We start from the raw sequence: 48,163 nt of genomic DNA, 5'->3' as shown, positions 1-48,163 counted from the left end.
ATAGTCTTTTTCAGATTCAATCAATAATTGAACCGCTCTTTCTCTGATTTCAGGGGTATATTTTAATTTGGTCATCGGAACATTCTCTCAGAATACTGAGTCTCCGACAAACCCGGTACGGTTCATTACGTGAAGCAGGATTGGACATTGATGCATTTAAAGATGTAATTCAAAAAAGATATATAAAACATCTTCCAAAGGAAATAGTTCCTATTCTAATAAAAGAATTATGGAAATTTTGCTTTATTAAAAGCGATCCTAAAATTGATGAAAATCGACATTTTAATGCAGAATTTTTATTCCAAATAATCACACATTATCCTGAACAGTGTAAGGAGATCTTTCAAAAGGAAGATTACATAAATAAGGTAACTACAGATGATAATATTTTATATGTTTATATAGCCTTACTCTCAAGATTTGAGTTTATTTATGATCTACTTGATTCGAGTGGTAGAGCAATACTTTCTAGCTATTTAACTAAACATGAAAAAATGAAAATTTATTGTCCATTTTTATCTAAAAATATTTCTGAACATTTAAAAGAGTTTTTACCGAAAGCAAATCATGAAACATTTAAATATCTATTAAAACTTTCAGAGAAATTTTCAATTAAAAATGAAGTTATGATGCTAGGGCTAGAGGAATACGGTAATTCTACAAGTTATGATGAGGCTGATGCTAATTTCAATATTTACATTGAGGATTATTTAATTGATTATAATTTTGCAATGTTCCAAAAGTATTTAGAAGTAAGTGAGAATAACTCACAAATTTATGATAGACGAAAATTCTATGGAAGTAATAATTTAGTTTACAAAATTTTATTTAAAAAATTTGCAATACTAATGGGATATCACGAAATAGATTCTAAGAAATTTCCTAAATTTTTTAGTAATGTTGATAAAATTAATATTGAAAAACAAGTCAAAGAAGAGGAAAAGCCTGAAAAAGATTTTTTAAGTGCATTATTATCAACTGATGATGATTTACCATTTTAATTATGTCTTGTATCATCAACTAATTGTTGTTGATGTAGTACAGCAATAGCTTCCCACTCATCATAAGTCAAAATAGGTGCAAAAGTGGTTACTAATTTAATAGTAGTCGCTTTGTTCTTTCTGAGAGTCTCGACTTTAGCTAAACGCCTTTGAAAGTCTTTTAATACCTTAGCCATACAATAGCTTTTTTTATTTAAAGAATATGTCAGAATATTTTTAATCTAAAAAACAGATTGTAAATATTAAAATAAACAGTTTTAACGATTTAAATTCATTCTTTATAGTGTGCGCATTAAACAAGCAAATCCAATACAAGCATTTACCAGTGGGCTTGGGTGGATCTTTTGTAGAATGCTGGCAATGAGGATGTACGAAATGTTAAAACTAATGACGGCTGTAATCGTAGCGACTGTACTGAGCGCTTGTGCTTTCGATCCTGTGGCTTATGAGCAATTGCGCCAAACAGAAAATTTGCAACACAACCGTACAATGGGCTAAGCACAGTTATCATCGGTTGTTTGTGTAAAGTAAAAGCAATTAAAAAAAGCCCTGAAGAATCAGGGCTTTTTAAGTGTTTATTTTTTAAAGTGAAGCCTAAATATAGTTAAGCCACTTTTTCTGGTAAATCAAACCAAATCACTTGTGTGTCTTCTAAGGCTTCAATTTCACTATGCTCTAGAAAGGCAATTGCACCGCCAGTTTCAATGGTATGTTCTGCAATTTTGATTTTGCCTTCTACCACATGCACATAGTTTAAATGCTGGGTTTGCTCAACAGGTAGTTTTTGACCTTTGCTGAGTACCGCAGTTTTAACTTCCGCATTTTGACGGATATGCATCGGTGCATTTTCATTTGGTCCACAGATCAAATGCCATTGATTTGGCGCTTCATGTGGGTCAAGGCGAATCTGTTGATAATTCGGTTTTGCATCACGCTCATTTGGAATAATCCAAATTTGCAGTAAATGTACCTGTTCATCGCCTTGATTCATTTCGCTATGACGGATACCTGTACCAGCACTCATCAATTGCCATTCACCAGTAGCAATACCGCCGTGGTTGCCCATACTGTCTTTATGTGTAATGGTGCCTTTTAACACACAGGTTAAAATTTCCATATTGTCATGTGGATGTTGCCCAAAGCCTTGATGACCATCAATGAGGTCATCATTGATTACACGAAGTGCACTCACGCCCATATAGTCGGGGTTATACCAATTACCAAAAGAGAAGCTGTGTTTAGATTCAAGCCAGCCCATTTTCACATGGCCACGGTTTTCACTTGGATGTAAGAACGCATTCATGATGGTCTTCCTGTATTATTTTTAACTTGAAGTTATTTTAGTGTTTTATATCTGTTTTAAATACAGCGAAAAAGCAATATTATGTTGCAAAAATGAGATGATAAAATTAGCTTTAATCAGCATAGTTTGACTAAAAGGTGCTGAGTTACAACATTGGCAATGGATATTCTGTGCATATTATTTGGGTTATAGTGGTCAAATATTAGTAATCTAAAATAGAAAAAGGCGTTTCTCTTTGTAAAAAAACGCCTTGTTTAAGCATAAGCAGGCCTTCGATTATTCTAAGAATTTAACCGTTACGCCTGATTTTACTTTCTTACCAAGATCGTTAGCATCCCAGTTGGTTAAACGGATACAGCCGTGTGAAGCAGTTTTAGAAATTGCAGACGGATTAGGTGTACCGTGAATACCGAATGATTTTTTGCTTAAACCAATCCAGATATTGCCGACAGGACCATTTGGACCAGGTGGTAATGACAGTGGCTTTTTGTTGTTGCCCTGAACAAAGTTAGATGGCGAGTAGCTGTACCAAGGGTTTGGTGCAACGCCTGTCACTTTGTATGTACCTGTTGGTGATGGTGTGTCTGAGCTACCAATGGTTGCAGGGAATGAACCGATCATTTGGTTACGACTGTTAAATAAATACAGTTGTTTTGCACCTTTATGGGCAACAATCAAATGAATGTCTTCTGGTACTTCGTTACGAATGTTCGCAACAATGATCTTTTCACCAGCTTTTGCAAAAGTTGCTTTAGGATTTAATTTCTTTAAGAAATCTTCGTCCATGTGGAACTTTTCACCTAACATTTCAGTCACACGTGTGTAGTACAAGCCTGGCATTTTGGCTTGAAGTGCGTAGTCATGTGGAATTGACTTTGCATACGGGCCTTTAATATCTGCATCGGTAATGGTGTATTCAATAAATGCAGCTTTGCCAGCTTGGTTAGCAACAAGCTTATCCCAAGTTTCTTTGGTCAGTGTACCTGTAGGTTTAATGCCATTCATCTGTTGGAAAGAGGCAATCGCTTTTAAGGTGTTTTTACCGCTAGAGCCATCAATTGCACCAGGTGACGCATGCGCATTGTTTAGCATCACGTGTGCACGTGCATAAACAGGGAATTGGCCTTTACCAATATTTTCAAACCACTGCGCATTATTCATGCCATCTAAAGTCCAAGAGGCTTTAGCCGCAGGTGAGGTTGTCGCTGGCGTTGTTGTGGTTGTAGCATTACCAATATCAGCTGTCTGATCTTCAGTATTTTGTAATGTATTGAGCGTATCAGAAGCGCTATTTAAATCTTTTTGTTCTTGAGCAGTAATTTTTGCAGAAGTATTCGCGACAGGCGAAGAAGCAGCGTCAGAAGCTAGAGGATCAATTGGGTCTTGAACAGCAACATCTGTGAGAACTTTTGGATTTAATGGTTGTTCAGCAGTAGATGCGGCTAAAGCTGTACCAGCAAATATGCAACTTAAACTCAAAGTGAGTATTGTGCGAACGAACATATAATTCAACCTTAAGAATTATTCATTTACTATGTGAAAAACGGCTACAAGTATTGCAGAAAAAAATGGGCGGTGCAGTAATTGTTTTGTGTAATTATCATTTTTAGCATTGAACTTGATCGGTTTTTAAAACGCTGAGAAGTTATTAAATTATGAGCCTTTTTGTTATTATGGGCGAAATGTCGAGAAATGATAGGAAAGTACATGACGACCTTAAAAAATGATCGTTTTTTGCGTGCTTTATTGCGTGAACCAGTTGATACAACACCTGTTTGGATGATGCGTCAAGCTGGACGTTATTTACCAGAATACCGTGCCACGCGTGCGACAGCGGGTGACTTCCTATCGCTATGTAAAAACCAAGATTTTGCTTGTGAAGTCACTTTACAGCCTTTACGTCGCTATGAGCTTGATGCTGCGATTTTATTTTCAGATATTTTGACCGTGCCTGATGCCTTAGGCTTAGGTCTGTACTTTGAAACAGGTGAAGGTCCAAAATTTCATAAAACAGTACGTACCGAGCAAGATGTTGCGAATTTACCTAAGTTAAATGTCAAATCTGACTTAGATTATGTCATGAATGCAGTGTCAACCATTCGTTCAGCTTTGGGTGGTCAAGTTCCACTGATTGGTTTTTCGGGTAGCCCTTGGACGCTAGCAACTTATATGGTTGAAGGTGGTTCAAGTAAGGATTTTCGTTTTACCAAGCAAATGATGTATGCACAACCTGAAGTTTTGCATGCGTTGTTGTCGCACTTAGCCGATGCTGTAACCGATTATTTAAATGCACAAATTGATGCAGGCGCACAAGCGGTGCAGATTTTTGATAGCTGGGGTGGTGCTTTGGCACATCGCGAATACATTGAATTTTCGTTGAATTATATGCAACGCATTGTGAATGGTTTACAGCGTGAAAAAGATGGTCGTAAAGTCCCAGTCATTTTATTTACCAAAGGTGGTGGTCAGTGGTTAGAGCCAATGATCGCAACGGGTGCAGATGCTTTTGGCCTAGATTGGACAACCAACTTGCACACTGCACGTCAAACAGTAGCAGGCCGTGCAGCATTGCAAGGTAATCTAGACCCAGCAACTTTATATGGCACGCCAGCTTCAATTGCCAAAGCCACCAAAGCGATGTTGGATGATGCTTATGCCAATGGTGAAAAAACGGGCTATGTTGCAAACTTAGGTCATGGAATTACACAATGGGTCGATCCTGAAAACCCACGTGCATTCATTGATACTGTGCATGAATACAGCGCTAAGTATTTGTAAAACATACTTGGAAATACTTAGGATTCAACAGTGATTGCCATTTTAAAATCATGTTTTGAGTTCTCATATAAGGCAGCTTCGGCTGCCTTATTTGGGATACTGCTGTTAATTGCCTTTGTGGTGACGGCTTCGATGGGAAGCACAGAACATTGGGGCTTTTTCCGTTACGACTATTTATTATTTTATGCCCTAATTATTCAGATCTGTTTGCTGTATTTAAAATTAGAATCTTGGGCTGAAGCTAAAGTCATTGCGCTATTTCATGTGGTTGCAATGGTCATGGAAATATTTTTAACTCATCCGCAAATTGCATCGTGGCAATACCCACAGCCTGCGGTATTTAAAATACTCACTGTACCTTTATTTGCTGGGTTTATGTATTCGGCAGTGGGAAGCTTTTTTGCGCGTTCCTTGCGTTTATATCAGGTTTCATTTGAGAAACTTCCTAGCATTGCCAATATGCTCAGCCTTGCTGTGCTGTCTTATATTAACTTTATGAGCAAGTTTTTTATTCCGGATTACCGTGCGGTTTTGTTTGCATGGAGTGTGTTTATTTTCTGGAAAACTAAAATCACATTTAGATTGAATTCTCATCAATTCCAATTGCCAATGTTACCTGTATTGGTTGTTTTGGCCTTTATTATTTGGATTGCAGAAAATATTAGTACTTTTTATCAAATTTGGTTGTATCCGAGTCAGGTCGATGCATGGCACATGGTGGGGTGGGCGAAGTTAGGTTCTTGGTATTTATTGCTTTTATTGAGTTTGGTTCTGGTGTTAAACATACTGGGTGAACGTAGCCAATTAGGCCAATGGCGCTTAAAAGCTGAGCCAAATCAGTAGTTGGTCGAATATTACAATTTGACTTCAAAATAGCTTTGCTTTTGGGTAAAGCTTTCGTCTAATCTACAGTTGCGTAAAGTAATACGCTAATTAAAAAATGACACTCATAAAGTGATTTCTGGAGAAACATCATGTTAAAAAAAATAGCTTTAGCTGCCGTTTTAGCAGTAGGTTCAACAGCTGCATTTGCTGATCGTGATGCGGGTTGTGGTATCGGTTCACAAGTATGGGCTGGTCAGTCTGGTAAGCTTCCAAAATTACTAGCAGCAACAACAAATGGCATTTTCTTTAACCAACTTTTTGGTATTACATTTGGTACGATTGGTTGTAATGGTTCAGGTACAGTAACTGCACAAGCAGTGACATTTACCAATGAAAATTCTGAAGCTTTGGCGCGTGATATGGCAGTAGGTCAAGGTGAGAGCCTGAATGTATTGGCTGAATTACTTCATATTAAAGCAGAAGATAAAGCACGTTTCTTTGCGGTATCTAAAGCTAATTTTGCAGAAATTTACGCATCTGAAAATTCAAATTCACTTCAAGTATTGTCTTCTTTACAGTCAGTAATGGCGAAAGACGAAGTGCTCAAAGCATACGTATAATCATGCAGCACAAAGCCCTGTCTATATGACGGGGTTTTTTATGTCTTTTTGATTCATATTATTGCTTAGATTATAAACTATGAAATTACTGTGTTGGTTGGTGCTACTGTGTATTCCAAGTGTAGGGCTTGTTGCGACAGAGCTTGCTCAAGCGAGTCCGATAAATTCAGCTAATACGCCTACGCCGATTCAGAACTCATCTCGTCAATATGTGATTCATGCGGAGAAAATTCAGCACTATATACAGCAAGCACATACGCTTCAATTGGCGCAGCGGCCAACATGGCAAGCTTTAATGTATCGTAATGAGAAAGGGCAAAGTGATGTTCAGTATGCAAAGTATTTTGTCAGTGCGAAGGGTGCACAAGATTTACAAGCCGAGCTAGATGCCAATATAGAGGCATTATTTAAAGCCAGTGAAGATAATGTATCAGTAGGTTGCCAATTTCCTGCACGTAGCCAATGGCTTATTCAGGTACTAGAGATTCCTGCAGCTGAGTTGCCTGTAGTTCATTGCCCTGATTTAGATGATTGGTACAGTAAAATTAAGCCTTATAAAGCCACAGTGATTTATGCCACTGACTTTATGGGCAATCCTAGCTCGATGTTTGGTCATACCTTATTAAGGATAGATCCTGCCAATCAAAAACAGCTGAACTTAGTATCTTATGCAATCAATTATGCGGCAACGGTACAAAGCGCAGAGAGCTGGTCTTATGCATGGAAGGGTTTAACAGGACAATATCCTGGTGAATATTCACTGATGCCATATTATCGCAAAGTGAAGGAATATGGCGATTTTGAAAGTCGTGATTTGTGGGAATATGAGCTGAATTTAACAGAGCAGGAAACGCAGTTTCTGGTGCTTCATATTTGGGAAATGCAGCATGTCAGTTTTCCTTATTATTTTGTGAGTGATAACTGTGCATATCGTATTTTAGGCCTGCTTGATTTGGTCCGCCCTGAGTTGCATTTAGCAGAAAATTTTAAACACACTGCAATCCCTATTGAAACCATAAAAATTTTAGAGCAAAAGGGTTTGGTCAGCCAAAAAATATATCGACCAGCTTTAGAAACACAATTACTGGCACAGGCCAAACAGCATGGGGCACAGCTGGCTGGTCAGGCACATCAAGTGGCGTGGTCTGAGCCTACACAAATGTCATCTGCACTTGCGCCGTATACACAGAATGATCAAGCAAAAATTCTAGAAATGGGCTATGACGATTTATATTTGGCTCTTACGTCATCTAAAGTGCCTGCAACATTTGCACAACCACGCTTACGTCAACTGTTAATTTTACGTAGTCAAATTCAGCTAGATAAACAGCGCGAAGAGGTCTCTACGCCTGAGCATGATCCATCACAAGGGCATTATGCTAAAAATGTAATGTTGGCGACGGGCGAATCGCAAGGCAAGGGATTTGTCGAAATATCACATCGGCAGGCCTATCATGATTTAATTGATCCGCCTTGGGGGTATCGCTTAGGAACACAGCTTAAGTTTTTAGAAGGTGCACTGCGTTATCAAGATGATCAGTTAAAACTGAAGCAGTTAGAGCTTCTCTCAGTCAATTCCTATAACCCAATTTCACCCTTTAAAAACCCACTGTCTTGGGGGTTTAACTTAGGTTGGCAGCAGGAAGCTTTAGATGAACGAGGTCAGTTTAGTAAAAACACACAACATGGCGTCGCACGTTTAACGACACAAGCAGGTTATAGCTGGGCCAATGCAGTACATAACTGGTTATGTTATGGACAATTGCAAAGTAATGTTCAAGCCTCATCTGCTTTGGATGATGGCTGGCGCATAGGTGTAGGACCAACAGTGGGCTGTCAGACGGTATGGAATTCAAATATCAATAGCCTGACTCAGTTGGAAATGCCCTATTGGTCGGACAGTCATCAATGGAATCTTCGACTGAACCAGCAAATTCAATATCTGATTCGGCCACAACATAGCTTAAATTTGAGTTATGAATATCAGTTGCAAAATCGGTCAGATTGGAATGAAGTCAAATTAGGCTATCGTTATTTCTTTCAATAGTGACATTTGCTTAACGGGGTCAATCGTCGTGTGAAAAAATAATATGATGCAATCCAGCGCCGAGGTAATGAGTGATGAATATGTGGGGCACTTTTCAACTGGTGGCGCTGTGAAGGATGGCTACTTTGCTTAAGTTTTCATAAAAGGTTTTGAATAATTATTAAGTTTATATTAATCATAGTTATAATTTTGAAAATGAAAGAAAAATCAATGTATTTATAACCTATTTTTTGTGTAGTAACAGCTGTATTATGCCAACTTCTGTAAACCTTAGCATAATATATCATGCCCCAAAATGTTTCTATTCAACTTTCTGAGACTTGGAAAAGTATTTGTGATCAATACTCTGCGCTAGATCACCATTTAACAGTGGAGTTAACTACAAAAAATCTTGATGCATTTGTTGCTGCATTTTATAAGCAAATGCTACTTGAGCCTGAATCTGCCGAATATTTTTCAGATAATATTATTCAGAAACGCTTAATAGATACATTAAAAGCATGGTTATTAGAAACTTTTAATGTGGCATTAAATGGTCAATATGAAAGTGCTGTATTAAGACAACAAAAGGTGGGTAATGTACATGCACGTGTAGGCATTCCATCATGGCTTATTATGCGTGGTGTACGTGAAATAGAACGTACAATGTTTGAATATATTGCTTCAGACAACAGTACCAACTACATGAATGTGGTGAGTTATGTGGTGCAACTGCTCGGGTTTTCGACCGAGATTATGTGCCGTACTTATGAGGATAAAACGGCTAAAAACCACGAAGTTAAGCACAGTTATCGACTCTTTTCTGCTATGCAGGATGTGGCAGTACACAAAGACCGTCAGCGTGGTTCATTACTCGACTGGGAAAATGATTTGATGTTTAAGATTTTCTCGGGCCAAGGTAAGTTTTATCAACAGCTATTTTCAAAATCTGAATTTGGTTTATGGTTTATACATAAGGCTTCTTATGCTTTTACGGGTTCAGAACAAGTTGGATTAATCACAAAACGAATATATGAAATAGATGCATTGACAGAAGAATGTATGCTGTTAGAAGGTCGTGAACAATTAATGCTGATGGTGCAGAAAATCCGAAGTATTAACCGTGAAATTCAGCATTTGGTTGATCAGCTATTTCAAGTGACCGAATACATCGAATCTGGTAATGATGCCTTAACCCAGTTATTAAATCGCCGTTATTTAAATACCATTGTAGGGCGTGAAATTAGCTATGCACGTAAACATAGATCAGCGCTTTCTTTGCTTGCTTTGGATGCAGATTATTTTAAAACCGTGAACGACCGTTATGGCCATGCGGCAGGCGATATGGCACTAAAGTTTATTGCTGAAACCTTACAAAAATTCAGCAAGGGCAGTGACTATGCTTTCCGTATAGGTGGCGAAGAATTTTTACTTTTACTGGTCGATAGCGACTTGAGCCGCGCCAAAATGGTCGCAGAAAATGTTCGAATGTGTATTGAAGATACGACATTGCAAACATCTGTGGGGGAAGACTTTAACTTTACCGTGAGTATTGGTTGTACACAGTACGATGGTCATCCAGATTACCAGCGCTTTTTAGATGCGACTGATTTAGCGTTATATAGTGCGAAAAACCGTGGCCGTAACTGTGTATATGTGACAGAAGTACAGAAAATGGCTTAACCGTAAAATACATCAGTGCGCTTGTAGATGAAGCGCACTGTTTAACTTGCTTGAGTTGATTTAAGCTTCGACCACCACATAATATTTTTTAACTTTTTCAACTACTTCAAATGTCCCTTCAAACGCTGGAGGGATAATTCCAGCTTCGCCAGCACTGACTTCAATCACAATGTCTGAATGCTTATGATGCAGGCGGACACGACCTTCAAGCACTGTAAAAAATTCTTGTTTGTTGGCTGCAAAGACAATATTCCATGCACCGACTTCGCACTGCCAAATTCCACAGTCCATGTTGGGGTGCGCATAAGCACTGTAGGTATGACGCTCTGGGTTACCTTTAACCAGACGATCAGGTCGTGGATAATCAACTGCGCACGTACTATCGGTGAGTCCTTCACCTGCAAGCCAAATCTGTGGCATGGTCTTTTCCTCAAACAAAAACTAAATAATTAATAATGGCTGATAAAAAAGCCCCAACAAAAGTTGAGGCTTGATATACAACAGGAATTAGTAACTTTCAGGCACAGCACTTAAGAATTCGCGACGTTCTTCTTTGTTGGTTTTAAAGTCACCTACAAAAGAAACGGTACGTGTTGTTGATTCTTGCTTGCCTACACCTCGCATCATCATACACATGTGTGCAGAGTCAATCACAACCGCAACCCCGCGAGCGCCAGTTACTTCCGCAACCGCTTCAGCAATTTGCTGCGTGAGATTTTCTTGAATTTGTAAACGACGAGCAAACATTTCTGTAATACGGGCAAATTTAGATAAACCCAAAACATTGCCTTCAGGGAGATAGGCAATATGTACACGGCCATAAAATGGCAAAAGATGGTGTTCGCACAATGAATAGAATTCAATGTTTTTAACTAAAACCATTTCACGGTTATCTGAAGGAAAAACCGCATTGTTGGTCACTTCCTCTAAAGTTTGGTTATAACCAGACGTTAGATAAGAAAAAGCTTTAGCAGCACGCATCGGCGTATCTTTAAGACCTGGGCGATTCAGATCTTCACCAACGGCAGTAAGAATGTTAGCGTAGGATTGCTGCATAGACATAGATGTGTTCACTTACACAGAGAGATTGAACAAGGAGCGCATTGTAGCAGAAAACCATTACAATGCCCGCTTTTAAGGAGAAATCCGATTACTGTTTAAACTTTGGGTTCTTTTCTGCACGTTTTAACAAGACTAATACCGCACCAGTCCCACCTTGTTTTTCAGGTGCACTGACAAATGCCAAAACATCGCGGTGCTGACGTAGCCAACTATTGACGTGGGTTTTCAAGATAGCTTCAGGGCCTTTACCATGCACAATTTTGAGTACATTTTCATTGTTGTCTTTGGCCATTTGAATAATCTGCAAAACGGCACTTCGCGCTTCTTCAATGGTACAGCCGTGCAAATCTACCGCTTCAAACCAGCGTAAATTACCTGCTTTTAAATCTTCAAATACACGATGTTGCAAAGTTGCAATGCGGTAGCTTAAGTTGGCTTGGCTGGCAACTGGATTTAACATGGCCTGTGTGTCGGAAAGCAATGTTTCATCCGTTTCTAGGGGGCCAGTCGCAGAGGCACGTTTAGCAAGAATTTGTGCATCTGGTTTTTTCTTCGTGCTCTTTGTTGTTTTTGCAACATTGCTAGCGGCCATTTTTTGCACGCCTTGCATTTGCTTGCGAAAAAAATCTAAGTCTTCTTGCTGTTCCTGTTCTGGCGTTTTTTCAATAGGTGCAATGGGTTCGGGCGCAGGCGCCGGCTTATTGATTTGCTTTTTAAAAGCATTCAGTAAGTTATATTGTTCTTTAGACAGCGAAGAATCGTGTTTGCTCATAATGGAAAAAACAAGGGAGGAGGCTAAGACAGAGCTAAATTATAGTCCCAATTGTGAAAAATGAGAAATATATTACATTTGCGCTTTATATTTTAAATCTGAGTCAGAAGAGTAGTTTACGACCATTTATAGCCAACGCATGTAAAGCTATGCCGTGATACTTGATGTATTCAATATTCAATCTAAGTAAACACACCAACATCTTATTACCAAACTACAGATTTAATATTCGTTGTGCTGTTTCATAGCCATTGATATAGGCACCATGGACTGTGCCTGCATATTTGAGACTACAGTGTTCCCCAGCAAAAAACACTTTTCCATCAATGTGATTTTCAAATACTTGCGTTAATTTTTGGTTGTGATGAAGTGCAGGGAAACTAAAAGAGCCATAGCTGTTCGGATCAGATCCCCAGCGTGTGATAATCAAGTCTTTAGGTTGGCCAATCGTGGTCTTAAATGTGTCCTGCAAACTTTGCTTAATCATATCCCAGACCGCATTATCATTCGCACGATCCATAAAAACAGATGCTGACCCGCCAAATAACATGAGATAGGTTGGCTTTTGATAGATGTGTGTCAAATCTAAAAGATTAAATAATTTATTATTGCTCCAATACAGCGTACTGGAATTCATCTCTAATGAAGAAGAATGAAGTGGAAGAACATGTCTAATTGAAAAAACACTTTATTAAATGAACCAAATCCCATGTTATTGATGGCATGACGATAGCTATCTGCTAAGGGTGGGCTAAATTGAAGATGTCCATGTTTTAATACACCTAAAGGTACGGCCACCACAATTTGTGAAGCTTGAAAGATTTGATGGTGTTGATCTTCTATTTCGACATAACCAGATTTAAGCGAAATTTTTTGAACCTTAACGTTGAGCTTAATATCAAGATCTTGTGCAAGATGATGAATCACTTGTGTATAGCCTTCAGGAAAAATGACTTCATCTCCCTCAAAATAGCCTTCATAATTTTGATATTGGCTAGAGAGTTGTTCTAAATCTGTGGCATAAGGATCATTCGCGACATATTGAAAAAAACTAAGCAAAAGCATTTTTAAGTCTTGTGCTGAAAATGCATGATTCTGATCATCAAGTGAATTTAAGATGTTTTGCACAGCCAGCAAAGCTGATTCATGCTCACTTTCTAATAATAAAGATTGTATTTTTTCAATATAATTCTCAAAAACTTGAGCTTCATATTTAGTAAATAATTGACCGTTAGCATGAAAATATTGTGGTTGGTCGTAGTTGAATACTTGAGTTTTAATCTTAAATTTTTGGATCAATGTCCAGATGGGGTTGTTTTGAATACCATGAATCCATGAAGCGCCTAAATCAAAAATATCATCATTCATTTTGTTAGAGTCGATTCGCCCACCAATTCGATCGCGTGATTCCAAAATAATGACGCTTTTGCCAGCATCTTGCAGTTGTTTAGCACAACTAATTCCTGCAATACCCGCACCGATAATATAAATAGGCAGACCACAGTTATTATTATTCATATAGCGTTTGAATCGAAAATTGAGTTTATAAATTGATTTTATAAAAAGAATGAAAAAGGTCGATCTTTGGCAACATCACTACTATGTAAATTTACCTAAAATTACAAGGGTTTATTGCGCTAAAGTAGAGATCTTCTTTTAATTATATGCACTGCGCAGAGGGCACAGAAAGAAGTATCGCATCTAGCGAAATCGTTTAGGGGTGAATGTGTTCACCCCTAAACCAAAGAATTTATTGTGACTGTGGTACGCCAAATAATTCAGCAAAAGCCTGATCAGGACGAGGCTGTTTCATAAAGCTTTCACCCACTAAGAATGCGTGAATATCATTTTCTTGCATCATTGCTACATCGGCAGGTGTAGCGATACCGCTTTCAGTCACTAATAGGCGAGAAGGTTCAAGCAATTTTTTCAAACGTAGTGATGTATTTAAATCTACATCAAAGGTTTTTAAGTTGCGGTTATTCACACCTAATAGGCAACGATCATCTAAACGGAGCGCACGTTCGAGTTCGTCTTCATCATGCACTTCAACCAGCACATCTAAATTATGCTCAAACGCAGTTTTAGACATTTCTTCCAGTTGTTGATTAGACAAGCATGCCACAATCAGCAAAATACAGTCCGCATGCAAAGCACGAGCTTCAATCACGCCGTATGGATCAATTAAAAAGTCTTTGCGTAGCGCAGGTAAGTCACAATGTGTGCGGGCAATCTGAATATTTTCATCGGCACCTTGGAAAAAATCCACATCGGTTAAAACAGATAAACAGGCAGCGCCTGCTTCTTGATATTGCTGTGCAATTTCTGCAGGGTTGAAGTTTTCACGAATCACGCCCTTAGAAGGAGACGCCTTTTTAATTTCAGCAATTACGCCTGGACGCTTACTTAACAAAGACTGCGCAAAACCGCGAACAGGGGTCGCAGCTTTAGCTAATTCTTCTACATCGTAATAACTTTTCTGTTTTAAGCGGACTGCAAACTCTTCCTGCTTACGGTCAACAATTTTACCTAAGATGGTATTTGCGATATCAACCATGATGTTTTTCCTTAATCCTTAGGCTTCGTATTGTTTCAGTGTTTTTGTAAATTCAGACAGCACGTCCATTTTTTCGAGTGCTTGACCGCCATAGATAATGTCATGTGCCAGTGCAACACCCAATTTATAAGTTGGTGTAAGGCCTGATACATAGATACCTGCACCAGCATTGAGTGCAATCATGTTGGCTGCTTTATCACCTTTGGCGCTTTTTTTCTTGCCTAAAGCATCTTTAATCAGCGCTAAGCTTTCTGCTGAACTTTCTACAGATAAACCTGTTAATGTTTGCGATTCAATATCTACATCTTCAGGTTGAATTTGCCATTCAGTCACTTCACCATTTTTTAATTCTGCAACATAAGTGCTTGATGCGAGGCTAATTTCATCTAGGCCGTCTTTTGAGTGCACCACCATCACGTGTTCAGCACCAAGTTGCTTCAATACCTCTGCAATTGGGCGACAAAGTTCAGGTGAAAATACTCCAATGACAAAGCGTTTTACGCCAGCCGGATTCGTAAGCGGGCCGAGTAAATTAAATATGCTACGGAAGCCCAATTCTTTACGTGGACCTGCCGCATATTTCATTGCTTTGTGATGGTTTGGTGCAAATAAGAAGCCAACTCCAAGTTCACGGATGCAACGTTCTGTCTGTTGCATACTAAGATCTAAATTAATCCCTGCTTTTTCAAGTAGATCTGAAGATCCCGAAGACGATGACACACCGCGACCGCCATGCTTAGCAATTGTCGCGCCTGAAGCAGCGATAACAAATGAAGACGCAGTAGACACGTTAAACAAGTTTTGACCATCACCACCTGTGCCGACAATATCGACTAAATTAGGCAAGTCGCTCACATCAATTTTAATGGCAAGTTCACGCATCACACGTGCAGCTGCTGTAATTTCATCGATACTTTCACCCTTTAAGCGTAAGCCCATCATAAACGCGCCAATTTGTGCATCAGAGGCTTCGCCATTCATAATGGTACGCATGACTGCTTCCATTTGTGGCTGAGTGAGTTCGATGTTTTTTGTAATATTATTTAAAGCTTGTTGAATATTCATTTGGATATCACTTATGCGTAAATTTCTAAAAAGTTTTTGAAAATTTGGTGGCCATGTTCACTCAGAATGGACTCAGGGTGGAATTGCACGCCTTCAACGGGCAATGTCTTATGTTTTACACCCATGATTTCTTCCATAGAACCATCAATTTCATTGGTCCAGCAAGTCACTTCTAAACACTCCGGTAGCGTTGCTTGGTCAATCACTAATGAGTGATAGCGCGTTGCTGAAAAGGGAGACGGAAGATTGCTGAAAATACCTTTGTCACTGTGATACATATCTGACAAGCGACCATGCATGACTTTCTTTGCGCGAATAATATCGCCGCCAAAAGCTTGCCCTATGGCTTGGTGGCCTAAGCACACACCGAGCAATGGAATTTTGCCTGCAAAATGTTGAATAGCAGGAATGGAGATGCCTGCTTCACTTGGTGAACAAGGGCCAGGGCCAATGACCAAATACTTCGGTTGCCATCGTTCAATATCTTCCAAAGTCACGGCATCATTACGGACTACTTTTACTTCCTGATTTAACTCGCCAAAATATTGCACGATGTTATAGGTAAAAGAGTCATAGTTGTCGATCATTAGAAGCATTTTGGATGTAAACCTCTGATTTTTATTGTGGTAATAATTAATTTATCTAATTGTTACTCACAATGTTACTCACATTAGAATTTTTGCTTAAATTTAGCGCAATTAAAAAAGCCGCTAATTTAAGCGGCTACTTTATCAGAGTTTGAGGGCTGTGTGACAACTTCATTTACATAGCTATTCAGCCAGTAACTTAGTTTTCCATCCTTATTTGGTTTTTGGATCACACCATCATTAATACGAGAATAAAGAGATGGGATTGAGATATTTAATCGCTGGGAAAACTCCCGCACATTTACTCGACGCTCATCCTTTTTTTGAATAGCTTTTTTTAGCTCTTGCATTTCATTAAAGATAGCTTGAAGCAATTCATGTTCAGCATTAGTTTTCATCAAGACACCTCCCTTAAACTTTCCATTTTCATAAAAGTGATCCAATGTGTATTTGCACGCTTACCACTTATATGTCCGAACACGGGTTTTTGATCAGTTAGTTTTAATATTTCACTCACTTTAATTTGAGTTTCATTCCATTTAAAAATCAATACACCACCATTGGCCAACACACGAAAGCATTCTGAAAAACCTTTGCGAATATCATCGCGCCAATTTTCATGAAGCTTTCCATACTTCAAAGCTAACCAACTTAAAGGGCCTGCTTTCACCAAATGGGGTGGGTCAAAGACAACTAAATTAAATTGACCATCCTTAAATGGCATATTGCGAAAATCCATCTCAATGTCCGGTGCGACTTCTAAGGAGCGCCCATCACACAAAATATGACTTTCAGTTCGAATATCCCCAAAAACAACATTCGGATTAATACGATCAAAATGCATCATGCGAGAACCACAACATGGATCTAAAACCTTAGCTGTCATGGCTTTGCTCCTGTGCTATAAATTTGTCATAAAGCTTTATTGCATGAACGATAGCGTAACAAGCCCAAACAAAGTGGTAAGTTTTAGCTGTGGTTTCGGCTTCCCAAAAATCACTTAACTCAAGACCACCAGCTTCATCTGCATCCCAAGAATTAATCTCCTCCCAGAAATCAAACTCACCGGAATGTTGATTGCTACCAATAAAACTGCTTACTGCTTCCAATGCTTGTTTTGACTTTTCTTGATCCTCTAAATCAGATAGATCCATGTCATCAAGAAAATTAACTAGATATTGCTTTACAGACTCACATGCAATTTCAGGATCAAATTCACTAACTTCACCTGCTTGTATTTTCTCAGCCCAGTAACCTATATTGATGTGATAAGCATCATCCTGACTACGGAAAAAGCCAAACATATCGTTAGTACGTTCAAAGATGAAATCACCCATATCACCCGTAAAAATTAGAAAACCTGGTCGGGTGGTGATGTTGTAGTGCATATCACTTGAGCTTGGTTTTTTAATTGTGATGTCGCGGAAAACTCCTTGATCTAAATTCACAGTTAATTGATGTGAAGCAACATCCTTTAAAAAGCTTTCCAATGTTGGATTAGTCATTACCTTGCTCCTGTGCTTCGATCATGGTAGTTTCCAATACGGCTTTAGCGCCCAACTTAACCCCGTGATAAAACCCCTTATTCAAAGCATCTTTAAAATCTTTGGACTTGCCATCCCAGCCATAAATAACTTGGCACTCCTTAAAAAGGCCGAGTCCTTGGTTGTGTACTATGGCATCAGGGTGAACCTTTTTAACCAAAACAAATCCTTCAGGCACCGCTTGGGCTTTGGTTTGCCATCCTTTTTTAAACAAATCAAATGCGAGGGCAGTGTCGCTATTTTCATAAGGGTTTTCGTAGTCACCCCATTTCTTATCTAAGCAAAAACCAATCTCATCAGCTTCGATTTCAAATGCTTCTTGAATTTGTTCATTTTCTTTCTGAATATCCATCACGCCACCTTTCTTCAAATTTTTAATTAGCACTTCTAAAATCTGCTCAGCAATCCGCTGAATTAATGGCATCGTGACTGAGTTGCCAGCCTGCATATACAGGTGGCTATCTGCAATTTCAGGCATTTTAAATACATCCATTGGGTAGCCCTGAAACGCAAAACACTCTTTAGGTGTAAGCTTACGAATCCCAAAAGCGTCACGAATTAACGGTACGTTATGACCACCTGCACCCATATTTGCTGTTAAAGTCGGGCAAACATTACTTTTATTTTCGCGCACGTACTTTCTACGCCATTGAAAAACGGTATCCGTAGACTGTATTGCAGTATCTAAAGCTGGGTAATATTTGTGATCTGGTTGATAGTAATACTTTTGATCTACCTGCCTGGTTTCTAAAAAATCATGAATAGTTTTTGTTAGTGGAATTGCTTCAGGAAACTGAAACTCGGCATGATTAGGAACAAGCGCTTCATTAAACGCCACTATAAAAATACGTTCACGATTTTGAGGCACATTGGCATGCGTCATACTATTCAGAACTTGAAAATAAACGGCATAACCTATTTCTTTTAAAGTGTTTTTAATCACTTCAAAAGTGTTACCTTTATCGTGAGAAATTAAGTTTTTAACATTTTCTAAAAAGAGAACACGAGGCTGGTGCTTTTTTGCAATATCGACAATATCAAAAAATAAGGTCCCACGAGTTTCATTAAACCCTTTTTGATTACCCGCAACAGAAAAGGCTTGACAAGGAAAACCACCACATAAAATGTCAAATTGTTCAGGAATCTTAGCTTTAGTTTCGTCTAAAGTGATGTCACCCTCAGGATATTCACCATAATTTTGAAAATATGTTTCTTTTGCATGTTGGTTCCACTCACTTGAAAAAACACAACGTCCGTCAAGATTTTGTAGTGCCATACGGAAACCACCAACACCAGCAAACAAATCTATAAATTTGAATTTCATCACGCCACCTTTGCTAAATTGTGTTGACGATGTACTTCTGCAAATTTGCACATCATTGAATTATCCAAGTCATTCACAAAAGATTTACCTTGTTTTAGCCATTGCAGACTGAATAACTTGAAACGCTCAACCAGGTAATCGTTCATTAAATAACTTGGCTGAATAGCACCGCGTTTCGCAAATATCTCGCCAGTCTTTAAACCTTTACGAACAACAACACGATCTTTCTTAATTTTGATTTCATGTCCACCACGCACACACCACTCCATGAATGCAGGGCATAGCTCATTAGGTAAACGAGAGATTGTATTTATATGCTCAACCATGGCGATGCCCCCAACTATCCACAAACTGCTTAATACAATCCTCAATCCCAAATAGATTGATATTGCGGTAACTTTTTACCCGACCGTTGTGCTGAATAATCAGCACGCGGGTAATTGCAGAATATTGGTAGCTCATGGGGTTAATGCCGCCTCTTGAGCGTCATAAGCATTGCTGATCTGGCTGATTTGAGCCTCGGTCATTTGTGCTGTAAATGGCTCAAAGCGTGACTGCATAATCTCGTTAAGGATGTCTAAATCAACAGCGCTATTGATTTCTAAAATGACAGCTTCAATAGCTTCTTCTGCGAAAGGTTGAGGGTTTAATAATTCTGCTTTACGAGCCTTATATGCACTATTGATATTAGTTTGTGCTGGTTCACCAAGATTTGCGGGAATGGTGCTGGCGATTTCTTTAAGCTCTTCAATTGATTGAGCAGCGCTAATTGCCTTTAAACACGCCTCTGTATTGAAATCAACCTCTATAGCAGTGGATTCAATCGCCGTTTCTTGCTTCTTTTTAAGGCGATCTTTTAATGAGGATGACCCTGAATTTGATTTAGTTGTGTTATTTGTTGGTGTTATGGTTTTTTCAACAGCAGGCTCAAATTCATCAACCGTATACACACCCAAAATAACATCAGGGCAGTGGAGTCGCGCCCAGCGTTTTACAGCTAAATAAGCCAATTGCTGCTTAGGATCTTGCCCCCATAGTGGCGAATTGCGTACACCAGCTTGGCTCAAAAGCAGTTCAAGAACACGCGGCTCATCCTCACCTTTAAGTTGCGCTGACACACGAATACCAAGCCCCTTTTCATCATCCATTGACCAGTCTTTTACAATTTTTACTTTTCCATTGGTGTTAACCTCTTTGAATCGCCCCAATATGCGTGACCATTCACCAAACCATTCATATTGAAGACGACCTTGCACTGGCGCTCGCGCAGTAATAACAGCATTAACTAGTTGCCCTTCATAGCCAAGCTGACCGTTTACTAGGTGTGTTTTTTGAGCCACTGCAAAAGGATTCATACCCCATTGAGTTGATTGCATAATAATTGCTAAACAATCACCCGGATTACCTTGCAAATGTTGCGGAATTGTTGAGCGAGCTGAGGCCATAAAATTGGATAGATTAACCATTTGCTGCATTGCATTGGCATCCATAACAAGATTTGCTGAGCCCATAGAAATTGTGGCTGCAGTAAGCTCTGCAGATAAATCGAAATTTTGTTCTTGAACTTGAGTATTCATAATTTTTTTACCTTTAAAATTGATTTAAGCCACACGTAAAACGCGTGTACTTGAAGTCTTTACAAATTGTTCATAGATGTCTGGGTGTGCAGCTTTTAAAGCCTTGCTATCCAGCATGTTGCGCTCTTGGTACTTGAAAGTTGCCAGACGCTTTTCTTCTTGAATAATCATTTCCGCATCTTCCATGCGGCTGCAGATTTTTAGCTTCAGAGCATCAAGCTCCTTGTCAGCATCTTTGATGGTGCTATTAAGGTCTTTATATTCAGCAATGATTTCCGCTAGATCATCATCGGCAGTAAGCGCTTGGTCAGCATTGTGATGTGACCAACGATGCAGCACATCGTCAAAAGTTGTAGGGGCGGGCGGCACATCTGCTTGAACATTTTCAAACCAAAACTTTGAGCATTCCTCTTGAAGCATTGCGAATAACTCAGCATCAAAAGCAATTTGATAGCTACGGAACTTCTGCCCACCAATTAGCACACCCAAACCGCAAAGTGATGCACCAGTAATGCCCATATACCATTGGCATTGAGTGAGGTAATAATCTGGCACTTGTTCAGATTGCTCATCGCCCCATAACTTGGCTAAGTATTGGTTTGCTGTTTTGCATTCCAGAATGCGGTCAGTTGTAAGCTTGCCGTCTTTAATGCGGACGTTGCCCGAGATTTCAGGATTGATGATGGCGCGATCAATATTCGCAATCATCCAGTCATGCTCAGGGTTGCGGATCGTTGCATTAACGCGCTGGATCTTCACACCGTTTCGTTTTGCATATTCTTTGGCAACGATATCTTCAAGCTGGTTGCCCCAATAAGCTGGCTCGCTTTCCGAATCATCCAAAGGTGCGCGGCTGGTTTTATCAAGCCACAATTGATATGGTGACTTGTATTTACTTAGACCAAGAATCGCCGCAACATCAGATCCACCAATGCCAAGGCGGCGAGATTCAAGCCAAACTTGACGAGCATTTTCAACTTCTTGCAAATTAACCTGTGTATTCACTTCAATCTCCTTGATACGCGCCAATAATGTTTTTACGCGGATAGACTTTAGGTGCAGCGATTTCAACCGTTTTAATAACAGTGGGCTTTTGATTGATTCGAGCGGCCCATTTTTGGACGTTTGCACCTGCGCCTAAATCACACCAAACACCATTAACTAAACGCTGGTTTGGTTCCACATCGCCACGAAGATGGATAATCTGGCCATCTTGCATGATGTGGTGAGTTGCCATGGTTTCGGGTTTGAGTCGAGTGTTCACAATCACCCACCAAACAAGCCAACTAAAATAGATGTGATGACAAGCCAGCAAATAAGCGCTGTCGCAATGAAAACCGCGAAGTCTTTAGCATTCGCCCAAACAATCGCCCAGCGTGAGGTGCGCATTTCGGCAGCAGTGGGGTGCTGGTAAAGCACAGGCTTTGTACAAGAATGGTTTTCAGCAAATACTGGTGTATTGCTATGTGATGCAGTTTCTTTCATAATTGATCTCGCAGTTTGCAAAGCACATCAGGAGTTAAGAGGTCTGGTGTGCTTTTTTGTTGTCTGTGAGATAAATATAAGAAAACTTAGTTTTTGTGTCAAGCTCAAATATAAGAAATATTATTTTATTTTTTAGAAAACTTATTTTTCATGCATAATAGACAAAAGAAAACCCACCGCTGGGGTGGGTTGTAGTTAGATATTTTTTTAAAACTCTAGGTGTCCTTGCCTAACAATCTTGTGCTCAAGAACCTCAATAACCTGAAACTCAGTTTTTAGTTTCCCATGAGCAAAGGTTTGTATAGTTTTTAATTTAACCTTCAAAAGGTCGCCCTTCCCAAACCTTAACTCACCAGCGTCAATTTTTCTTAAAAACCCCTCATCCAGAATAGCTGCGTTGATTGGTGAGCCACCATTATCAAATTTCCATTTATTATTATCTTTAAAAACAGCAGCCTCGATTTGCACAAATGTCTCAGTGATATTTTCACTTAAATCATTTTCAATTTCTTGATATTCAAAGTAAGTTAACTCAGACTCATCGATTGCTAGATCAGCATCCTTTTTATCACCAGTTCTGGATACAAAGAATGCGTCAATTCCATCCTTTTCTAATGGCTCCAGCATCTTGTTGAGATCGCTGACAATAGTTCGGTTTTTGTAAAGCTTTACCACTTTGCCATCAGTCTCATAGTATTCGGTCTCATTGAGATACACTTTAAGATGACCATCTTCATCAATGATTTTAGTAGGCTTCTTGCCTTTCAAGAATCTAATCAAGCCAATAAGACCTGCACCACCTACAAAACCAACAATTTCAAGAATAGCCCAAGCATTAGAGATCGCAGATGCATTATCGCTAGCAAACATATCTCGAATTTGGCTAAGAAAATGCACAACTGTATGCAACTCCATGCCAAAACTACCCGCCCTAAATGAGGCGTTCACTTTTAAATTAAGATCAGCTTTTTCCCCATTTAAAGCCTTATTGGCATTGGATAGCAGATCATTTACAGCAATCATTGCTGGCGCAAGGTCGCGAACATCCATCAAATGATGCTCTAATGCCCATCCATCATAGATTACATAAAATCGCTCAGCCATTTCCCCAACCACATCATCTTCAGCTTTATTCATATAGTATCAATCTGCGTTCATAGTTTCATTATATGTTTGATATCAGCTCGACATTAGGTGTCGCGAACTTTTCCTTTTGTTGCTAAGCCACATATAGCGGCTTTTATTTTTAATTCATTCTTGATCTACGCTTAGCACGATACGTATAGCGAATACAGTCAATAACTTGACCAACAAAATGACAGTCTTCATCAAGTGCAATGATATTTGGCTTAAATTCTGGGTTTAGTGCCTGCAGATAGCGTGAGCCGTCAGTTTCAATCACTAGCTTTTTAAATGTGGCATCATCAAATTTTCTTACAACAATCATGTCACCAGACTGCATATCACTGTAATAAACATCTGGATCAACAAGAATATAATCACCCTCAAGAAATTCAGGGTTATTGCTAACACCCTGTACTTTTAAATAAAAACAGTTTGTGCATTCATCGGGAAGAGGAAGCCATTCCTCCACTTGCGACATATCAATAGACTGAACATTAGTGAATGTACCCGCCTGAACCCATGAAAGGACAGGAGCCATGCGTGGTGCCACAGGAACCACATTAGACTGCTCTTTTTGCATGGCGCTAGGATCACCCTTGCCAGTCAGTATGTATTCAGTCGTTACCCCAAAATGATTTGCCATTGCCTCTAATGATCCCGCTTTGGGCAAATAACTATCTTTTTCCCACTCAGTTACAGCAGGCGAACTCACTCCAGCAATCTTTGCTAATTGCACTTGAGTTAATTTTTTCGAACGTCTAAGCGCACGTATGCGCTGACCAGTAGTTTGTTTTTCCATATAAGTTATCTTACATATTGCTTTTATAAGTTTTCTTTGATTAAATACTAAGAAATCTTACTTTTAGGGTGATATTAATGACCAGACAAGAGGCTTTAGCGCTACTCAAGGTTAATGGTGTTGAGTTGGCTAGCCTACTTGGTATTAAGCCTTCTGCTGTTTACCAATGGCCTGAAAACAAAATTCCACTCGCTCGTGAGTACCAGATTCGCGATTTAGCAAAAGGCAAAGAGCCTTTAAAACGACAATCAGTACAGGTGAATTTATGAGCCTTGAAAAGAAATCTACGCATGTTCGCTTATCTCCAGAGAACCATGAGCGTGCAAAAGTTCTCTCAAATATCAAAGGAAAGGATTTAGCCCAATACCTTGCATATTTACTTGAAAAAGAAATTGCTGGTGAGTGGCATGTCCTTAATTTACAAGCAAAATCATTTGAGCGCTTGGGAGTCGCAGCTTTGTTGCGGGATCTAAGTACGGAAGTCGAGTTTCTAGAGGGATCGGAAGGGATTCACAGGGATTTAGACAAAGAAAAAGCCTGATGGTTCAGATCAGGCTTTTAGTAATTCAAAACCGAGCTGGAGTTGAACATGAGATCAAATTTAACACAACAACCATGCGCCGACAAGTGCACGGAATTTAAAGAAGAGCAGTGCAAAAACTGCTTGGTGCAGCAACCTGAATTAACCATCGGTCAAGTGATTGATGAGGCGTTTAACGAAGTGTTTGGGGAGGACGAGGAGTGAACGATAACTTAGCTCACAAGCTACCCGAACCAAAAGGCGAAATGGTTCAGTTTCCAAAGAAAGAGCGACAAGTTATGTCGGATAGCAAGTTTAACTATGTAACTGGTATTCGAGACATACCAATGGAAAAGACAACTAAGCATGTAGCCATCACCCTAGCAACGTATGCGGACTACAACACTGGCATTTGTTATCCAACAATTAAAACTCTAATGGCCGCTACTGGTTTATCAAATCGTGCCGTTTGTTTGCATTTAGGCAAGCTTGAAGAACTCGGGTTTATTGTTTCAAGAAAGGCAGATGGTCGTAACTCAAAGTACAAATTCATTGCTGAAAATATTCAAAAAGCAGTGACGGAGAGTCACCACGCAAGTAAGTCAAGCAGTGACTTTGACGACATAGAAGCAGTGACTCTGACGCATGAAGCAGTGACCATGACAACACAAAGCAGTGACGCAGGGTCACACAAACAATCATTAACTACCAATAACAACCAAATTAACTCACACACAGGGGAAAAGGCGCATGAAAATTTTGATCAAGAGGATTCTTGGAAACCAAATCTGAACTTTCTAAAAACAATCCTGTTTCAAACAAAATTCAGCAATCGAGCAGAAGAAATTATTTCACTTGCTGATTTCAATTTTCACTTGGGTAATTTCAATGCTCACTGGGAAAACAAAATCGATCTCACTGAAAACCAAAAAACAAGAAAATTTGCAGCTTGGCTGATTCAGGAATTTGAGAAGCAGTTGAATAAGATTGATCGTGCTGAAAAGCAAAAAACAGGCTATCAACCCAAACCAAAAGTGCAGCAAGTCCCATTGATCGGCTCAAACAAGCGCAGAGCAGAACGCACTGTAAACACAATTGACGCTTTGGAGATGAAAAATGTTTGAGTCGGCTTTTCCAAAAAACTGGGCGGAAGAAATCATTTCTCGGATGCAGCGATATTACAGAGCCAAGTTCTCAGCAACCTTTCCAATGATTGAGGGTCAAACAGCAGAGCAGTATGAGGATGATCTGATTGCAACCGCATGTGAGGTATTTGAGGGCTTATCACCTGATGACATCAAGCGCGGATTGACTCGGATGAAGCGTTCAACATTCTGCCCAACCTTTCCAGAATTTGCAGGATGGTGCGAACCAAAGACCGATGACTGGCTCGGCTCACATGAAGCATGGGCGATTGCTGAAAAGTCGATTGGCTTCGATGGTCAAGAGCTGACAGTGATTTGGACTGAACAAATGGCTCAAGCATTCAGTCGTTGTGAAGACTTGGTTAAGACTGGTGATAAGTACCAACGTGCTGAGGCGAAGAAAATCTTTTGTGATGCGTATGACCGCCTTGTGATTCAAGCCAAAGATCAGGGATTAAAGCCGATTTATGTCACCTCGCTTGGTACAGACAAAGATCAAGCGGTTGCTGCAATCAAACAAGCCGAAGTTGATGGGTTTTTAACTGCTCCAGTTGCTCAAGCTCAACTTGAACACAAGCAGACTAAAGCTGAAATCCAAAGCGACACATTGAAGTACAAGACTGTGGCTCAAGAAGCCTTGGCGAAAATCAAAGATTTGATTAAGCCAAATGTGAACAAGATGACCGAGGAGGTGAAAGAGCCTCAGCCTTGGGAATCTTACGAGATGCAGCACGTTGATCCGTTTGACAACTTTGATGAATACAAAGCGGCTTTGCAGGCTGAGCAAAAACCATTGCCGAATGCGGTGCGTTTTATGGATAAGCAAGTAGGGGGTGGGGTGTGAATGATTACCTAGAAATGAATCTTGAGCAGCTTCAAAAAGAACATGCCGAGCTTCTTGCTTTTAATGAAAATTTGGATCGTGAGCGTAATGGGTATCGCAAAGATGCTCAAAAGTACGCCAAGAAAGTTCAAATGATTGCAAGCCTGTTTGTTGTACCAGGTGATGATCCTGAATTAACGCTTAAGGCCATTAAGACGATTGTGGAGCAAGTAGGGGGTGGGGTGTGAAGGATCAGCATGATAATAAGACCGTGGATTGGCTAGAAGTGACCATGCCGCTTGAAGTTGCACAAGCAGCACTGGCTGCGATGAACAAAGTGTTTCTGGATTGGGATGTGCTGAATGAGAAGCCAGCAGAGTTTTTAAAGCACATGCAGGATTTGACGTATTACGTGGAGCAAGTAGGAGGTGCTGCATGAACAGACTCGAATATTTATCACAGTTCAGTAATGCGGTGCTTAGTCCTGAATTGAATTGCGATCCAAATAACATGCTTCGGGCAAAGTCTGCGGGTAGAGCGATGTTTGAAAATTTGGCTGTGACGCAAGTAGGTCAAGAAGAAAAAGAATTTCGAAAAATGTGGTGTAAGGAGCAGCTTGGGTTGATCGGTGAATTTGGTGCGGTGTTAGGAGGTGCAGCATGAACGAAATCCTTCAACAAAGAATTGAATCAGTACAAGTTGGCAAAAACATAACTCACGCTCAGATTGAAGCTAAACGCAGTCTACGTGATCGACTAGAGCGTGACTTAGAAGACTTTCTTGCAAGTGGCGGAAAAACTCAAGTGCTCCCAGTTGGCTTCACTCATTTCAAAGATGGACTCATTCCTCAAAGAAAGACTCGTACAATTAGTGAAAAAGAGCGTCTTGAAAAAGAAAAGTTAATCGAAGCTAAGAATCAGGAAATTAGAGAATACAAAGAAGCGATCAAGGCTCAACGTCGTTTGTTAGCAAAAAATAAGCGTGATGCTCAAATCAAAGAGCAGGTTGCGGTATTGGGTCGATTTACAAATAAACATCCATCCAAAGATGACTTTAAACGATTAGCAGAATTGACAGGGTATCAAACTCGACATTTGCGAGATGCCGCCAAAGGTCACACGAAACTTGGCTGTGAAAAATGGGTTTTAGTGAAGAAGGTTATTAAGAATTTTAAAGTTGGGGTGAAGGGATGAAAAAACGCAATAAGAAATATAACCCGAATAAGTTGGTCAATCTGTATCGAAATGAATTGGCTAAAACTTATGAGCTTTGGTCATCTTTTGATGATGTTGAATTGACCGAAGCATCAAACAGATTGAAAGCCGCTGGTGTGTCAAAAAAACAGGTTATCGAGGGCATGTATGAGTATTTCGATGGTGATCTTGTTGTGCCAATTTTGTGGGATTTGATGGTGGACGACACTGCGTTTTTTGTGGGTATGGACTCGTATTACTACCACAATGACGACCCAGCAGACATTCAAACGTCAGCAGTACAGTTTGATGTTCCTGCTATGACTTACGACCAATTCAAGCTTGGTGGTAGCGATAAAAAAGTGATGAATGAACACGGTTTTAAGCGTAGATGGAAAGGCCTGGAGAAAGAAACCGATGATGTGCATAAGCCATTTTTAGATAAGGGTTACAAGCTGTTTAAGTGCATGTGCTACATGAAAGCAGATGTGAAATTTAAAGATTTTGAGTCTTACAGCAAGTTTAAAGCAGAGCGTGTGAGTCGTGGAATGCGCAGAAAATATCGTTTACAGGAGTTGGCAGCATGACCGACTTAAAAAAACTACGCGACAAATTGAATGGTACTGAGTTGATGGCACCGGATGAAAATGAAGAAATGCTGATTGAAGAGTGGAATCGGGTGCATGCGGAGTTGGAAGCATTGAAGGCTGAAGATGAACGGAATTATGTGGAGTGTCGTGGATGAGTGAGCAGGGTCAAAAGTTTGACAAAAATAAGCCGAGAATGTCGCTGCTTCCAAAAGGCGCTCTAAACGCTGTAATTCGAGTTTTAGAGTTTGGTGCTACCAAGTATCAGGAGAACAACTGGAAGCATGTTCCTGACGCTAAGGTGCGATATTACGATGCAATGCAACGCCACATAGACGCTTGGTGGCATGGTGAGCAGAAAGACCCTGAAACAGGAGAGCATCATTTAGCCCATGCGATTTGTTGCGGGATGTTCCTGTGGTGGTTTGATGAAGAAGCCCTGCGAGATGCCAATGACTAAATACAACAACAAGAAGGTGGTGCTTAACGGCATCACTTTCGATAGTCAGAAAGAGGCAAGACGCTATCGGGATTTATCACTGTTGGAGCGGACAGGAGAGATTAAGGATTTAGAACTGCAAAAGGCTTTCATTTTGGCCGAGTCGGTCAAGTTTGAAAGTGAGTCAAGACGCAAGCCAGCAGTGAAGTATGTCGCAGATTTTGTTTATCGGGAAAAAGGGCAACTGGTTGTTGAGGATGTCAAAAGCAAAATGACGCGGAGCTTGCCAGTTTACCGCTTGAAAAAACACTTGATGAAGTCAGTACACGGTTTAGAGATTAGAGAAGTTTGAGGAAATAGGGATGAATGCAGCAACAGAGAAATTTAAGCAATTTGAATGGTTGACACATGGCATCACGGCTAAGTCACCAAACTTTGAGCCACAAGCGCATGGCACTGGGGAGAAGCCTTTGAATTATGAAGATCGTTTGGGTGCGATTGCGAGTATGGAGACGCAATTAGAAAAATCCGTAACGTCAGTAATTATTTTTGGGCTAAAGTCAGAAATTGATTATCGGTGTGTTCAATCCCATCTTGCTGCAATTATGCAAAGCAATGCGCTTACTGATGGGCGTAGAGAACCAGAGAAAATCAAAATTTCCGAATTGGCAGATTTGATGGCGCGTATGGTAATTGATTTTTCATTAAACCCAGAATTGGAAGCGAATTTTACAAAGCAAGGTCGATTGTATTATGCAGGTATACGCTCATGGCAGATGACATTGAAAGCGTATGATTGCACGTGGAAGCAATACGAAAACTTGATGGTAATTGCGCTTGAGTCAGCTATTGATAGTGCCGCAAAAGCAATCGAAGCATATCGTAAAAAAACTTACAAAGAGTCGAAAAATTAATGCTAGGAAAATTTTACTGACTAAGCTATAGTTTCACTATACTGGTCGTATTACGCAGTTTCTGACCATGACTAAATTAAGCTCGTCAAATGGTGGGCTTTTTTATTGCCTGAAATATGACAAAAGTTTTGACAAATATTTAATTAATCAAAAAGCAATACATTGAAAATAAATAGAAATATTCTGACATTTTCACTGACACAAAGAATCAGTCAAAAAAGGAGATCCACATGCTCCAATTCCTAAAACGCCTATTCTGCTTTCATCACTACGATTACGAGTCTGATATTTTTATTCAGGTGGAATGTCGTAAGTGTGGAAAGGTTAAAATAGATTAGCCATATAGCGAACTATCATTAAAAAATCCTTTTTTGTTCGCTATATAGCGAATTCGCCGAACGTATTGCGGCAATCAAAGCCCCTTGCATTCTAGATGTTGAGGGGTTTTTCTTTTCTTATTGGTGGTAGATATGCGATTAGGTCGAATGGTTGTTGCTGCAATGCTAGGTACGGCATTTGTGGAATACTCACGCTCATGTGGTGGTGATTGGGACTCAATCTTGTGGGGTGAGCCACAATCAAACAAATCAAAGCCTAATCGTGTAAGTCAGAAGAAGCGCCGTTTATATATGCGTCAAGGGCGCAAGTAGGTGATCATGGTTGATCGAGTAGATGCATCCAAAAATTTAGAACTACTTAAAACAAACCAAGCTCGCTTGATGAACTACAACCATTTGTATTCAAGCTACGCATTTCGCCAAGACTGTGGTGCTGAGTTAAGAAAGATTGGTAAGCAGATCGCAAGCATAGAAGAATTACTTCATGAGAAGCCCAAAACGACTCGCTGAAATTAGGAAACTGCCGTGTGTGCGTTGTGGTAATCCAAACTCACAAGCTGCTCATTCAAATTCAGCTAAGCATGGTAAGGGTAGAGGGATCAAGGCTAGTGACGCCTTTGTAATCCCCTTATGTGCAATTTGTCATGCTGCGTTTGATCGGTTTGAATTAGGCAATCGGGCCGAGAGTGAAGCCGTGTTTGAGAAGTGGTTGGTGAGAGTGAATCGGATGTTGGTGATGGAAGATAGAGAGGTGTTTTGATGGGAACCAAGGCAAGCAAAGCAAAAGTTATCGAAAAGGCATATGAGTTTGCCGAAAAGATTATTACTGAAAACGAATACATAATTAAGCACACAGCCAATGCTGAAGTTGGTGCTAGAGCTGCGGATCGGATTGACCTAGCCAAGTCTTTCAAGCTTCTTTTGTCAGAAACACATGAAGATATAATAAAGCTTGAAAATTATGGTAATGATGATTATCGTGGTTAAACACCACATCATGGGACTAATGTGAAAAGTCTTTAGTTTTACTATTGTCTTTAGTCTTGAATTGCAAAGCCTGTCATTAAGTTGATGGGCTTTTTTAATGTGTGAGAGAAATGCAAAAACTCGAACCTGCAACATTCGTCATTAAGTCATTTGAAGAAGTAGGTAAAGCAATTGCCTACATGCATAGACATCATGCGAATGCGTTAAGTGATGGCAAGCCTTTAGTCGTTCGGATCAATCAAAAAGAAGATGACCGCAGTAAAGCGCAGAACCGCCTTTATTGGATGTGGATGAACCAGTGGTCCAAGCGTCAGGGCACCGATAAAGACACAGAGCATTTGTATTTTAAGAAACAATTCTTAGCGCGTATTTATCATCGTGATGATGTTGGTCAATACAGAAACACATTTGCAGCAGTAAAGGTTTTGAAAGATCAAAAGCACCCAATGTATCAGCAAGTGGCGGATGGATTAAATGAATTGATTAGCACCACAGATGCAAGTGTGGATCAGTTCACTGAGTATCTGAATGACATACATGCGTTCTGTAATAAACATGGGTGTTGGTTGAATACGCCAGATGATCTTAAATATGTGATGGAGTAAAGATATGGCATGTGAAGGTTGTGAACAACGCAGACAGAAACTAAAGGCTTTAATAAATGACTCAGCAAAATCAATTTCAAACGCAATTGCTCGACTTACTAACCGAAGTCATAAAGCAGAACAACCAAGTGTTGCAACAGAACAGTCAGCTGATTCAGATAGTGGTGACACAGAGCAGTCAGATACAGGAATTGTTGCTCCAGTTAAATCCCGACGAGGACGAGCCAAGTCGACATGAGTACCTTGACTCATGAAACTCCCAAGACTTCAAACAAAACTGCAGGCGATGAAACCCAAGCAGCCAAGACTTGAACCCAAAAAGAATTGGGGAAGTGGTCGAGGTGGTAGACCGTGGCGCAGACTGAAGCAGAAGATCCACACTCGTGATGAGTGGACATGCCAGTGCTGTGGTCGTGTGACTATGGAGCTTGAGTTGGATCACATCAAGAACAAGGCGCAAGGCGGAACGGATGATGAATCAAACCTTCAGTCGTTGTGTGTGCCGTGTCATAAAGAGAAGACTCAAAAGGAAAGCAGGCTATGAGTGAATTAAAACTAAGCCTAGAACAAATAGATGCTGATGCAGCATTAATTATAGTTCGTCTTGATAGCACCCGCTATCCAACGGTAGCGCAGGTTGAACACTTAAAAGAACATTTACAACGCGTATCTATAGAGATTGGTAAGCCTGTAATGGTGGTTGGTCACGGGCAAAGCATTGAACAACTAAATGATGAACAATTGAGAGGTCTGGGTCTTCAGCGCATAAGCTAGGCATGGGGGGAGGTAAAAAGTTCAAAAGGCCAAGCCAGCGGACACCGCGCCCGATCTCATTTATAAAAAAATTTCCCTTTTCAGCAAAAGTTAAAGCGAAAAGTTAAAGGTTAACTAATGGCACTAAGCGAAAAAATGAAAAAGTTTGCTCAGGCCGTTGTTGACGGCTTAAGCAACAAAGAAGCTGCAATTTCAGCAGGTTATGCAGAAAAGACAGCATCCCAACAAGGCTCTAAATTAAGAAAAGATCCTGAAATTTCTGTCTACATCGAGAAGTTAAAGGCCGATAAAGAAGGCCGAAATTTAACTGCTGAAAAACCGAAAGTTAAACCGAGAGAAACATCGAGCTATGAGGATGAAGATCCACTTGAGGATCAATTTACTACCAATGACCCACTCGAATTTCTAATCAACGTCATGAAAAACGGTGGCAATGAGATGATGCTTCGGGTGAATGCTGCCCGAGCTGCACTCCCATACGTACACGGCAAGGTTGCTGAGAAAGGCAAAAAAGAAACCAAAGCCGATGAAGCCAAAAAAGCCACTCAAGGCGGAAAGTTTGGAACATTAGGCTCGCAACTAAGAAGTTAATTTAAATAGAAAAGGAAAAATGCATGTCAAACGAAAAACAAATTGAACAAGAAATTCAAGATAAGGGTTTAAATGCTCCACGTCTAACACCTGATCATATTGATTCAAAAATTAAAGCTATTCGTTATTTAACTGGTGATGTAGCTCCAGCTTTTGCGCATGAAGATTATTTTGCGAAGGAAGACAAAGGCACACCTTGCTTAACAATCTGTATTTTAACTTTAGAAAATGGTTTCACAGTTACAGGTGAATCTGCATGCGCGAGTCCTGAAAACTTTGACAAGCTGATCGGGCAAAAAATTGCGTATGAAAATGCACGCAATAAAATCTGGCAGTTAGAAGGTTACTTGCTTAAGGAAAAACTACACCAAGCTGAGTTAGATAAACAGTTTTAATTTAAGCCACCTTTGGGTGGTTTTTTAATGAGTTAAATTTATGTCAGCGATGCTCCCAGAATGGACAACCTCCTGCCCAGACTGGGAGGAACGTATTGTCGCTAAAAAGTCACTCATGCCATGTGAGCCGCTTTTTCCTGAAGTGGCGGACGTAGCAGAGCGGATTTTTAGAGAATTAATTTTGGTGGATGTGATGGGCAGCCCCAAAATGGGCGATGTTACATTGCCTTGGGTGATTGAATTCGTCCGAGCTATCTTTGGCGCTTACAATCCTGAATCAAAACGCAGATTAATTCGTGAATTTTTCTTACTGATTTCGAAGAAAAATACGAAGTCTACGATTGCAGCGGGCATCATGCTTATTGCATTGATTCTCAATGAGCGTCTATCTGCGGAATTAATCATTCTTGCGCCTACAAAAGAAGTCGCTGACAACTCATTTAATCCGATCCGAGACTTTATTCGGGCTGATGAAGAGCTCAGTGAATTAATTAATATTTCAGAACATACAAAAACTGTGACTCATTTGGGTACAGGCACGGTTCTAAAAGTAATTGCTGCGGAAAGTAATGCTGCTGCAGGTAAGAAAGCATCGATCATTCTTTTTGATGAGATTTGGTTGTTTGGTAAGAAAGCCCATGCTGAAAGTATGTTTCGTGAAGCAAAAGGCGGCTTGGCATCACGTCCTGAAGGCTGTGTTATCTATCTTTCAACCATGTCGGATGAACAGCCGTGCGGTGTTTTTAAAAGCCTGCTTGATTATGCACGTGATGTACGTGACGGCATCAAAGAAGATAAGCAGTTTTTACCACTGATATATGAGTTCCCGAAGCATCTTATTGAAAGTGGTGAGCACTTAAAGCCCGAAAACTTTTACATCACCAATCCAAACTTGGGTGCATCGGTTGATCTTGAATACTTAATTTCAGAATTCAACAAAGTTAAGGATGCGGGTGAGGAATCGTTACGTGATTTCTTGGCCAAACACTTAAACATCGAGATTGGCCTAAACCTCCGTGCTAACCGTTGGGCTGGCGCTGAATATTGGTTACAGCAGGCAAGGGAAACTATCACACTTGAGCGATTGATTGAGAAATCAGACGTAATCACGCTTGGCGTGGATGGAGGTGGCCTTGATGACTTGCTTGGATTTAGCTGTCTAGGTCGCTTGAAAGGAAACGCTCGTATTTGGTGGTTATGGAATCATGCCTGGTGCAATAAAACTGCTGTCGAGAGGCGTAAAGAGAATGCGCCCAAGTATGCAGATTATGAACGTGAAGGCAGCCTAACTATTGTTGATAGAGTGGGAGACGACATAGACCAACTCGCAGCGATTGCAAAACAAGTTTTTGACTCAGGAAAGCTCGACAAAGTTGGACTCGATCCTCTTGGCTTGGGTGGTCTACTGGATGGCTTACTTGACGCTGGCATTCCTGAAGACAAGCTCACTGCCGTACCTCAAGGTTTTAAATTAATGGGGTACATCCTCACCACAGAACGCAAATTAGCAGAAGGCAATCTTTACCATGCAGGGCAAGGCCTTATGTCGTGGTGTGTTGGTAATGCGCGTGCAGTCGTGAAAGGCAACGGCATGATGATCAGCAAACAGGAATCGGGCGTGGGTAAGATCGATCCATTGATTGCTACGTTTAACGCCGTGGCACTTATGAGTCTGGCACCGGAAGTTAAAAACTATGACATTGACGGATATTTAGAGGACATCGTGATAGCATGAGCGACTTACAAGACACGGGATTCTGGTCTCGCTTCTGGTCACGATTGACTGGAAAAACACAATTAAAAAAGGGCGATACTTCGTATCCGTTTGATAGCTACATGTCTTCTGGCGGAGCAATTGTTAGTCCAGAAACAGCCTTGAAGTTGTCTGCAGTATGGGCATGTGTGAAATTGCGGGCAGAAACGATTTCGACACTGCCGTTACATTTGTACGATACAGATAAAAAACTCGCAAAAGACCATGATTTATACAGAATCTTACATGATTCACCCAATGCGGATATGTGCGCCAGTGAGTTTTGGCAGATTCAGTCAGCGTGCTTGGATTTATGGGGCAATGCGTATAGCTACATTACTCGCCGCAATAATCGCAATGTTATCTCATTAGAGCCACTATTCCCTAGTGAAATGGTTAAAAAGCGGCTGAAAGATGGAAGCTTTGAATACCATTACACGGAAAACGGCAAAGTTAAAATCTATACCGATGATGAAATTCTGCATTTTAAGGGTTTTACCTTGGATGGATATGTGGGGTTGTCGGCAATTCAATTCTTTGCTCAGACGATAGGCATGCAGTTTGATGCTAATAATCAGGCTCAAGATTGGTTCAAGAATGGCTTAAAGGTTGGTGGTTTTCTTGAAACTGGTGAAAAGACTCTGACTGATGAGCAGCGTGCAAAAATGCGCAAAGGTTTGTCTAGTTTTAGTCTTCCTGAGAATGCTGGGAAATACATGATTCTTGAGGCTGGTATGAAAGTAGCCAGCGCTTCAAATATTCGTATTAATCCGGTTGATGCTCAGCTTCTTGAAAGTCGTTATTTTGGTATTGAGGAAATTTGCCGGGCTTTTGGTGTTCCACCGCAACTGATCGGACACACAAACAAAGCCAGCTCATGGGCATCAAGCCTTGAGCAAACCAATCAGGGATTCCTTACTTATTCACTGAATCCGCAACTGGTTCGATATGAGCAGACAATCGCTCGGAAGTTGTTATTGCCACAAGATAAATACAAATATCGACCTAAGTTTGCAGTTGATGGCCTACTGCGCGCCAATAATGCTGCAAGAGCTGATTTCTACGTGAAAATGACTCAGAACGGTTTATATACCCGCAATGAAGTGCGAGAGCTTGAGGATATGCCAAGGGCTGATGATCCAACCGCAGATCAGTTGATGGTTCAAATGCAAATGGTTCCATTGGGCACCGATAAAGGTGAAAAGAATGATTAGAAAAAGTTTTAATTTAAATATTAAAGCCGTCCAAGAGGACGGTTTTTTTTCGGGCTATGGTGCGGTTTTTGGCAATGTTGACTGGTACAACGACGTAATTCTTCCAGGAGCATTTGCTAAATCTTTAGAAAAATGGGCTGAGAAAAACAAGATGCCCCCTGTTTTGTGGAATCACAACGATGGTGAACCAATCGGAGTGTACACAAACATCTATGAAGATGAAAAAGGGCTTTTTGTTGAAGGTCGATTGCTAATTGATGATGTGCCAAGAGCAAAATCTACGCATGCGTTGCTAAAAGCTGGTGCCATTGATGGTTTAAGTATTGGTTACAAAACCAAGAAGGCCAACCAACAAACCAACGGTATCCGAGAGTTAATCGAGCTTGACCTAGGCGAGATTTCAATTGTGACCATGCCTGCCAATGAAGAAAGCCTCATTACTTCTGTGAAATCCAAATTAGAAGATGGCGAACTGCCAACATTACCTGAATTCGAAAAGTTCCTGAGAGAGTCAGGCTTTTCTAAATCGCAAGCCACTGCAATCGCTGGCAAGGGTTTGCGTCATCTTTTGAGCGAGTCTGAAGATGAAAAGCTCCAAGCGAAATCAATTTTTAATGCTCTTAATATTTTAAAAGGAAGTCAAAATGACTGATCAAAATTTAGAACAACTCGCTCAAGAGTTTAAAAAACAAGTCGATGAAGTTAAAGGCATCGCTGAAGACTTCAAAGGCAAGCGTGAACATGGCGACAAAATTGCCGAAGGTGCTAAGCAGGCAGCGGATGAAGCGATTACCAAGCTGAATGATTTAAAAGCTCGCGTGGATGAAGTTGAGCAGAAAGCTGCCCGTCGTCCGCATGAAGGTAATGAAGAGGTTAAATCTCTTGGTCGTCAATTTGTGGAATCTGATCAGTTTAAATCACTGGTTGGTTCAGCTGGACAGCGCGGTAAAGCAAACCTTGAGATTAAGGCTACTATCACTTCAGCAACAACTGATGCTGCTGGCTCGGCTGGTGATCTGGTTCAGACTACCCGCATTCCAGGCATTATTGCACCGCCTGACCGCAAGCTCACAATCCGTGACCTGTTGATGCAGGGCCGCATGGACGGTAACGCGCTTGAATACGTTCAAGAAACTGGTTTTGTGAATGCTGCTGGTATGGTGGCTGAAGGTGCATTAAAGCCGCAGTCTGACATTAAATTTGACCTGAAATCGACTACTGCAAAAGTTATCGCTCACTACATGAAGGCATCACGCCAAATTCTTGATGATGCATCGCAATTGCAGTCTTATATCGATGGTCGCTTGCGCTATGGTCTTGCTTTCAAAGAAGAGCAGCAAATCCTGAACGGTGACGGCACTGGTCAAAACTTGCTTGGTATTATTCCGCAAGCCACCGGATATGTGCGCCCCGCAGGTGTATCCACTACCGCAGAAAGCAAAATTGACACCCTGCGCTTCGCAATGCTTCAGGCAATTCTTGCTGAATACCCTGCAAGCGGCCATGTGCTAAACCCGATTGACTGGGCTGCAATTGAAACTCTGAAAGACACATCTGGTCAGTACATCATCGGCAATCCACAAGGCAATCTAAACCCAACTCTGTGGGGGCTTCCGGTTGCAGAAACACAAGCGATTGCCGCAGGTAAATTCCTAACCGGTGCATTCTCAATGGGTGCTCAAATCTTTGACCGCTGGGCTTCACGTGTTGAAGTGGCAACTGAGAACGAAGACGACTTTGTTAAAAACTTGGTGACTATTCTTGCGGAAGAGCGTCTGGCATTGGCGGTTTATCGTCCAGAAGCGTTTATCTATGGTGATATTACCCCAGCAGTTTCTGGCGGTTAATGCCAAATCTAATAAGGGCCAAATTGCTGGCCCTTATTTATTAGGAGATAGTCATGACTGAGTACGATGTTAAGCGCGAGCATTATGGCGATAAGTATTACCAGACTGGTGATAAGCGCACAGCAAATCCAGCGGATGTAAAACACTTAGTTGATAAGGGTGTTTTAGTTGAATCTGTTGAAGAACCAAAACCAAAAACAACCAAAACCACAGCAAAACAGGCCAAACCAGAATGATTGATCTCGCAAAAGCCAAGTTGCATTGTCGTGTAGATCATGATGATGAAGATACTTTGATGCAGGCATATATCGATGCTGCCAATGAGCAAATTCAAATAAACCTAGATCGTAAAGTTATCGCAACCGAGGCTGAGCGAGTAAATGAAAATGATCTGGTTGATAACAAGGCTTTAGATGCTGCACGGCTTCTCTTCGTGGCACATCTTTATGCCAATCGGGAAGCCACCACTCAGGCAACGATTGAATTGCCTTTAGGGTACTGGTCCTTAATCCAGCCTTACCGGAATATGGGGGTGTGATTTGTCACAGAATGCTGGCGAACTCCGCCATCGAATCAAAGTTCAAAAACTCACATCTGGTAAAGATGAAGATGGCTATCCAACCCCTGAGCAATGGGTAGATTTCATGCCTTTATGGGCAAAAGTCACTCATTTATCAGGTAAGGACCTAATTGCAGCACAAGCAAGTAATTCTAAAATCGTTGCACGTGTAAAGATCCGCTATCGAGAAGATATCGACACCACAATGCGCGTGATTTACAAAGGCAAAACCTACGCTATTGATAGCCAAGCTCTTGAAGATACAAACACAGGCTATGAGTCGGTAACGTTCTTGCTTTCAAACATTTGAGGTTCTTATGTCGTTAGATGTGAACTTTCATGGAGCTGATGAGCTGAGTCGTAAGCTTACGAAGCTAGCAAATGCAAAAGTAGCAAAGCGAATTGCACGTAAAGCAGCACGCCAAGCAATGAACATTGTCCGTGACGCAGCTCGAGCAAATGCTAAGGCGATCGATGATCCAGAATCATCAGAAAAGATTTGGAAAAATATCGCAGTATCTGGTGGTAAAACGCGAAGCCAAAATGAAATTGTGATGCGTGTTGGTGTACGTGGCGGTGCATCGTTTAGCAATCCAGTACCACCTAATTTGAGTGGAGGTGATACACGCCATTGGCGATTTAAAGAATTTCCTACAGCCAACTCAATGGGAACACCATTCTTGCGACCAGCACTTATTAATAATGTTCAAGAGGCCACAAACAAGTTTTCTAATGTGTTTGGTGCTGAATTAGATAAGGAACTAGCTAAATGACAGCCCCAATTGCTCGAACGATTAAAGCCGATACATATTTAGCACCAATATTCGGAGATCGAATATTTCTGAGCGTAGCGGATAAATGCACCACAACGCCGTATTTGGTATTTAGTAGTATTGGCTCAGCACCCGAAAACACAATTGATTGCGGTGCGGTTGATGAAAATGACACATATCAAATGGTGATTTGGCATTCAAACCCCAAAGAAGCTGAAGCACTGCGTTTGAAAGTGCGCACTCTGCTTGAAAAAGCAGGGTTTTATTACAACGGAAAGCATCCCGATAGTATCGATACTGAGACTAAATTACACGGTCGAGGTTGGGATATGAATTGGTGGGCTGAAACTTAATTTAAATACCTTAAAAAGCAAAAAGCCCGTGACTCGTAATCATGGGCTTTTTTGTGTTCACAACCTTGATGCAGAAGGAAGCAAACCATAAATGAATTTTAACATCGGGGACTGGATAGTGAAAGCACTAGAACTCGTACAGCAACATAAATCGGTAAGAATTTTTTGTTATTGGGTTTTGATGATCATTGCTTTGTTTCCATTAGCAAAAGTCATTGAGGCAACAGCAAAGCTAGTAACAGCGATTCAATAAAACCAATTTTTTACACAGCACCCAATCGGGTGCTTTTTTTATGCCAAAAAATTGAGGAGTAGCTACTCATGGCACATGTTAAAGCGCAAGGTACACAAGTATTTGCGGTAGTAGATGGCGCAGTGGTTCGTTTCACTTGCCCTAAAGCATTTTCATTCGGGGAGGATTCATTCTCCAAGATTGATTCAACTTGTCTAGACTCGGACACTAAAGACTATGAGCGCGGTCTGCGTGATCCCGGTGAAGGTTCCATTCAAATTGATCTTGACGATACAAACACAAGCCATTTAAAACTAATTGCGCTTGCTGATTCGGGTGAAAAGGTGAAGTGGCATGTAGGTTCAAGCCATTCTAAGACTGCACCAACTTATGAGGCGGTTGCAGGTATCGACCTGCCAGAAGATCGTATTTGGTGGTCATTTGAAGGCTATATCAACCCAGCCGCACCAACGATTGAGCAAGACGCTTTAGTTAGTTATACATTCACACTTGTTCGTACTTCAGCAGTCGTAACAACTCCACGAGTGGTGACTCCATAATGGCTAAATTAAATCTAAATGAAATCATCCAAGGCTCTTTGGTAAATTCAACCCATCCAAAGACTATTGAATTTAAGCACAATGGGAAAACTGAAACAGTCGATATTGTGATTAAACAATTGCCTTATGCTGTGACTGAGCCGCTATTTACTCGCTTAAATAAAGGTGAAGATGTTGTTTCTGATTGGATTGCTGCCGCCTTGGTGGATGATGATGGGAAAACATACTTAACCAAAAAACAGGTTGCTGCCAACTTCACTCAAGCTCTTGCTGCTGCTGTGTTCAATACAATTCTAGGTATCGAAAAAGCCCCGCAAGATGATGAGGGAAAGTCCGATTAACGCCAGATGATGAATTCTGGTGTGAATTGGTTCTTAGTGGGATTGGTGGTTGCACAATCGCTGAAGCTAAATCCAACATAACTAATGCTGAGGTTTCTCAATGGGTTGCGTTTAGAAATAAACGCGGCTCTCTTTTCATTGGTCGGCGTATTGAGCAAGGCTTTGGTAATTTGATAGCGACCTATCTTGGTTCAAAAGGTGCCAAAGATGTAAAAGCACAGTCATTTATGCCACATGAGGAGCAACCACAGGAAATGTCGCTCGAAGAGTACATGATGCAAAATTATGGAGGGGAGCCGACTTAGGTTGGTTTCTTTTTATACCAATAGTTAGTATCTTGTCCTGAATAGCAAATATTTGGGGTGAATTATGGCTATACAGCCTTGCAAGGAGTGTGGTGCGCCAGTAAGTGATAAGGCAGAAACTTGTCCAATGTGTGGCGTAAAGCAGAAGAAGAAAACATCTAAGTTGGCATTAATTTTTGCGGGCTTGGTTCTTATATTTATCTTCGTAGAGCTATTTAAGAGTGACCCTACTGATACGAATAATTCAGTGGCGGCTAAAAAGGAAGAAAACAAAGCTGGTGTAATGTTGTTTTACATACAAAATCAAATTAAACAGAATGCTAAAGATCCTGATTCTGTGCAATTTAGAAATGAAAAGATAAACAATAATACCGATGTGGGCGCAGTCGCATGTGGTCAATACAATGCTAAAAATTCATTTGGTGCATATACTGGTTATAAAGGCTTTGTGGCTATAGAGAAAACACAAAAAGCATATTTTGAAGATGGGCCAAATGAAAGCGAATTTGCAAAATACTGGAATAAATATTGCGCAGGATAAATCCTATTTTAAATAAAACCGTCCTTATGGGCGGTTTTTTATTGCCTGAGGAAAAGTTATGGCAGCAGCATCCCTTGGTCGGTTGACTCTAGATTTAGCAGTAAAGCTCGGTTCATACGAACAGGGCATGACGCAGGCGGAACGCAAAACCAAGCAAACCACTGATAATATGAATAAAGCTTTCGCTGGATTCAAGGATCAGGTAGCAGACGCTTTGGGTGGAACGCAATTGGGTTCGATTGTTGATTCTTTTAATACAAAAATTGGATCTTTAAAAGGCGGAGTTTTGGTTGCTGGCGCAGCACTTTCAGGCATGGCTGTTGGTGGCATAGTTGCTGCTATTGGTGGATTAACCCACTTAGCTATTGAGACAGCTAAAGCGGATAGTCAGTTGCTAGTTCTGGCAAATCGAGCCAACACAAGCGTAAAAAGTTTTCAGATTTTAGAGTACGCATCCCAAGGTTTAGGTGTGTCCCAAGATCAGCTTGGTTCTATTTTGGCTGATACTCAAGAGAAACTTGGTGAATTTAGCGCAACTCAAGGCGGTGGGGCTGCTGATTTCTTTGATGCACTAAAAAACAATACAAGATTATCTGAAGATCAGATCAAATCATTTTCCAAAACACTCCAAGGTAAAGATGGTATCGAAGCCATTCAAATGCTTAACGATAAACTGGATGAGCTTGGCGTAACATCACAAGAGCGCCGTTTTGTATTTGAGAGCTTGGCATCAGATCTGGGTAATCTTGCGCCGCTATTTGCGGAAAATGGCCGGCTTTTAGATGACTATGGAAGAGCGTTAGAAGATGCTGGCATCCTTAAAACAGAGGAAGCTATTAAACAATCGCAGCTTTTAGCAGCACAAACACAGGCTGTTAATCTGCAATTCCAAGGCTGGAAAAACCAACTAGTCTCAGGATTTATGCCAGCAATTGTGGATGTAGCAAATGCGATTTTCGGCACATCGAAAAATGGCATTCAACTTCAACAAGTTGGTGAGGGTATAGGCTCTGTACTAAGAAGTGTCACCAAAGTTGCTCTTGGGGTCTCAGCGACTTTTAGTATTGCTGGCAAATTGATTGGTGGCGTAGCTGCTGCAATTGCTGCACTCAAGGGTGAGAAAATCAATACCATCAATATTATGTTTGATGATATTGCTGCCACTCTTGATGATTATGGAACTCGTATAAATTCATTAAGTGAATCTAGTTCCACCGCAAGTAAATCATCTAACAATCTAGTCAATGCTATTCTGGCTGTTAATTCAGCTTCTACCAAGTCTGCAAAGGGTCTTGCATTAGATACTAAAGCAGCTGATGAAAATGCCAAAGCCGCTGAAAAACAAGCTGCAGCAAAAACCAAGGCAGCAAAAGAGCAAGAAAACCTAAATAAGATGGTTGGTGCTTCCGCATTGTCTGGGTTGCGCATTAAGTCATCTGAGGCATTTGCTGGTGGTCAGGTCCGTGGCTACACGGCTAATTTTGCTCAAATGGCGCAAAAATCTTTAGGATCCGACTTAAACCGCTTTACCGCGTTCAATGACTTATATCACAAAGGCACAAATAGCAAACATGCAACAGGTAATGCTTTTGATTTCACAATTGCTGATGCATCTAAGTCTGCTCAAGCTGTAGCTCAGCTTGAAAGTGTCGCAAAACGTTATGGCTATGTTGTAAAAATTCTTGATGAATATAAGCAAAAATCTGCACGTGCAACGGGTGGGCATTTACATGTATCTGTACTTGGATTTAAGGGCACAGCAGAAGCTGCAAAGCAGGCTCAAGATGAATTAAATCTGATTGCTCAAACCAATGAAGAAGCTAAGCGAATTCAGGAGGAGACTCAGCGAGCACAGCAATCTGTCGTTCAGCGATATTTAACTGACCGTGAAAAGCTTGAGCTTGATCATGGCCAAAAGCTAAAGGATATACAAAAAGCATTTGCCGGTGATCAGTCTGCAATTAAATATTACACAGATATGCAGAATGCTGCTTATCAAAAGGATTTGACTGAATATACCCAAGCGCAAAAGCTTAAAGATTTGAGCGAAAAGAAAGCCTTACTTGAAGTTCGTCAAAACTGGATGACTGCAGGTGACTATGCTGAACAGTATTATTCGCTAGTACGTGAAGAAATTTTAGCGACATCTGAATACTCACCTGATATGAAGAATGCCTTGATTAAGCAGGCAAATATTCAGCAAGGTATAGAGCAAAATGCAGAGCGTGAGCAGGTTTGGGGGGATTATCAGAATAGATTTGGTGCAGAAAAATCACCTTATCAACAAGATATTGATCTTTTAGATAAGGCTTTAAAACATAGACTTGTTTTAGAGACAGAGTACCAACAGCAACGAATTGCATTGCAATTGACTTATGGTGCGCAATACGGTGCCGATTTTGCGGGCATGATGATGGGCTTAGTTGATTCATCTAGTTCTGCATACACCGTTTTGGGATTGGCTCAAAAAAGCTTTGCATTGTACTCAGTCATGATGGACAGCAAAGTAGCTATTTCTAAAGCATGGGCTTCTGCTGCATTCCCATACAACATGCCCGCAGTAGGTATGGCAGTAATGCAAACAGGTCTGCTTGAAGCGGCTGTTTCAGCACTTTCTCCTGTCGGGTTTGCTGGGGGTGGGTTTACAGGCTTTGGTGGCAAGTACGAGCCAGCAGGAATCGTCCACAAGGGCGAGGGGGTACTGAATCAGGAAGAAATCGCTGCATTAGGCGGGCCAGCAGGTTTCTTTGCTTTGCGAGATTCTATCCGTAATGGTTTTGCAGATGGTGGTTTGGCTTTGGATGCGCCTAAATTGATGAATGTTCAAAGCCCTGCTATGCAAGATTACGTCAATCAAACACAGCAGAATGCTTCAGCACAACTAACCCCACAGCACTTGCAAATCAACAATATTCTAGATCCATCTATTGTTGGTGATTTTATGGGGACAACTGCTGGAACCAAAACATTCATGAATTTCATTAAGAATAATCGAACATCATTGAAGGCAGTTCTTGCATGATCATATACACTGAATTGTTTGGTGATGTAGTTTTATTAACATCACCAGCATTGGTCGGCGCGACTGAAAAACTAGGCTTTAAAACCGATGTTTTTGAGTCTAAAAACGGCTCTGAGGTGAGAACCCCACTACGAGACAAGGCCCGGCAAACACTGGGCTTTTCTTCTATTGCTGTTTTGAAAGAGATTGCACAACATTTCAATGTGCAATGGGGTGGAATCCGTAAAAATTGGGCAGTTCCACTGTTTCAAGAGTCTCAATATGTCGGGGCCGTTGATGGTGATTTCATTGAATGCCGTACTGACATTTATTCTTTTTATGCAAAATCAATTGCTGTTTTACGAAATGGCAGTGAATTTAAAATCGTTGAAATTGCATCTGTAGAAAGCAATGGCTTACAGCTGACTGATCCAGTGGTGATGGCAAGTGCAAAGCTTTATCCAGTGCGCTTGTGTTTTATCAGTGGTGATATTTCACGTCAAATTAGTGGCATCCACGCTCAATGTTCGATTACGTTTAATGTAATTGATGAGCCTGAAGCGCAAGAGTCAACGCCTGCTCAATTTCTTGGTGATGACTTGTATTTCTTCTGCTTGACCTATTCTGGCGACAGCATGGAAGCAACTATATCTCAACATCAGGACATTATAGATAACGAGATTGGTGTGGTTTTTCAGGGTACGAATTGGAACTTTGCACGTTACTCAAAACAGTATCGAGCAGTAATTACAAATCAATCTGAGCTTTATGATTACCGTCGATTCTTATTCCGTAGACAAGGCCGATTTCGGCCTTTTTGGTTGCCGACATACGAATCAAATATGCGCTGTAAAAGCACTGGCCTAATTTCATCAGTCTTGCTTGTTGAGCGGGATCAGCATAAACAGCTGGCGGATCTGCGCAAGCATATTGCAATTAAAAGCGATGGTATTTGGACTGCACACACGGTCACAGCATCAGCGCCAGTCGCAGGAAACTCAATACAGATCACAATCACGCCAGCATTGAATAAAAATGCCAGCGCTATTGAGCGGATATCGTATCTTGGCCTGCATCGTCTTGATGCGGACTCGATTGATATTCACTTTCACGGTGCGGGCATTGCTGAAGTATCGGTGCCGATTTTAGAAATAGGAGTCTGACATGGGTGTACGCACATTCTTTCGAAATATGTTTGACTCAGCAACACGTCGTGAGCTGTACGAGTTCACTCGCGGTACAGAAAAGTTTTACTACACGTCTGGCGATGCAGAAGTTGAACTGAATGATGTAGTGTATGAGCAAATTACAATCTCACGTAGTGAAATCAAAAATAGCAGTGATCTTGAAAAAGATCCGCTTGAAATCACATTTGCACGCGATTCTAAGTTTGCACAAGACTGTCTACGCTCAGCGCTCGAAGAAAACGTATATGTAAAAGTGATTAAACTTCAGCATGGCAAACAGTCTATTTTATGGCAAGGCCGTGTTGTATCTGTGAAGCCTTCAGGTGCAAGTATCGTTCTAAAATGCGAAACGAACTATACGAAGCTGGGCCGTGCAGGTGCGCGACTTAAATTTCAGCGTACGTGTTGTCATGATTTGTACGGCAATGGCTGTCGTCTCAATAAAGCGGATTGGGGAGTGCAGACAACGATTAAATCAGTAAGTGTTAATACAATTGAATTACGTGATCTAAGCTTTGATGACAACTATTTCCGCCTTGGCATGCTTCAAAGCGCATTCGGCGTCAGTGTAGGTATTGAATCCAGCGCAGGCAATACAGTGAATATCATTCGCCGACTGGACTCGCTTGCAGATCAAATTACAAGTGATGCTGATTTGTTAGCGTATGAAGATGCAATTTTAGAGCTGGATCAGGCCATTGCTGCGCGTGATGCGCTGGATGAAGACGATCCTGATTATGAACAGGACTTTGCCGATGCGCAGGCTCTGGTAGAACTAAAGCAAGAAGCCGTTAATGTGGCTTCTGAATCCATATTTTTTGTTGTGGCATATCCAGGCTGTATGAAGTCACTTACTGCATGCGACCGCTTTAATAACACGGAAAATCATTTGGGATTTGCATATATGCCCGAAGACAATCCATCTACTACGAGGAACGCATAATGTGGGCAGTCGTTGCGATTGTAATATCGCTTGCATCGTTTTTCATGCAACCAAAGATGAAGACCACCACGCCGAGTCCGGGTGAGCAGGAAGGAACGAAAGCTGATGAAGGTGGCTCAATTTGTGTGATTTTTGGCACCTGTGATGTGTCGCCAAACTTCACTGCATTTAAAGCAGAAGCACCCGAAGCAATCCAAAAATAATAGGTGATTTATGGAAAATCAAAACAGCCCGCAACCAGCGGGCTTTATTTTTGTCCGTCATATCCGTGCATGCGGGATGTGTACGCTGGGTGCAAAGCGGTTCTTTATGAATTATGGGCTGTCCAGTGCGGAAGTGCAGGAATTTTATAAAAACGGAATGTCGGTCGAAAAATTTAATGAGTTATTCGGACACGATCCAATGGCACAACAAGTGATCCGGAAGGCACAAGATGAAGAAAAAGAAATCAACGGTCGGCTATAAGTACAGAGCGAGTGCGCATGCTGTCTTGTGCCATGGCCCAGTAGACTCGATCACAAAGATATCTTTTCAAGACAAAGATGCGTATTTGAATGAAGAATCTGAAAATAAAACTATCACTGTTGATAAGCCGGCATTATTTGGCGGTGATGAGCAGGCAGGTGGAGTACAGGGCAAAATTGAACTGCATTTTGGTGCATACAGTCAGCCAAAAAGCACAAAATTGGAGGAGATCTGCAGTTCTATTTCAGATGCTTTTAATGGCTTGATTTCTGCTTACCGCGGTGTTGTTTCGGTCGTGTTTGATAAATTTTATTACGGCACATCACCACAGTTTCCAGAATCAACTTGGCGTGTAAAACGGATTCATACTCGTCATGATGGTCAACTGCAGTGGTATGACGAAAAAGCGGAAATTAATGCGCGTGTAATCTCGAAATCTTTAGACTCTGCATATAAATATCATGTGCAAAGCGGATTTACAGCGTTGTCACAGCTGGCATCTTTTGCCGCTATAGATTTCAATGATTCAGCTTGGCCTGAAGCGCAAAGCCCATTTGGCTATGTAAATGGATCTGGCCTGCCTGCACCAAATACGCAGATTTTACCCGGTGAAGGCAAAGCAATTATGATTCGAGAACGTATCAA

The 48,163-nt window shown here is 40.8% G+C and carries 72 protein-coding genes and 1 pseudogene; 49 read left to right on the top strand and 24 right to left on the bottom strand.

Going from position 1 to position 48,163, the window contains the following annotated elements; translation table 11 throughout:
- Window positions 1–140: 140 nt before the first annotated feature.
- The gene (locus tag HYG93_RS15980) at window positions 141–1,001 is read left to right on the top strand and encodes a hypothetical protein (RefSeq protein WP_137287920.1); all 861 of its coding nucleotides are present in this window, start codon (window positions 141–143) and stop codon (window positions 999–1,001) included.
- On the opposite strand, the gene HYG93_RS15975 is transcribed toward HYG93_RS15980, so the two are convergent.
- Window positions 998–1,177, bottom strand: coding sequence for a hypothetical protein (locus HYG93_RS15975; RefSeq protein WP_106986277.1), 180 nt, complete (start codon window positions 1,175–1,177; stop codon window positions 998–1,000). The two genes, HYG93_RS15980 and HYG93_RS15975, sit on opposite strands and share 4 nt — an antisense overlap.
- Window positions 1,178–1,376: 199 nt before the next feature.
- Between HYG93_RS15975 and HYG93_RS19530 the strand changes: the two genes are divergently transcribed.
- Complete coding sequence (locus HYG93_RS19530; protein ID WP_256733489.1) at window positions 1,377–1,499, top strand: hypothetical protein; 123 nt, start codon at window positions 1,377–1,379, stop codon at window positions 1,497–1,499.
- Between the two features lie 106 nt (window positions 1,500–1,605).
- Here HYG93_RS19530 and HYG93_RS15970 read toward each other — a convergent pair whose 3' ends face one another.
- The gene (locus HYG93_RS15970; protein WP_106986278.1) at window positions 1,606–2,304 is read right to left on the bottom strand and encodes a pirin-like bicupin family protein; all 699 of its coding nucleotides are present in this window, start codon (window positions 2,302–2,304) and stop codon (window positions 1,606–1,608) included.
- Between the two features lie 276 nt (window positions 2,305–2,580).
- Window positions 2,581–3,807: a L,D-transpeptidase gene (locus tag HYG93_RS15965; protein ID WP_120365001.1), complete on the bottom strand. Its 1,227-nt coding sequence runs from the start codon at window positions 3,805–3,807 to the stop codon at window positions 2,581–2,583.
- 204 nt (window positions 3,808–4,011) lie between these two features.
- Between HYG93_RS15965 and hemE the strand changes: the two genes are divergently transcribed.
- From hemE to HYG93_RS15940, 5 genes are all read left to right on the top strand, one after another.
- Window positions 4,012–5,082: a uroporphyrinogen decarboxylase gene (hemE, locus tag HYG93_RS15960; RefSeq protein WP_106986280.1), complete on the top strand. Its 1,071-nt coding sequence runs from the start codon at window positions 4,012–4,014 to the stop codon at window positions 5,080–5,082.
- A gap of 33 nt (window positions 5,083–5,115) precedes the next feature.
- Window positions 5,116–5,925, top strand: a complete 810-nt coding sequence (locus HYG93_RS15955; RefSeq protein ID WP_227865948.1) for a DUF817 domain-containing protein — start codon at window positions 5,116–5,118, stop codon at window positions 5,923–5,925.
- 131 nt (window positions 5,926–6,056) lie between these two features.
- On the top strand, window positions 6,057–6,527 hold the full coding sequence (locus HYG93_RS15950; RefSeq protein ID WP_106986282.1) for a DUF3015 family protein: 471 nt from the start codon (window positions 6,057–6,059) through the stop codon (window positions 6,525–6,527).
- Between the two features lie 79 nt (window positions 6,528–6,606).
- Complete coding sequence (locus tag HYG93_RS15945) at window positions 6,607–8,574, top strand: DUF4105 domain-containing protein (protein ID WP_120366287.1); 1,968 nt, start codon at window positions 6,607–6,609, stop codon at window positions 8,572–8,574.
- 285 nt (window positions 8,575–8,859) lie between these two features.
- Window positions 8,860–10,236 (top strand): diguanylate cyclase, encoded by a 1,377-nt coding sequence (locus tag HYG93_RS15940; protein WP_120366286.1) that lies wholly within the window; start codon window positions 8,860–8,862, stop codon window positions 10,234–10,236.
- A gap of 60 nt (window positions 10,237–10,296) precedes the next feature.
- On the opposite strand, the gene HYG93_RS15935 is transcribed toward HYG93_RS15940, so the two are convergent.
- From HYG93_RS15935 to HYG93_RS15845, 20 genes are all read right to left on the bottom strand, one after another.
- Window positions 10,297–10,656, bottom strand: a complete 360-nt coding sequence (locus HYG93_RS15935) for a cupin domain-containing protein (protein WP_120364708.1) — start codon at window positions 10,654–10,656, stop codon at window positions 10,297–10,299.
- Window positions 10,657–10,743: 87 nt separating this feature from the next.
- On the bottom strand, window positions 10,744–11,292 hold the full coding sequence (folE, locus tag HYG93_RS15930) for a GTP cyclohydrolase I FolE (protein ID WP_171356341.1): 549 nt from the start codon (window positions 11,290–11,292) through the stop codon (window positions 10,744–10,746).
- Between the two features lie 94 nt (window positions 11,293–11,386).
- Window positions 11,387–12,070 (bottom strand): Smr/MutS family protein, encoded by a 684-nt coding sequence (locus HYG93_RS15925; protein ID WP_106986286.1) that lies wholly within the window; start codon window positions 12,068–12,070, stop codon window positions 11,387–11,389.
- A 214-nt stretch (window positions 12,071–12,284) separates the two neighbouring features.
- Window positions 12,285–12,707 (bottom strand): FAD-dependent oxidoreductase, encoded by a 423-nt coding sequence (locus tag HYG93_RS19525; protein ID WP_256733488.1) that lies wholly within the window; start codon window positions 12,705–12,707, stop codon window positions 12,285–12,287.
- A 2-nt stretch (window positions 12,708–12,709) separates the two neighbouring features.
- On the bottom strand, window positions 12,710–13,588 hold the full coding sequence (locus tag HYG93_RS15920) for an FAD-dependent oxidoreductase (protein WP_256733487.1): 879 nt from the start codon (window positions 13,586–13,588) through the stop codon (window positions 12,710–12,712).
- 232 nt (window positions 13,589–13,820) lie between these two features.
- Complete coding sequence (gene trpC / locus HYG93_RS15915) at window positions 13,821–14,627, bottom strand: indole-3-glycerol phosphate synthase TrpC (protein ID WP_106986288.1); 807 nt, start codon at window positions 14,625–14,627, stop codon at window positions 13,821–13,823.
- A gap of 18 nt (window positions 14,628–14,645) precedes the next feature.
- Window positions 14,646–15,692, bottom strand: coding sequence for an anthranilate phosphoribosyltransferase (gene trpD, locus HYG93_RS15910; RefSeq protein ID WP_106986289.1), 1,047 nt, complete (start codon window positions 15,690–15,692; stop codon window positions 14,646–14,648).
- Window positions 15,693–15,703: 11 nt separating this feature from the next.
- Window positions 15,704–16,288, bottom strand: coding sequence for an aminodeoxychorismate/anthranilate synthase component II (locus HYG93_RS15905; RefSeq protein ID WP_106986290.1), 585 nt, complete (start codon window positions 16,286–16,288; stop codon window positions 15,704–15,706).
- Window positions 16,289–16,407: 119 nt separating this feature from the next.
- Entirely contained in the window at window positions 16,408–16,677 is a 270-nt protein-coding gene (locus HYG93_RS15900; RefSeq protein ID WP_178962664.1) for a hypothetical protein, read from the bottom strand.
- Entirely contained in the window at window positions 16,677–17,165 is a 489-nt protein-coding gene (locus HYG93_RS15895; protein ID WP_178962663.1) for a class I SAM-dependent methyltransferase, read from the bottom strand. Before HYG93_RS15895 ends, HYG93_RS15900 begins: the two co-directional genes overlap by 1 nt.
- Window positions 17,155–17,784 carry a hypothetical protein gene (locus HYG93_RS15890; protein ID WP_178962662.1) on the bottom strand — a complete coding sequence of 210 codons (630 nt, stop codon included), beginning with the start codon at window positions 17,782–17,784 and terminating at the stop codon, window positions 17,155–17,157. The genes HYG93_RS15895 and HYG93_RS15890 overlap by 11 nt, the downstream gene beginning before the upstream one ends.
- Entirely contained in the window at window positions 17,777–19,147 is a 1,371-nt protein-coding gene (locus HYG93_RS15885) for a DNA cytosine methyltransferase (RefSeq protein WP_178962661.1), read from the bottom strand. Before HYG93_RS15885 ends, HYG93_RS15890 begins: the two co-directional genes overlap by 8 nt.
- Window positions 19,147–19,473 (bottom strand): hypothetical protein, encoded by a 327-nt coding sequence (locus HYG93_RS15880; RefSeq protein ID WP_178962660.1) that lies wholly within the window; start codon window positions 19,471–19,473, stop codon window positions 19,147–19,149. The genes HYG93_RS15885 and HYG93_RS15880 overlap by 1 nt, the downstream gene beginning before the upstream one ends.
- On the bottom strand, window positions 19,466–19,609 hold the full coding sequence (locus tag HYG93_RS15875; RefSeq protein WP_178962659.1) for a hypothetical protein: 144 nt from the start codon (window positions 19,607–19,609) through the stop codon (window positions 19,466–19,468). Before HYG93_RS15875 ends, HYG93_RS15880 begins: the two co-directional genes overlap by 8 nt.
- Window positions 19,606–20,724 (bottom strand): RecT family recombinase, encoded by a 1,119-nt coding sequence (locus HYG93_RS15870; protein WP_256733486.1) that lies wholly within the window; start codon window positions 20,722–20,724, stop codon window positions 19,606–19,608. The genes HYG93_RS15875 and HYG93_RS15870 overlap by 4 nt, the downstream gene beginning before the upstream one ends.
- A 24-nt stretch (window positions 20,725–20,748) precedes the next feature.
- A complete protein-coding gene (locus HYG93_RS15865; protein WP_178962658.1) occupies window positions 20,749–21,729 on the bottom strand; it encodes a lambda-exonuclease family protein in 981 nt (326 codons plus the stop codon).
- 1 nt (window position 21,730) lies between these two features.
- Entirely contained in the window at window positions 21,731–21,988 is a 258-nt protein-coding gene (locus tag HYG93_RS15860; RefSeq protein WP_178962657.1) for a hypothetical protein, read from the bottom strand.
- A gap of 2 nt (window positions 21,989–21,990) precedes the next feature.
- Entirely contained in the window at window positions 21,991–22,209 is a 219-nt protein-coding gene (locus HYG93_RS15855; protein WP_178962619.1) for a hypothetical protein, read from the bottom strand.
- 207 nt (window positions 22,210–22,416) lie between these two features.
- Entirely contained in the window at window positions 22,417–23,346 is a 930-nt protein-coding gene (locus HYG93_RS15850; RefSeq protein ID WP_178962656.1) for a hypothetical protein, read from the bottom strand.
- 109 nt (window positions 23,347–23,455) lie between these two features.
- Window positions 23,456–24,133: a LexA family transcriptional regulator gene (locus tag HYG93_RS15845; protein WP_178962655.1), complete on the bottom strand. Its 678-nt coding sequence runs from the start codon at window positions 24,131–24,133 to the stop codon at window positions 23,456–23,458.
- Between the two features lie 77 nt (window positions 24,134–24,210).
- Here HYG93_RS15845 and HYG93_RS15840 point away from each other — a divergent pair, with 77 nt between their 5' ends.
- The 19 genes from HYG93_RS15840 (at window position 24,211) to HYG93_RS15750 (ending at window position 31,684) form a co-directional block, all read left to right on the top strand.
- Window positions 24,211–24,402 (top strand): Cro/CI family transcriptional regulator, encoded by a 192-nt coding sequence (locus HYG93_RS15840; RefSeq protein WP_121532570.1) that lies wholly within the window; start codon window positions 24,211–24,213, stop codon window positions 24,400–24,402.
- Window positions 24,399–24,674 carry a hypothetical protein gene (locus HYG93_RS15835; RefSeq protein ID WP_121532572.1) on the top strand — a complete coding sequence of 92 codons (276 nt, stop codon included), beginning with the start codon at window positions 24,399–24,401 and terminating at the stop codon, window positions 24,672–24,674. The genes HYG93_RS15840 and HYG93_RS15835 overlap by 4 nt, the downstream gene beginning before the upstream one ends.
- Before the next feature lie 48 nt (window positions 24,675–24,722).
- The gene (locus HYG93_RS15830; protein WP_178962654.1) at window positions 24,723–24,878 is read left to right on the top strand and encodes a hypothetical protein; all 156 of its coding nucleotides are present in this window, start codon (window positions 24,723–24,725) and stop codon (window positions 24,876–24,878) included.
- Window positions 24,875–25,777 (top strand): helix-turn-helix domain-containing protein, encoded by a 903-nt coding sequence (locus HYG93_RS15825; RefSeq protein ID WP_178962653.1) that lies wholly within the window; start codon window positions 24,875–24,877, stop codon window positions 25,775–25,777. The genes HYG93_RS15830 and HYG93_RS15825 overlap by 4 nt, the downstream gene beginning before the upstream one ends.
- Window positions 25,770–26,642 (top strand): hypothetical protein, encoded by an 873-nt coding sequence (locus HYG93_RS15820; RefSeq protein ID WP_178962652.1) that lies wholly within the window; start codon window positions 25,770–25,772, stop codon window positions 26,640–26,642. Before HYG93_RS15825 ends, HYG93_RS15820 begins: the two co-directional genes overlap by 8 nt.
- Window positions 26,639–26,869 (top strand): hypothetical protein, encoded by a 231-nt coding sequence (locus HYG93_RS15815; protein WP_178962651.1) that lies wholly within the window; start codon window positions 26,639–26,641, stop codon window positions 26,867–26,869. The genes HYG93_RS15820 and HYG93_RS15815 overlap by 4 nt, the downstream gene beginning before the upstream one ends.
- Window positions 26,866–27,060: a hypothetical protein gene (locus HYG93_RS15810; protein ID WP_178962650.1), complete on the top strand. Its 195-nt coding sequence runs from the start codon at window positions 26,866–26,868 to the stop codon at window positions 27,058–27,060. The genes HYG93_RS15815 and HYG93_RS15810 overlap by 4 nt, the downstream gene beginning before the upstream one ends.
- Window positions 27,057–27,284, top strand: coding sequence for a hypothetical protein (locus HYG93_RS15805; protein ID WP_178962649.1), 228 nt, complete (start codon window positions 27,057–27,059; stop codon window positions 27,282–27,284). The genes HYG93_RS15810 and HYG93_RS15805 overlap by 4 nt, the downstream gene beginning before the upstream one ends.
- Window positions 27,281–27,814 (top strand): hypothetical protein, encoded by a 534-nt coding sequence (locus tag HYG93_RS15800; protein ID WP_178962618.1) that lies wholly within the window; start codon window positions 27,281–27,283, stop codon window positions 27,812–27,814. The genes HYG93_RS15805 and HYG93_RS15800 overlap by 4 nt, the downstream gene beginning before the upstream one ends.
- The gene (locus HYG93_RS15795; RefSeq protein WP_178962648.1) at window positions 27,811–28,401 is read left to right on the top strand and encodes a hypothetical protein; all 591 of its coding nucleotides are present in this window, start codon (window positions 27,811–27,813) and stop codon (window positions 28,399–28,401) included. The genes HYG93_RS15800 and HYG93_RS15795 overlap by 4 nt, the downstream gene beginning before the upstream one ends.
- The gene (locus HYG93_RS15790) at window positions 28,398–28,559 is read left to right on the top strand and encodes a hypothetical protein (protein WP_178962647.1); all 162 of its coding nucleotides are present in this window, start codon (window positions 28,398–28,400) and stop codon (window positions 28,557–28,559) included. Before HYG93_RS15795 ends, HYG93_RS15790 begins: the two co-directional genes overlap by 4 nt.
- Window positions 28,556–28,861 carry a dATP/dGTP diphosphohydrolase domain-containing protein gene (locus tag HYG93_RS15785; RefSeq protein ID WP_178962646.1) on the top strand — a complete coding sequence of 102 codons (306 nt, stop codon included), beginning with the start codon at window positions 28,556–28,558 and terminating at the stop codon, window positions 28,859–28,861. The genes HYG93_RS15790 and HYG93_RS15785 overlap by 4 nt, the downstream gene beginning before the upstream one ends.
- Window positions 28,854–29,192 (top strand): DUF1064 domain-containing protein, encoded by a 339-nt coding sequence (locus tag HYG93_RS15780; protein ID WP_178962645.1) that lies wholly within the window; start codon window positions 28,854–28,856, stop codon window positions 29,190–29,192. Before HYG93_RS15785 ends, HYG93_RS15780 begins: the two co-directional genes overlap by 8 nt.
- A gap of 10 nt (window positions 29,193–29,202) precedes the next feature.
- Entirely contained in the window at window positions 29,203–29,754 is a 552-nt protein-coding gene (locus tag HYG93_RS15775) for a hypothetical protein (RefSeq protein WP_178962644.1), read from the top strand.
- 470 nt (window positions 29,755–30,224) lie between these two features.
- Window positions 30,225–30,404: a hypothetical protein gene (locus tag HYG93_RS15770; protein WP_178962643.1), complete on the top strand. Its 180-nt coding sequence runs from the start codon at window positions 30,225–30,227 to the stop codon at window positions 30,402–30,404.
- A 6-nt stretch (window positions 30,405–30,410) separates the two neighbouring features.
- A complete protein-coding gene (locus HYG93_RS15765) occupies window positions 30,411–30,602 on the top strand; it encodes a hypothetical protein (RefSeq protein ID WP_178962642.1) in 192 nt (63 codons plus the stop codon).
- Window positions 30,577–30,852, top strand: coding sequence for a DUF968 domain-containing protein (locus tag HYG93_RS15760; RefSeq protein ID WP_178962641.1), 276 nt, complete (start codon window positions 30,577–30,579; stop codon window positions 30,850–30,852). The genes HYG93_RS15765 and HYG93_RS15760 overlap by 26 nt, the downstream gene beginning before the upstream one ends.
- Window positions 30,852–31,079, top strand: a complete 228-nt coding sequence (locus HYG93_RS15755; RefSeq protein ID WP_178962640.1) for a hypothetical protein — start codon at window positions 30,852–30,854, stop codon at window positions 31,077–31,079. Before HYG93_RS15760 ends, HYG93_RS15755 begins: the two co-directional genes overlap by 1 nt.
- 110 nt (window positions 31,080–31,189) lie before the next feature.
- Window positions 31,190–31,684 carry a hypothetical protein gene (locus HYG93_RS15750; RefSeq protein ID WP_178962639.1) on the top strand — a complete coding sequence of 165 codons (495 nt, stop codon included), beginning with the start codon at window positions 31,190–31,192 and terminating at the stop codon, window positions 31,682–31,684.
- Window positions 31,685–31,792: 108 nt separating this feature from the next.
- On the opposite strand, the gene HYG93_RS15745 is transcribed toward HYG93_RS15750, so the two are convergent.
- Entirely contained in the window at window positions 31,793–31,936 is a 144-nt protein-coding gene (locus HYG93_RS15745; protein ID WP_178962638.1) for a hypothetical protein, read from the bottom strand.
- On the opposite strand from HYG93_RS15745, the gene HYG93_RS15740 reads away from it, so the two are divergent.
- From HYG93_RS15740 to HYG93_RS15630, 23 genes and pseudogenes are all read left to right on the top strand, one after another.
- Window positions 31,935–32,228, top strand: a complete 294-nt coding sequence (locus HYG93_RS15740) for an HNH endonuclease (RefSeq protein ID WP_178962637.1) — start codon at window positions 31,935–31,937, stop codon at window positions 32,226–32,228. The two genes, HYG93_RS15745 and HYG93_RS15740, sit on opposite strands and share 2 nt — an antisense overlap.
- Window positions 32,225–32,458, top strand: a complete 234-nt coding sequence (locus HYG93_RS15735; RefSeq protein WP_178962636.1) for a hypothetical protein — start codon at window positions 32,225–32,227, stop codon at window positions 32,456–32,458. The genes HYG93_RS15740 and HYG93_RS15735 overlap by 4 nt, the downstream gene beginning before the upstream one ends.
- 117 nt (window positions 32,459–32,575) lie before the next feature.
- Entirely contained in the window at window positions 32,576–33,049 is a 474-nt protein-coding gene (locus tag HYG93_RS15730) for a terminase small subunit (protein ID WP_178962635.1), read from the top strand.
- A 23-nt stretch (window positions 33,050–33,072) separates the two neighbouring features.
- Complete coding sequence (locus HYG93_RS15725; RefSeq protein ID WP_178962634.1) at window positions 33,073–33,444, top strand: Gp49 family protein; 372 nt, start codon at window positions 33,073–33,075, stop codon at window positions 33,442–33,444.
- A 40-nt stretch (window positions 33,445–33,484) separates the two neighbouring features.
- The gene (locus tag HYG93_RS15720; RefSeq protein WP_178962633.1) at window positions 33,485–35,179 is read left to right on the top strand and encodes a terminase large subunit; all 1,695 of its coding nucleotides are present in this window, start codon (window positions 33,485–33,487) and stop codon (window positions 35,177–35,179) included.
- Window positions 35,176–36,411 (top strand): phage portal protein, encoded by a 1,236-nt coding sequence (locus HYG93_RS15715; protein WP_178962632.1) that lies wholly within the window; start codon window positions 35,176–35,178, stop codon window positions 36,409–36,411. Before HYG93_RS15720 ends, HYG93_RS15715 begins: the two co-directional genes overlap by 4 nt.
- Entirely contained in the window at window positions 36,404–37,063 is a 660-nt protein-coding gene (locus HYG93_RS15710; protein ID WP_178962631.1) for an HK97 family phage prohead protease, read from the top strand. The genes HYG93_RS15715 and HYG93_RS15710 overlap by 8 nt, the downstream gene beginning before the upstream one ends.
- Window positions 37,056–38,258, top strand: a complete 1,203-nt coding sequence (locus HYG93_RS15705) for a phage major capsid protein (protein ID WP_178962630.1) — start codon at window positions 37,056–37,058, stop codon at window positions 38,256–38,258. The genes HYG93_RS15710 and HYG93_RS15705 overlap by 8 nt, the downstream gene beginning before the upstream one ends.
- A 53-nt stretch (window positions 38,259–38,311) precedes the next feature.
- Window positions 38,312–38,494 carry a hypothetical protein gene (locus HYG93_RS15700; RefSeq protein WP_005400108.1) on the top strand — a complete coding sequence of 61 codons (183 nt, stop codon included), beginning with the start codon at window positions 38,312–38,314 and terminating at the stop codon, window positions 38,492–38,494.
- The gene (locus tag HYG93_RS15695; RefSeq protein WP_178962629.1) at window positions 38,491–38,796 is read left to right on the top strand and encodes a head-tail connector protein; all 306 of its coding nucleotides are present in this window, start codon (window positions 38,491–38,493) and stop codon (window positions 38,794–38,796) included. Before HYG93_RS15700 ends, HYG93_RS15695 begins: the two co-directional genes overlap by 4 nt.
- Window position 38,797: 1 nt before the next feature.
- Complete coding sequence (locus HYG93_RS15690) at window positions 38,798–39,127, top strand: phage head closure protein (protein WP_178962628.1); 330 nt, start codon at window positions 38,798–38,800, stop codon at window positions 39,125–39,127.
- Window positions 39,128–39,134: 7 nt separating this feature from the next.
- A complete protein-coding gene (locus HYG93_RS15685; protein WP_178962627.1) occupies window positions 39,135–39,590 on the top strand; it encodes an HK97-gp10 family putative phage morphogenesis protein in 456 nt (151 codons plus the stop codon).
- Window positions 39,587–39,943 (top strand): DUF3168 domain-containing protein, encoded by a 357-nt coding sequence (locus tag HYG93_RS15680; protein WP_178962626.1) that lies wholly within the window; start codon window positions 39,587–39,589, stop codon window positions 39,941–39,943. The genes HYG93_RS15685 and HYG93_RS15680 overlap by 4 nt, the downstream gene beginning before the upstream one ends.
- 321 nt (window positions 39,944–40,264) lie before the next feature.
- On the top strand, window positions 40,265–40,735 hold the full coding sequence (locus HYG93_RS15675; RefSeq protein WP_178962625.1) for a phage tail tube protein: 471 nt from the start codon (window positions 40,265–40,267) through the stop codon (window positions 40,733–40,735).
- Entirely contained in the window at window positions 40,735–41,076 is a 342-nt protein-coding gene (locus tag HYG93_RS15670) for a phage tail assembly chaperone family protein, TAC (protein ID WP_178962624.1), read from the top strand. The genes HYG93_RS15675 and HYG93_RS15670 overlap by 1 nt, the downstream gene beginning before the upstream one ends.
- Before the next feature lie 26 nt (window positions 41,077–41,102).
- A complete protein-coding gene (locus HYG93_RS15665; RefSeq protein ID WP_218646841.1) occupies window positions 41,103–41,381 on the top strand; it encodes a hypothetical protein in 279 nt (92 codons plus the stop codon).
- A 64-nt stretch (window positions 41,382–41,445) separates the two neighbouring features.
- Window positions 41,446–41,922, top strand: a complete 477-nt coding sequence (locus tag HYG93_RS19520; RefSeq protein WP_256733485.1) for a hypothetical protein — start codon at window positions 41,446–41,448, stop codon at window positions 41,920–41,922.
- A 58-nt stretch (window positions 41,923–41,980) separates the two neighbouring features.
- Window positions 41,981–44,944 (top strand): hypothetical protein, encoded by a 2,964-nt coding sequence (locus tag HYG93_RS15655; RefSeq protein WP_178962623.1) that lies wholly within the window; start codon window positions 41,981–41,983, stop codon window positions 44,942–44,944.
- Window positions 44,941–46,086: a hypothetical protein gene (locus HYG93_RS15650; RefSeq protein ID WP_178962622.1), complete on the top strand. Its 1,146-nt coding sequence runs from the start codon at window positions 44,941–44,943 to the stop codon at window positions 46,084–46,086. The genes HYG93_RS15655 and HYG93_RS15650 overlap by 4 nt, the downstream gene beginning before the upstream one ends.
- Before the next feature lies 1 nt (window position 46,087).
- Entirely contained in the window at window positions 46,088–47,053 is a 966-nt protein-coding gene (locus HYG93_RS15645; RefSeq protein ID WP_178962621.1) for a DUF2163 domain-containing protein, read from the top strand.
- Entirely contained in the window at window positions 47,053–47,256 is a 204-nt protein-coding gene (locus HYG93_RS15640) for a hypothetical protein (protein WP_120367387.1), read from the top strand. Before HYG93_RS15645 ends, HYG93_RS15640 begins: the two co-directional genes overlap by 1 nt.
- A 10-nt stretch (window positions 47,257–47,266) precedes the next feature.
- On the top strand, window positions 47,267–47,518 hold the full coding sequence (locus HYG93_RS15635) for a hypothetical protein (protein WP_178962620.1): 252 nt from the start codon (window positions 47,267–47,269) through the stop codon (window positions 47,516–47,518).
- Window positions 47,487–48,163: pseudogene (locus HYG93_RS15630) on the top strand (hypothetical protein); the annotation flags it as partial. The gene HYG93_RS15635 and the pseudogene HYG93_RS15630, both read left to right, overlap by 32 nt.

The sequence above is a fragment of the Acinetobacter sp. SwsAc6 genome, assembly GCF_013391565.1.
Lineage (GTDB): Bacteria > Pseudomonadota > Gammaproteobacteria > Pseudomonadales > Moraxellaceae > Acinetobacter > Acinetobacter cumulans.
This window is presented reverse-complemented; position numbering and strand designations above follow the sequence as displayed.

Bases quoted from the DNA above. Each gene is read 5' to 3' on its own strand.
- HYG93_RS15700 (WP_005400108.1), top strand. From the start codon at position 38,312: ATGACTGAGTACGATGTTAAGCGCGAGCATTATGGCGATAAGTATTAC.
- trpC (WP_106986288.1), bottom strand. From the start codon at position 14,627: ATGGTTGATATCGCAAATACCATCTTAGGTAAAATTGTTGACCGTAAG.
- HYG93_RS15970 (WP_106986278.1), bottom strand. From the start codon at position 2,304: ATGAATGCGTTCTTACATCCAAGTGAAAACCGTGGCCATGTGAAAATG.
- HYG93_RS15785 (WP_178962646.1), top strand. From the start codon at position 28,556: ATGAGTGAGCAGGGTCAAAAGTTTGACAAAAATAAGCCGAGAATGTCG.
- HYG93_RS15760 (WP_178962641.1), top strand. From the start codon at position 30,577: ATGAGAAGCCCAAAACGACTCGCTGAAATTAGGAAACTGCCGTGTGTG.
- HYG93_RS15800 (WP_178962618.1), top strand. From the start codon at position 27,281: ATGAACGAAATCCTTCAACAAAGAATTGAATCAGTACAAGTTGGCAAA.
- HYG93_RS19525 (WP_256733488.1), bottom strand. From the start codon at position 12,707: ATGAATTCCAGTACGCTGTATTGGAGCAATAATAAATTATTTAATCTT.
- HYG93_RS15905 (WP_106986290.1), bottom strand. From the start codon at position 16,288: ATGCTTCTAATGATCGACAACTATGACTCTTTTACCTATAACATCGTG.
- HYG93_RS15735 (WP_178962636.1), top strand. From the start codon at position 32,225: ATGAGTGAATTAAAACTAAGCCTAGAACAAATAGATGCTGATGCAGCA.
- HYG93_RS15790 (WP_178962647.1), top strand. From the start codon at position 28,398: ATGACCGACTTAAAAAAACTACGCGACAAATTGAATGGTACTGAGTTG.
- HYG93_RS15835 (WP_121532572.1), top strand. From the start codon at position 24,399: ATGAGCCTTGAAAAGAAATCTACGCATGTTCGCTTATCTCCAGAGAAC.
- HYG93_RS15950 (WP_106986282.1), top strand. From the start codon at position 6,057: ATGTTAAAAAAAATAGCTTTAGCTGCCGTTTTAGCAGTAGGTTCAACA.
- HYG93_RS15935 (WP_120364708.1), bottom strand. From the start codon at position 10,656: ATGCCACAGATTTGGCTTGCAGGTGAAGGACTCACCGATAGTACGTGC.
- HYG93_RS15925 (WP_106986286.1), bottom strand. From the start codon at position 12,070: ATGAGCAAACACGATTCTTCGCTGTCTAAAGAACAATATAACTTACTG.
- HYG93_RS15945 (WP_120366287.1), top strand. From the start codon at position 6,607: ATGAAATTACTGTGTTGGTTGGTGCTACTGTGTATTCCAAGTGTAGGG.
- HYG93_RS15870 (WP_256733486.1), bottom strand. From the start codon at position 20,724: ATGAATACTCAAGTTCAAGAACAAAATTTCGATTTATCTGCAGAGCTT.
- HYG93_RS15895 (WP_178962663.1), bottom strand. From the start codon at position 17,165: ATGACAGCTAAGGTTTTAGATCCATGTTGTGGTTCTCGCATGATGCAT.
- HYG93_RS15775 (WP_178962644.1), top strand. From the start codon at position 29,203: ATGAATGCAGCAACAGAGAAATTTAAGCAATTTGAATGGTTGACACAT.
- HYG93_RS15635 (WP_178962620.1), top strand. From the start codon at position 47,267: ATGGAAAATCAAAACAGCCCGCAACCAGCGGGCTTTATTTTTGTCCGT.
- HYG93_RS15710 (WP_178962631.1), top strand. From the start codon at position 36,404: ATGATTAGAAAAAGTTTTAATTTAAATATTAAAGCCGTCCAAGAGGAC.
- HYG93_RS15745 (WP_178962638.1), bottom strand. From the start codon at position 31,936: ATGAGTCAAGGTACTCATGTCGACTTGGCTCGTCCTCGTCGGGATTTA.
- HYG93_RS15890 (WP_178962662.1), bottom strand. From the start codon at position 17,784: ATGACTAATCCAACATTGGAAAGCTTTTTAAAGGATGTTGCTTCACAT.
- HYG93_RS15780 (WP_178962645.1), top strand. From the start codon at position 28,854: ATGACTAAATACAACAACAAGAAGGTGGTGCTTAACGGCATCACTTTC.
- HYG93_RS15940 (WP_120366286.1), top strand. From the start codon at position 8,860: ATGCCCCAAAATGTTTCTATTCAACTTTCTGAGACTTGGAAAAGTATT.
- HYG93_RS15795 (WP_178962648.1), top strand. From the start codon at position 27,811: ATGAAAAAACGCAATAAGAAATATAACCCGAATAAGTTGGTCAATCTG.
- HYG93_RS15695 (WP_178962629.1), top strand. From the start codon at position 38,491: ATGATTGATCTCGCAAAAGCCAAGTTGCATTGTCGTGTAGATCATGAT.
- HYG93_RS15880 (WP_178962660.1), bottom strand. From the start codon at position 19,473: ATGGTTGAGCATATAAATACAATCTCTCGTTTACCTAATGAGCTATGC.
- HYG93_RS15765 (WP_178962642.1), top strand. From the start codon at position 30,411: ATGGTTGATCGAGTAGATGCATCCAAAAATTTAGAACTACTTAAAACA.
- hemE (WP_106986280.1), top strand. From the start codon at position 4,012: ATGACGACCTTAAAAAATGATCGTTTTTTGCGTGCTTTATTGCGTGAA.
- HYG93_RS15685 (WP_178962627.1), top strand. From the start codon at position 39,135: ATGTCGTTAGATGTGAACTTTCATGGAGCTGATGAGCTGAGTCGTAAG.
- HYG93_RS15730 (WP_178962635.1), top strand. From the start codon at position 32,576: ATGGCACTAAGCGAAAAAATGAAAAAGTTTGCTCAGGCCGTTGTTGAC.
- HYG93_RS15900 (WP_178962664.1), bottom strand. From the start codon at position 16,677: ATGAAAACTAATGCTGAACATGAATTGCTTCAAGCTATCTTTAATGAA.
- HYG93_RS15965 (WP_120365001.1), bottom strand. From the start codon at position 3,807: ATGTTCGTTCGCACAATACTCACTTTGAGTTTAAGTTGCATATTTGCT.
- HYG93_RS15640 (WP_120367387.1), top strand. From the start codon at position 47,053: ATGTGGGCAGTCGTTGCGATTGTAATATCGCTTGCATCGTTTTTCATG.
- HYG93_RS15875 (WP_178962659.1), bottom strand. From the start codon at position 19,609: ATGAGCTACCAATATTCTGCAATTACCCGCGTGCTGATTATTCAGCAC.
- HYG93_RS15715 (WP_178962632.1), top strand. From the start codon at position 35,176: ATGAGCGACTTACAAGACACGGGATTCTGGTCTCGCTTCTGGTCACGA.
- HYG93_RS15885 (WP_178962661.1), bottom strand. From the start codon at position 19,147: ATGAAATTCAAATTTATAGATTTGTTTGCTGGTGTTGGTGGTTTCCGT.
- HYG93_RS15705 (WP_178962630.1), top strand. From the start codon at position 37,056: ATGACTGATCAAAATTTAGAACAACTCGCTCAAGAGTTTAAAAAACAA.
- HYG93_RS15720 (WP_178962633.1), top strand. From the start codon at position 33,485: ATGTCAGCGATGCTCCCAGAATGGACAACCTCCTGCCCAGACTGGGAG.
- HYG93_RS15820 (WP_178962652.1), top strand. From the start codon at position 25,770: ATGTTTGAGTCGGCTTTTCCAAAAAACTGGGCGGAAGAAATCATTTCT.
- HYG93_RS19520 (WP_256733485.1), top strand. From the start codon at position 41,446: ATGGCTATACAGCCTTGCAAGGAGTGTGGTGCGCCAGTAAGTGATAAG.
- HYG93_RS15975 (WP_106986277.1), bottom strand. From the start codon at position 1,177: ATGGCTAAGGTATTAAAAGACTTTCAAAGGCGTTTAGCTAAAGTCGAG.
- HYG93_RS15805 (WP_178962649.1), top strand. From the start codon at position 27,057: ATGAACAGACTCGAATATTTATCACAGTTCAGTAATGCGGTGCTTAGT.
- HYG93_RS15755 (WP_178962640.1), top strand. From the start codon at position 30,852: ATGGGAACCAAGGCAAGCAAAGCAAAAGTTATCGAAAAGGCATATGAG.
- HYG93_RS15650 (WP_178962622.1), top strand. From the start codon at position 44,941: ATGATCATATACACTGAATTGTTTGGTGATGTAGTTTTATTAACATCA.
- HYG93_RS15850 (WP_178962656.1), bottom strand. From the start codon at position 23,346: ATGAATAAAGCTGAAGATGATGTGGTTGGGGAAATGGCTGAGCGATTT.
- folE (WP_171356341.1), bottom strand. From the start codon at position 11,292: ATGCAGCAATCCTACGCTAACATTCTTACTGCCGTTGGTGAAGATCTG.
- HYG93_RS15680 (WP_178962626.1), top strand. From the start codon at position 39,587: ATGACAGCCCCAATTGCTCGAACGATTAAAGCCGATACATATTTAGCA.
- HYG93_RS15845 (WP_178962655.1), bottom strand. From the start codon at position 24,133: ATGGAAAAACAAACTACTGGTCAGCGCATACGTGCGCTTAGACGTTCG.
- HYG93_RS15725 (WP_178962634.1), top strand. From the start codon at position 33,073: ATGTCAAACGAAAAACAAATTGAACAAGAAATTCAAGATAAGGGTTTA.
- HYG93_RS15750 (WP_178962639.1), top strand. From the start codon at position 31,190: ATGCAAAAACTCGAACCTGCAACATTCGTCATTAAGTCATTTGAAGAA.
- HYG93_RS19530 (WP_256733489.1), top strand. From the start codon at position 1,377: ATGTTAAAACTAATGACGGCTGTAATCGTAGCGACTGTACTGAGCGCT.
- HYG93_RS15740 (WP_178962637.1), top strand. From the start codon at position 31,935: ATGAAACTCCCAAGACTTCAAACAAAACTGCAGGCGATGAAACCCAAG.
- trpD (WP_106986289.1), bottom strand. From the start codon at position 15,692: ATGAATATTCAACAAGCTTTAAATAATATTACAAAAAACATCGAACTC.
- HYG93_RS15645 (WP_178962621.1), top strand. From the start codon at position 46,088: ATGGGTGTACGCACATTCTTTCGAAATATGTTTGACTCAGCAACACGT.
- HYG93_RS15655 (WP_178962623.1), top strand. From the start codon at position 41,981: ATGGCAGCAGCATCCCTTGGTCGGTTGACTCTAGATTTAGCAGTAAAG.
- HYG93_RS15920 (WP_256733487.1), bottom strand. From the start codon at position 13,588: ATGAATAATAATAACTGTGGTCTGCCTATTTATATTATCGGTGCGGGT.
- HYG93_RS15840 (WP_121532570.1), top strand. From the start codon at position 24,211: ATGACCAGACAAGAGGCTTTAGCGCTACTCAAGGTTAATGGTGTTGAG.
- HYG93_RS15770 (WP_178962643.1), top strand. From the start codon at position 30,225: ATGCGATTAGGTCGAATGGTTGTTGCTGCAATGCTAGGTACGGCATTT.
- HYG93_RS15670 (WP_178962624.1), top strand. From the start codon at position 40,735: ATGGCTAAATTAAATCTAAATGAAATCATCCAAGGCTCTTTGGTAAAT.
- HYG93_RS15855 (WP_178962619.1), bottom strand. From the start codon at position 22,209: ATGAAAGAAACTGCATCACATAGCAATACACCAGTATTTGCTGAAAAC.
- HYG93_RS15675 (WP_178962625.1), top strand. From the start codon at position 40,265: ATGGCACATGTTAAAGCGCAAGGTACACAAGTATTTGCGGTAGTAGAT.
- HYG93_RS15830 (WP_178962654.1), top strand. From the start codon at position 24,723: ATGAGATCAAATTTAACACAACAACCATGCGCCGACAAGTGCACGGAA.